Genomic DNA, 57671 nt, shown 5'->3' with positions numbered 1-57671 from the left:
CTTCAACTTCATGGTGGTTAAATACATGTTTAAAAGCCACTGTTTTCAATACTTTCAGTAATCTATGTTCTGGGCTTTTATCTTCTAACAAAGCGCTGTTAAAAGTGCCATTATAAATTTCAGGCAGATGTTTAATAAACTGCAGTGCACTGTAATGAGACAACTTCCCTGTAATATTCACGCGCAAATACATAAAGAACTGATCTTGCTGAATACGCCTTGTGTGGTTGTCACTGATATTATTGAAAGCTCGCATGACAGTTTGATCGAACAAATCATTTTGTTCAATATCACCCCACTCTGCTTTTAAGTACTCAATCAACTGCTCAACAGTAAAAATGCCTTTTTCCGCGGCATCATCTAAATCAGCAATACAATATGAAATATCATCAGCCGCTTCCATAATATAGGACAGAGGGAAACGGCAGTATTTCTCCATATCGAGTTTTTTGGTTAACTCACTGACAAAGTCCACCTCTGACCAATAATAGCCTGGTTTTTTCATCAAATAATCAAACTCAGGAGGAATTGGCTCCAAATCATAAGCTCCACGCGTATATTTTAAGATAGAACCAATTTGTGCATAAGTTAAGTTTAGTTTGAGTAAACGATGCGCCATGCGCAGCCCTTGCGCATTACCTTCAAATGAGCATAAATCCTGCTTTAATTGACGGCGGAATAAGTCTTGCTTTTCATTTCCAGTTAATTGTAATGCCGGTATTTGGCATGGGTCAGGGGAATTGGGTGTATATAAGTAACTTGGCGACAGTAACTTGGTAAACCACCGTTGAATTGCGGCCTCACCAAAGTGCCCAAATGGTGGATTACCGATATCATGCATTAAACAAGCCATTTCGACTAAGCTTTCAAACGCATCACAACGTTCATTTAACCCATAGGGCTCCAGTAACTTTTTCTTTTTTAATTCACCTAAAACCGTTTTACTGATGTAACGGCCAACCTGCTGAACCTCTAGTGAGTGAGTTAATCGGCTACGCACTGCTGCGTTTTGCTCTAAGGGAAAAACTTGTGTTTTTTGTTGTAAGCGGCGAATGGCTGCTGAATTGATAATCCGCCCACGATCACTTTCAAATAAGCGATTAACCGCATCTTCATCTTTAGATGAAATTTTTTGGTTTTTCGCACTGCTCATGTAGTTACGCTGAAAGTGTAGCTTCTTAACAAAATTAATCTCACCCACTCTGCCACCTTCCCTATTTCGATTGATGTTTCATTATATAGCCTAAATACAGGAAAAAACCTTCACGACTCACCTTTCAATGTTACACTTCGTGCATCTTTGTAATTTCGTTGTCAAAATTCGAGTTGTTGCAATTAAAATTGCGAGCCCACTCGAAGAATGCAGCAATAACACAATAAAACATTATCGTCCCTAGTCAAAATATTGACACTATATTGACATTAATAGTGCAAATTGTGCAGGGAAAAGGAGACAAAATGAAAGTTGGAATAATTGGTGCCATGGAACAGGAAGTGGCGATTTTGCGCTCACAAATTGAAAACTGCCAAACTATTAACCGTGCTGGTTGTGAGATTTATACAGGCCAAATTAATGGCGTTGACGTTGCGTTATTGAAATCAGGTATTGGTAAAGTCGCAGCCGCAATCGGTACAACACTATTATTAGAGCATTGCCAACCAGATGTCGTGATTAACACAGGTTCCGCAGGTGGTTTAGACCCTCATTTAAACGTCGGCGATATCGTGGTTTCTACAGAAGTTCGTTACCATGATGCTGATGTGACCGCATTCGGTTATGAACCCGGCCAAATGGCACAGTGTCCGCCAGCTTTCGTTGCTGATACTAAGTTAATTGAAGTTGCTGAGCAGTGCATTAAGTTATTGGATATGAACGCTGTTCGTGGATTAGTCTGTAGCGGTGATGCTTTTATTAATGGTGCTGAGCCACTAGCGCGCATCAAAGCGATGTTCCCACAAGTTGCGGCAGTAGAAATGGAAGCCACCGCGATTGGTCAAGTATGTCACCAATTTGGCATTCCATTTGTCGTCGTTCGTGCCATTTCAGATGTTGCAGATAAAGAATCCCACACGAGCTTCGATGAGTTTTTACCTGTTGCTGCCCGTCAATCTTCCCTGATGATCACAGCAATTTTAGCTAAACTCGCTTAATCATTTGCAAAAAAGGTATAACCATTTGTTAGTTATACCTTTTAATTAATTCTACGATGAATTTTGTTATGAAACGAATTACGCATTATTTTTCCCTTACTATCACCTTATTATGTGCTTTATTGGTGGCCTTTTCTGCTCTAGGAGCAACAAAGCAGCGCGTTATTAGTTTATCACCGGCCAATACTGAACTTGCTTATGCAGCAGGGCTTGGAGATAGCTTAATTGCGGTCAGTGCTTACTCCGATTACCCAGAGCAAGCAAAAAAATTAGAACAAGTCTCTGATTGGCAAGGTTTAAATGTAGAACGTATTATCGCACTTAAACCTGATTTAATCCTCGCATGGCGAGGAGGTAACCCCCAGCGGCCTCTTGATCAACTCGCAGGCCTCGGTATCCCAATTATTTATTTCGATCCTCAAACTATTGATGATGTCATCAACTCAGTGATTGAATTAGCACAATACAGCCCAACCCCAGAGATAGCACAACAAAATGTTGAAAAAATGCGCTCTAGGCTCGCTCCTTATCAAAAAGAAAAAATTTCTAATAAAAAATCAAAGAAAGTGTTCATTCAACTCGGTACTCAGCCTTTATTTAGCGCAGGTAACCACACGCTGCAAAATGATGTCGTAGAGTTTTGTGGTAGTGAAAATATTTTTGCTAATAGCGCAGTTCAATGGCCTCAAGTCAGTCGTGAGCAGGTGCTCACTCGCAAGCCAGATGTAATTATTATGACTGGTTCAGCCGAACAGGAAAAAACAGTGAAAAAATTTTGGCACTCACAGCTCAATGTTCCAATTATCCGATTAAATGAAGATTGGTTTCACCGAGCAGGCCCAAGGATTGTTAATGCGACAGAACAACTGTGCGAGCAGTTAAACGCATTATCTGATTGAGAATTACAAATTACAAATTACAAATTACAAATTACAAATTACAAATTACAAATTACAAATTACAAATTACAAATTACAAAAATTTTCTAAATAGTTCGAGTTGTGGCAAGGCGGCAAATGAAGATATATCGGGGAGCATACATTAGTATGTGACCCGAGTAACTGAATGAAGCCAACACCGCCACAGCTCGAAATATGACGAAAATTAGACGCTGAAAGACGAACCACACCCACAAGTAGACTTAGCATTCGGATTGGTCACAATAAAGCGCGAACCTTCTAAGCCTTCAGTATAATCAACACTTCCACCCACTAAATATTGTAGGCTCATTGGGTCTACGACAAGAGCAACGCCTTGTTTCTCGATTGTCATATCGCCTTCATTGATCTGGTCATCAAATGTGAAACCATATTGGAAACCGCTGCATCCGCCACCAGTGATATAAACACGCAGACGCAGGTTTGGGTTGTCCTCATCAGAGACCAGATCTTTAACTTTAATTGCTGCCGCATCAGTAAATTGCAAAGGCAGAGCTGCATCATCACTCATTTTTTACTCCAAACCGGTGACCGGTAAATTCATGTGTAGGCTTAAACCTACTCAGATCAATTAACCTAATTATCCGCCACTTGACTAAATGGTTCAAGTGTTGTTACGCAATTAGACACATTGTGCATATCTTCGTATCAACATTTGGTTTAATTGGTGTGGTGCTTTAGAATGAGAGCAATTTTTTTCTTAGCCTCTTTCTGGAGCCCTGCGATGTCACAATCTGAAAAACTTTACGCACAAGCAAAAGAACAAATTCCTGGTGGTGTAAACTCCCCTGTTCGTGCTTTTAATGGTGTTGGTGGAACCCCATTATTTATTGAAAAAGCGGATGGCGCTTATATTTATGACGTTGATGGTAAAGCCTATGTAGATTATGTTGGCTCATGGGGACCAATGGTTTTAGGCCATAACCATCCTGAGATCCGTGATGCCGTGATCAAAGCGGTTCATAAAGGATTAAGTTTTGGTGCTCCGACTGCCGCTGAAGTTGAAATGGCTGAATTAGTTTGTGAACTAGTCCCCTCTATGGATATGGTACGCATGGTAAATTCAGGCACTGAGGCTACCATGAGCGCAATTCGCCTAGCTCGGGGTTACACAGGCCGTGACAAAATCATCAAATTTGAAGGCTGCTATCATGGCCATGCAGATTGCTTATTAGTCAAAGCGGGCTCTGGTGCGCTTACTATGGGCGAACCAAACTCTCCTGGCGTTCCTGAAGATTTTGTAAAACACACATTAACTTGTACCTATAATGACCTATCTTCAGTCCGTCAAGCATTTGAAAATTATCCAGAAGATATTGCATGTGTCATTGTTGAACCTGTTGCTGGAAATATGAATTGTGTACCACCAACAGCTGAATTTTTACCCGGTTTACGTGCATTATGTGATGAATTCAATGCCGTACTCATCATTGATGAAGTCATGACAGGCTTTCGCGTCGCATTAGGTGGAGCACAAGATTACTACGATGTTCAGCCTGATTTAACCTGTTTAGGTAAAATCATCGGTGGTGGTATGCCTGTTGGTGCCTTCGGTGGCCGCCTTGAAATTATGGAAAAACTAGCACCAATTGGACCTGTTTACCAAGCTGGGACCTTATCTGGTAACCCTGTCGCGATGGCTGCTGGCCTCGCTTGCTTAAAAGAAGTCTCTCAGCCGGGAGTCCACTCACGTTTAAATGAATTAACAGAAAAGTTAGCTCGTGGTTTAAAACGTGTTTCCGCAGAGCAAGGTATCCCGATGGTTATCAATCACGTCGGTGGCATGTTTGGTATTTTCTTCACCGACGCCCCAACCGTAACTTGCTACCAAGATGTGATGAAATGCAACGTTGAGCACTTTAAGAAATTTTTCCATTACATGTTAGAGCAAGGTATTTACCTCGCGCCTTCTGCATTTGAAGCTGGCTTTATGTCTATCGCCCACAACGATGAAGACATTGAGAAAACTATCAAAGCCGCAGAAACTGCATTGATGAAAATTAAAGAGAATTAATTCACATTGATGTTATAGAGGTGAAATTTTATCCATTTTCACCTCTATTTTTTATAGTTAAGAATAGATAACTCTAGGTTCGACACCACAATTCCCTAACTAATTAGTATTCAAATAATTAGCCTTTCAAATAAGCAATTCGCCAACTAATTAATTCTCTAAATAGTTCGAGTTGTGGCAATGCGGCAAATGAGGAAATCCCTAGGAGCATACACAAGTATGTGACTAGGGTTGACGAATGAAGCCAACACAGTCACAACTTGAAATATGACGAGAAAAGCCTTACACCACAATTCCCTAACTAATTAGCATTCAAATAATTAGCCTTTCAAATAAGCAATTCGCCAACTAATTAATTCTCTAAATAGTTCGAGTTGTGGCAAGGCGGCAAATGAGGAAATCCCTAGGAGCATACACAAGTATGTGACTAGGGTTGACGAATGAAGCCAACACAGTCACAACTTGAAATATGACGAGAATTTAGGGATTATTGCCAAACATATCCTTAACCCAATCCGGCGCATCATCTTGTTGCTCGCCATTATTACCATTTAAGTCCCAGACCGGGGCTTGCTCTTCTGACGCTTGGCATATCCCTTCTGGGTTATCTGTCCAAATCGGCAACATTCTACCGCCGCCGAAGTTTGAGCAACTTAATTGGCCGTCAGCAGTGACTTGCATATCAACAATGCCCTCTGGTGCACGGTTGATAAGTGCTAATGGCGCTTGGTTATCTAAGTAGCGTTGGTACACTTTCAGTGCGCCTGTCGCCCCTGTTAATTGTGTTGGACCGTTATTATCACGGCCAACCCACACAATCGCCACTTCTTTGCCATCAATACCTGCATACCAGCTATCGCGTAGATCGTTAGTTGTCCCTGTTTTACCGGCTAAATTATACTTGGCGTATTTGGTCAATAAGACTCTGCCCGTACCTTGTTTAACCACTTGCTGCATACCATACAATGTGAGGTATGCCGCTTGGGAAGGTACTGCTCGCTCTGCTGATGGGTAGCTTTGGTAAATTTCATTGCCATCTCCATCAATAACAGAACGCAATGCAGATAATTTCGCACGATTACCGTCACCACCAATGGTTTGATAAACTTGAGCAACTTCCGCTGGTGTTAGGTTAACTGCACCTAATAACATCGCAGGAACTTTTTCCATGGCAGCCGCAGGAGCTCCTAAGCGTACAAAAGTATTAAACACTTGGTCTAAACCAACCTCTAGCCCTAAGTTTACCGTTGGGATATTTTGTGATTTTGCCAAAGCGTCAACTAACATCATACGGCCGTTGAAATTACGGCTGTAGTTTCTTGGGCTCCAGTTTTGATTCCCGACTTTTACTGTTAGTGGCTCATCTTTTAACCATGTATTTAAACGAAAACGGTCCGGTTCACTTAGTGCAGCGAGGTATACCGGAGGTTTTGCCAGAGAACCAATGCTGCGCCGTGCATTTAACGCACGGTTAAACCCTGAATATTGGGGCTGAGAACCACCAACCATAGCGCGTACTTCGCCATTAATGCGGTCAACTACCACCATTGCCCCTTCTATGTCATCTAATTTACGAGATTTACGTAAATCAGCGACACCATTCTCAACTGCATTTTCAGCCGCAGTTTGAGCCACAGGATCTAGAGTGGTAAAAATTTTCGCACCAGAGAGTTCTTTAACTTTATCGCCCAATTTTTCATTGAGTTCTAAACGAACCATTTGCATAAAGGCAGGTTGAGAAGCCACTAGCCCTTCTTTATTTTTCACACCGAGAGGCCTTGCGCTCAGTACCTGATACATTTCTTGGTCAATCACACCGCGTGTTTCCAAGATTTTCAGTACGATATTACGGCGTTTAATTGCATTTTGTGGCTTAGTCCAAGGGTTATACGTTGACGCCCCTTGCACCATACCGACTAATAACGCCTGTTGATCAAAACTTAGTTCGTTGATTGGACGACCAAAGTAATACAAGCTCGCTAATGGGAAACCTCGAATTTCATCATTACCATTTTGGCCTAAAAAGACTTCATTTAAATACAGCTCTAAAATACGCTCTTTGCTGTAGTTGTAGTCCAGTAAAACCGCCATGTACGCTTCATTGGCTTTACGTTTTAATGTCCGTTCATTGGTCAAAAAAAGATTTTTGACCAACTGCTGAGTTAAGGTACTTCCCCCTTGAACAGAGCGTCCTGCACTTAAGTTAGCAACAACAGCACGGCCAATAGAGTACAAACTGACCCCATCGTGCTCATAAAAGTTTCGATCTTCGGTTTCTAGTAAGATTTTAACTAAGGACTCAGGGAAGTCAGATATCGGTAAAACTAACCGTTGCTCATTATTCGCCGACTGCATCATCGTGATCAGTTTCGGGTCCAAGCGGAAAAAGCCAAATGAGCGGCCGTTTTCCATATTTTCAATTTTGCTCAACGCGTTATTATCAAACACCATACGCGCGAGTATTTGCCCTTCTTTTTGATCAGGGAAATTGAACGGCCGGCGTAAGATTTCGATACTATTACCGCGTACTACAAATTCGCCCGATGTCGTTATTTTACTCACTTTACGGTATTGCATACCTTCAAGCAGGCGAACCATTTCAGCCTGGCTGTAGTCCATGCCCGGTTCAAGATTAACCATCCGGCCGTATACTGCGGCGGGTAAATCCCAAACCTTACCATCGAGACGTTCTTTAATTTGTTGGTTTAAATAAAAACCATATGCCGCGAGTAAAACAGCAAACACGATCATCAGTTTGACTAGCAGCCAAAACCAACGCCATTTACTTTTTACCTTCCGAGGCTTGTTCTTTTTTGAGCCTTTTTTAGCCATTTGCTCTTCTTCGTCTTCATCATCGAGATATTGTTCATCAATATCATCATCTTCAAATAAATCTTCATCGTCATAGTCATCGCGGTCTCTACGGCGGCGAGATGAAGACTGTTTTTTCCCAGCAGTTTTTTTATTACGTCTGCCGATCGGTTCAAAATCTTTACCTGACATGGTCACTCCATATCACATGACAAAATAACTTAATAACTCACTAGTTACGCCAATTTAGTGGTTAATTTTGGCTCATAACCTCAGAGATTTCACCAAAGAAAGCTCTTAATTACATTTCCTTACTCAGGTTAACGCATCGATAGCCTGAATGAGGAAACCCGCTATTAGAGCACAAAAATAGGTTATTTCGCACCCATCATCGCTTTTTTTGTTTGTCTCGTTGGCGCAGTATTTGCAGGGTCATCCGGCCATAAATGCTTTGGATAACGCCCTTTCATCTCTTTTTGTATCTCTTTATAGCTGCCCTGCCAAAATACGCCAAGGTCTTGTGTAATCTGCAATGGCCGCATCGCAGGAGAAAGCAAAGAGAGCGTAATAGGAATTTTCCCTTGTGCTACTGTCGGGTTCGCTTTTTCCCCGTACATCTCTTGCATACGAATAGCTATCACTGGTGGCTTATCTAACGAATAGTGAATACTTACATCATGTAAAGATGGCGCTCGATAGGTCTTCGGAAACATACTTTCTAACCACTGTTGCTGCTGCCAATCTAATCGATTGATTAATAAAGAGGCTAAATCAATCTGCTGTAGTTTTTGCTTATTTGTTATGCCATCAAGATAAGGTTCAAGCCATTCATCTAACGAATCTAATAGCGCTATATCATCAAAATCAGGAAAAACAATATCAGGAAAATGCCGCTTAGCTAGCATGCAGCGAATACACAATTGCAAAGCATCTTCCTGCCAATTTAACTGCTGCAAGCCATTTTGCTTCAACCAATAAACCAGCGCTTGGCGAATCTCAGCCTTATCAGGGTTGCTCAAACGTTCTGATTTCACTACTAATTGACCACATTGCAAGCGTTTCCAAGCTAATAAGGTCCCTTTTTGTTCATCCCATTCGACCGTTTCTTGAGTGTTAAATAAAGATGGGCAATCTGCTTGTAATCTGTCAATTTCAATAGGGTAAGCCAAGGAAATACGCGCATCAGCCATATTTTCGGGTTGCCATAAAGACACCACCATCAACCACGACTCTCCCATTAGCCTATCCGATTCATCCAATATAGCCCCTAAACCACTCGCTAATTGATAGCGATGTTGGTTATCTCGAGATTTCGCAATGCGATCGGGAAAACCCACAGCTAACAACGTTGGTAACCACTCACTAATTAGCGCATCTTGCTGACCAATGGTACTCAACACTTTGTGTTCGCAAAGTGCTGATGCTCTCTTGCACCACCCCTCAGTTGGCCTTTCTATATAATAACGAAGATCCGCATCTTGTTGACGAGGTGGTTCCTCGATAATCGCCACCAACAGCGCAGCTAATTGGATAACAGACTGATTTTGGCTTTGTTGTGCTTTACATAACATTGCCGCTGTTCGTACTGAACTGCCTAACTCCGCCATCTGCTGCCCAAAAGGCGTTAACTTGTTTGCTGCATCAATAGCACCTAATTTGCCAAGTAAATTTTTTGCCGCTGATATTGCCGGTTTAGGGGGTAAAGTCAGCCAATTCAGCTGTGCGGCATCGTGACAACCCCATTGTAATAAAGATAACCATAAGCTGCTCAAGTCACTTTGTGCAATTTCGGCCTCGCTAAATTGTGCCGCACGCTCAGCCTGCTCTTCACTGAATAAGTGCCAGCAAACACCTTCTTCCAAACGGCCTGCTCGGCCTGCACGTTGTGCCATCGACGCTTGGCTAATTCGCTGTTTAACTAGTTTTGTTAGTCCTGTTCGTGGGTTGAACTGACCCACACGTTCAAGACCACTATCCATCACAAGGCGGATCCCTTCAATCGTTAAACTGGTTTCCGCAATATTGGTGGCTAATACGACCTTTCGCACTCCTTCTGGTGCCAGCTGTATCGCCTGTTGCTGAGCCTGTAGAGATAGTGCTCCGTATAAAGGACATAAAAGTATGTCCTCACTAACCATCAAAGCGAGCTCTGCTCTTACTTTCTCGATTTCCCCCATACCTGGAAGAAATAATAATAAAGACCCGTGCTCTTGTTGCAATAACTGCCAAGCCGCTAGCGCCACTTCTTTATGGAAGAGATTATTTGGGTTAATCGGATAATATTCACGTATTACGGGGAACGTACGCCCTTGTGAGGTGATAACTGGAGCATCAGGAAACAACTGATTCAGCCCTTGATTATCCAATGTCGCTGACATCAATAGAATACGTAAATCTTCACGTAAGGCTTGCTGTGAATCAATTAACAAAGCGAGACCTAAGTCTGCCTGTAAATTTCGTTCATGAAACTCATCTAAAATGACTAAGCTAACCCCTTCAAGCATTGGGTCATTTTGCAGTAAGCGGGTCAGTACGCCTTCTGTCACGACTTCAAGACGCGTGTGGCGACTAACTCTAGTTTCAGAGCGCATGCGTAAACCGATGGTATGACCGATATCTTCACCAAGTTGCTGTGCGAGGCGAGCCGCTACTGAACGTGCCGCTAAGCGACGGGGTTCCAACATAATAACCCGCCCATCAATAACCCCACTTTTTAATATTTCTAACGGTAAAACCGTTGATTTACCTGCACCTGTAGGTGCATGAAGCAAAACTTGAGGTGAAGCGACTAACGCGGTAAGTATGTCCTCACAAACTTCGAATATCGGTAACACTGAGGTTATCACTCCATGTATTTAACTTTTACTGTCAGACATTGTAGCATTAGCCTCTTTTGCCAGTAAGCATATTACCGACAACGATAGCGGAGATCCCATGGAATTTGAACCCGCCTTACAACCAGCTACTCTGATTAAGCGTTACAAGCGCTTTTTGGCTGATGTTACTTTACCGAGCGGTGAAGAAATTACAATTCACTGTGCGAATACAGGCGCTATGACAGGTTGTGCTACCCCTGGTGATACCATCTGGTATTCGACGTCCAATAATACAAAACGCAAGTATCCGTATAGTTGGGAGTTAACCCAAACCACAAATGGCCACTTTATTTGCATTAATACCCTTCGTGCGAACCAATTAGTTGCACAAGCCTTAGCCGAAAAACACATTCCAGAATTATCCGAATACAGCGTAATAAAGTCTGAAGTTAAATATGGCACAGAAAATAGCCGAATCGATTTCTATCTCACGCAAAATGGATTACCAGATTGCTTTATCGAAGTAAAATCAGTAACTTTACTAGAAAATAATCAGGGGTTCTTTCCTGATGCAGTGACACTTAGAGGCCAAAAGCATTTAAGAGAGCTCATGCATATTGCGAAAGAAGGAAAAAGAGCCATACTATTGTTTGTTGCTTTACACACAGGTATTCACGTAGCATCTGCAGCGGCACATATTGATAAACAATATGCGCTCTTATTGGAGGAAGCGAGACAAAGTGGTGTTGAAGTGCTTTGTTATCAAGCTGATATAACTATTCAACAAATGGTGTTAAGTAAGCAGATTCACTTTAACTCTATTAAATAAAGTTTTTTTAACCGTTTTTTATACGAGGCCGCAGAGTTCTGGGCGCTAAAAAGGGAATAAACACGCTCGCCCTCACAGCATTACAAAACTCATTGCAGGAACGATTGCCAAGAGCGCAGTCTTCTGCTATTTATAGCGACCTTAATTTTTCCCCCTTGGGGTTTTTGTAAAATTTGCGTGTGTAGGAGAAGCATTATGCAAGAAGGGCAAAAACGTAAGACATCGTCCTTAAGCATTCTCGCCATTGCTGGGGTTGAACCCTATCATGAAAAAGCTGGCGAAGAGTACATGAACGAGGCCCAGTTGGCGCATTTTAAGCTCATTCTCGAAGCATGGCGCAATCAACTCAGAGATGAAGTGGACCGGACTGTTACTCATATGCAAGATGAGGCAGCTAACTTTCCAGACCCCGTTGATAGAGCCGCTCAGGAAGAAGAATTCAGCCTTGAATTACGTAACCGGGACCGTGAACGTAAACTGATTAAGAAAATCGAAAAAACGCTGAAAAAAGTTGAAGATGACGACTTTGGCTATTGTGAATCATGTGGTGTAGAAATTGGTATCCGCCGTTTGGAAGCCCGTCCTACCGCTGATTTATGTATCGACTGTAAAACATTAGCTGAAATTCGCGAAAAGCAAATGGCTGGCTAGTGTCTATATGGAGTCCTGAACGGCGCATATTACTGCGCCGTTACAAGGAAACGTTACATTCTGTTATGTTCCACTCAGAGCTTATTCCTTGCGTTAGCTATCACATAAAATCTATCCTTCCCGCATCTTTTTGCCAATTGGTTGGCGATAACGTCCTACCGTGCTCTTTTAAGTAAGATAAACATTTACTTTCACGTAATTTTTTACGGAGATAGATTAGGCTGTTATTTAACCCCATAGTTTGAAGTTGAATAATCCTCTAACAACAAAAAAGCGCTTAAAATAAGGCTTCTAAACCTATACTTCTATAGTGAGATCGCTTTTTGAGCTATTATTTTGCGTAAATTTTATTGGTAACGTTTATAATTAGAGATGACTTTTATTCGTTTAACCATTCTCAAAGAAACTTCTGTGAGCTATGATTAGCCGCTTATTTTTGTTTAATGAATATTGGTAATGACATCGAGGTGTACTATTTTTAACCGAGTAGCAAATTTCTGCCGTAATATTTTATCTCGCAATACAGACGCATCCCCTGAAGATGTAGAACAACATCGTGATACTTCGCGAGATATACAGGCAGCCGGTAAAAGGCCAGTCACTCATTCTGCTCATGCGCAAACCGCATCTAAAGAGCAGAACACCGCTCAACCCCATAAAACAGCCACTATTAAAAAAACGGTTCGTCAATCTCAACGTGCCGATTCAACACCTGAGAAGCGCCCTACAATGACAACCGTAAACGACGAAAACATTACTGTTATCCCGCGTTCCGAACATCCTATTTCGCGTAGTGATATTAGTGACAATGCATTAAAAGTACTGTACCGCTTAAATAAAAGTGGCTTTGAAGCCTACTTAGTGGGTGGTGGTGTGCGTGATTTGCTTTTAGGCCAAAAGCCTAAAGACTTCGATATAACTACGAACGCAACACCTGAGCAGATCCGCAAATTATTTCGTAATTGCCGTCTAGTTGGTCGTCGTTTCCGTCTAGCCCATATTATGTTTGGCCCCGAAATTATTGAAGTTGCAACTTTCCGTGGCCACCATGACCAAAATGTGTCAGATGACAAAAACTTATCTGCACAAGCGCAAAACGGTATGTTGTTACGCGACAACATCTTTGGTTCTATTGAGGAAGATGCGATTCGTCGGGACTTCACCGTTAATAGCCTATATTACAATATTGAAGACTTCACATTACGTGACTACGTTAATGGTTTGAAAGACCTCAAAGCTGGCGTTATTCGTTTAATTGGTGACCCTGAAACGCGCTATCGTGAAGACCCAGTCAGAATGCTAAGAGCGGTACGTTTTGCCTGCAAATTAAATATGAGCATCGAGCCGAAAACCGCAGAGCCAATTTACCAACTCGCTCATTTATTGAGAGAAATTCCATCTGCTCGGTTATTTGAAGAATCACTCAAATTACTCCAAGCAGGCCAAGGTTACGCGACTTATAAAATGCTCAAAAAATATGGTTTGTTTGAGCAACTTTTCCCTGTTGTCGCAAGCCGATTTACTGATAACAGTGATTCGCCAATGGAAAAAATCATTGAGCAAGTCCTCAAAAATACTGATTTCAGACTAAAAAATGATAAGCGTGTTAACCCTGCTTTTTTATTTGCTGTTATGTTATGGTATCCAGTTACTGAGCATGCTGAGAAGCTATCTCAAGAAGGCGGGTTGGCCTATTACGACGCCTTTGCGCTGGCAATGAATGATATATTAGATGAACAGTGCCGCTCGATTGCGATCCCAAAACGCATTACAACCACTATGCGTGATATTTGGTTATTGCAATTACGCTTACCTCGCCGCCAAGGTCGTCGCGCAAATAAACTCATGGAGCACCCAAAATTCCGTGCAGCGTTTGATTTATTAGAATTAAGAGCCAATGTTGAGCACCGCAACGAGTTACAAGAGTTAGCGTTATGGTGGACTGATTTTCAACAAGCGAATAATATCAAACAGCGTGAAATGATTTCGGAATTAGGTAGTGCCCCTACTCGCCGCCGCCATCGCCCACGTTCATCACAAGGTGGAACCGGCGCGCGCCGGCCGAATAAGTCATAATAGATAGAGAGAATACAATGGAACAAGTCTATATTGCTGTAGGAAGTAACCTTGGTGAGCCGCTGCTACAGGCACAGCAAGCTATTGCAGCATTAGATGCTATTCCTAATAGCCGCGTTGTTTCTACCTCTTCTGTTTATCGAACCAAACCATTAGGCCCACAGGACCAGCCAGATTTTTTGAATCTGGCTGTGCTACTAGAAACAAGCCTTGAGCCTGAAGTTCTTCTTAACCATACACAAAAAATCGAACTTGAGCTTGGCCGTGTACGCAAAGAGGAACGTTGGGGGCCACGAACGCTTGACCTCGATATCATGCTTTTTGGTAACCGTATCATCAATACTGAACGGTTAATCGTTCCACATTATGGGCTAAAAGAGCGTGAGTTTATGTTGTATCCGCTTAGCGAAATCGCCCCTTCCCTTGTTTTTCCTGATGGCGAAAAGCTTTCAGAAAGACTCACACAAGTCCCTCGAAATGGCCTAACGTTTTGGGATATTCCAGCCTAAAATGTTCAACCTCTTATGAGGTATGGTCGCAGGGAGATCATTTCCGGAGGTTATTATAATGAAACCAATTTCTCTGGCTGATTTATGTCAGTTTAAAAAAGACAAACACAAATTTGCAACCATGACAGCCTATGACTCAAGCTTTGCTCAATTATTTTATGAGCAAGGTATTCAGGTGATGCTCGTTGGAGACTCACTGGGAATGACGATCCAAGGTGAATCATCTACTTTACCTGTGACCGTCGAGCAAATTGCTTACCACACCCGATGCGTTCGCAAAGGTGCACCAAACGCCTTCATTATTGCAGATATGCCATTCATGAGTTACGCCACACCAGAACAAGCTTGTTCTAATGCAGCAATTTTGATGCAAGCGGGTGCAAACATGGTGAAAATTGAGGGTGGCAGCTGGTTATGTGATACCGTAAAAATGCTAGGAGAACGCTCTGTTCCTGTGTGTGGTCATCTAGGTTTAACACCTCAAGCAGTAAACGTTCTTGGCGGTTATAAAGTCCAAGGACGCGATGAGGTCACGGCAAATCAATTACTCAAAGATGCAATTGCATTAGAAAATGCAGGTATCCAATTATTGGTTCTCGAATGTGTTCCAACTGCCTTAGCAAGTCATGTTTCTGAAGAACTGCTATTACCGGTGATTGGTATTGGCGCAGGAAATGGAACTGATGGACAAATCCTTGTTATGCATGATGCACTGGGTATTACCGCACGAGCGCCTAAATTTGCTAAAAACTTTTTAGCTCAAGCAGGCAACCTTCATGATGCTATTCGTATGTATATCCAAGAAGTGGAAGATGGCATTTACCCAAGTGAAGCACATTCTTTTTCTTAATTGATGCCAGTAATTATAAGGAACACACGTATGCTTATCGTTGAAACGGCACTTATCTTACGCCGTGAAATTCGTCGTTGGAAACAAGAAGGTAAACGTATTGCACTTGTCCCAACGATGGGTAATTTACACGATGGTCACTTAACACTCATTGACCAAGCGAAAAAACAGGCTGATATTGTGATTGCCAGTGTATTCGTGAACCCAATGCAATTTGATAGGCAATCTGATTTAGCCAATTACCCACGAACTTTGCAAGAAGATTGCGAAAAATTAAAGCGTCGTGATATCAATTTAGTTTTTGCACCTTCCCCGCAAGAATTCTACCCAGAAGGGATGGAAAAACAGACTTTTGTTGAAGTTCCTGAGTTATCGACCATGTTAGAAGGCGCAAGCCGTCCCGGTCATTTTAGAGGTGTCGCAACGGTTATCACTAAGCTGTTCAACTTAGTTCAGCCAGATATTGCCTTGTTTGGTGAAAAAGATTACCAACAGTTGCAATTAATTCGCAAATTAGTTTCTGACTTATCATTTGATACTCAAATTGTTAGTGTCCCAACGGTTAGAGCTAAAAATGGCCTAGCACTGAGTTCACGTAACAATAATTTGTCAGCAGAAGAGCTAAAAATAGCGCCTAAACTGTTTCAAATTATGCAACAAGCGGGTGAAAAATTAGTCGCTGAGCCTAACGCATCTGAAGTTATTATCGAAGAGATGAATAATAGCTTACGTGAAGCCGGTTTTACCCCTGATGAGCTATTTATTCGCGATGCAGATACATTATTACCACTTGGTGAGTCCAGTAAACGTGCGGTTATTTTAATGGCTGCATGGTTAGGTCAAACGCGTCTTATTGATAATTTACAAGTTGACCTGCAACGCGATATTGCATAAAAATAAATCAATTATAAAAATGAAATAACACACTGCAATTACAGTGTTTATAGCGTTAATTCAATGTCTGTGTTCCGAATGGCTTTTATTTTTCAAACTCATTTGGTTCACAGCTAGGCGGTAAGTAAGCGAGTCCTTAGGAGCACATAAGTATGTGACTAGGGCGAGTGAGCGCCACCAACAACGCTGTGAGCCAAATGAGGAAGAAAAAAATGTTAAGAAGAATGTTACAAGGTAAACTCCATCGCGTCACGGTTACACAAGCAGACCTACACTATGAAGGCTCATGTGCGATAGATCAGGACTTCATGGATGCAGCTGGGATCCTTGAATACGAAGCCATTGATATTTACAACGTTGATAATGGCGAACGTTTTTCAACCTACGCGATTTCTGGCGAGCGCGGTTCAAAAATTATCTCAGTAAATGGTGCTGCTGCACGCCGTGCTGCGGTTGGTGATAAGCTGATTATTTGTTCTTATGTACAAATGGAAGATGAAGATGCGCGCCTACATAAGCCAAAAGTGGCTTATTTTGATGAAAACAATAAAATGAGTCGCATCGCAAAAGCAGTCCCTGTTCAAGTGGCATAATGTTGGATTTTATTTATCCAACAATTTGATTAGTATTGCCATTTATATACATCTCAATAAAAAACGGCTTTTGATTACGCTAAGTACCAAAAGCCGTTTTTTACACAATTTCAGCCCAAAATTTAACTTCTTAAGCCTCTACCTTGCTCAATCAAAAACCATGTTAATGCATAAAAGACGACTAAGAAAATCATTAAGACGCCTAACGTAATCGCGATAGAAACATCGGCTATTCCCAGAAAACCATAACGAAAGCCGCTGATCATATACACAATTGGGTTCAGTTTAGAGACGGCTTGCCAAAACGGTGGGAGCAATGACAACGAATAAAACACACCACCTAAATACGTTAATGGTGTTAATACAAAGGTAGGAACAATACTAATATCATCAAATGTCTTAGCGAAGATGGCATTTAATAGACCGGCAAGGGAAAACACAATTGCGGTTAGTAATAATGTTATGACTACCATTGCCCATGAATGCACTTGCAAGGGAATAAAAAATAACGATACCAATGTAACGAGAAAGCCGACTAAAATCCCTCTAGCAACACCACCACCAACAAAACCTGCGATAATAATATGCGTCGGAACAGGGGCAACGAGTAATTCTTCAATATTTTTCTGAAATTTAGAACCAAAGAAAGAAGAACAAACATTTGAATATGAATTAGTGATCACCGCCATCATGATCAGCCCGGGGACGATAAACTGCATATAATCCACACCGCCCATATCACCAATTCTTGAACCAATTAAATTACCAAAAATCACAAAATACAGCGACATTGTGATCACTGGTGGTAACAATGTTTGTATCCAAATACGGCCAAACCGCGTGACTTCTTTTATCCAAATAGTTTTTAATGCGACCCAATATAATGAGATCATCTTGCAATCTCCTTCTCGGTTGCATTACTTTCTCTTTTGACTAAGTTAACAAATAACTCTTCTAACCGGTTTGCTTTATTTCGCATACTTAAAATCTGAACACCTTGCTCACTGAATTGGCTAAAAACACTATTTAGACCTTGCTCTCTTTTAACATCTACCTCAAGTGTTGAAGTATCTATCAAACGTGATTCATACCCTAATAATTGAGGGATCGGACTTTTTGGCATTAAATCAAAAATAAAGGTTTCTGATTCTAATTGGCTCAGTAATTGCTTCATACTAGTATTTTCAACTAATTCACCATGTTGAATAATGCCAATATTACGGCACAACATTTCAGCCTCTTCCAAATAGTGAGTGGTTAAAATGATTGTCGTCCCCTGAGCGTTAAGATTCTTTAAAAATGTCCACATTGAGCGACGAAGCTCAATATCAACACCCGCCGTGGGTTCATCCAAAATTAATAGCTTTGGTTGGTGCATCAATGCACGGGCTATCATTAAACGGCGTTTCATACCACCAGACAAATTACGTGCCCGCTCATCACGCTTTTCCCATAAATCAAGTTGGGTTAGGTACTGCTCTGCACGTTGTACCGCAACAGAACGCGTAACCCCATAATAACCGGCTTGGTTAAGGACAATTTGTAATACCGTTTCAAATGGATTGAAATTAAACTCTTGAGGCACTAATCCAAGTTGCTGCTTTGCTTGCACAACTTGTTTTTCTAAATCATAACCAAATACTTTTACAGACCCGCTTGTTTTGTTTACCAGCGAGCTAATGATCCCTATTGTAGTTGATTTACCCGCACCATTTGGTCCCAACAATGCGTAAAAGTCACCGTCTTCAACGCTCAGATCAATCCCTTTCAGGGCTTTCACACCACCTGGGTAGGTTTTGGTTAACTGCGATAACTCAAGTGCATATGTCATATGTAAAAAAAACCTTTATTCTTAGAACGGTTTGAAGGCAATATATCGCCATGATGCCACTTTTTTCTGCTCTATGTTATGCAGAAAAGAGATAATTAGTTTATACAATATAATTCAATATGTTATAAATTTAGGGTTGTCTTGTCTAAAAGACAGGTTCATCATAAGGGCATTAAAATTAGTATAACTAATTATTAATTAATCAATAAATGTTGTATAAGATTTTATCGCAAAGTAACACAACTAGGCTATAAGTCATGATGAGAAAAATCGAAGAGCTGTTTGCTAACAATGAAGCATGGTCAGCATCAGTCAATGAACAAGACCCCGAATTCTTCAAGGAATTATCAAAAGCACAAAAGCCGAGATTCTTATGGATAGGCTGCTCTGACAGCCGAGTACCTGCAGAAAAACTCATTAACGCGGCACCTGGGGACCTTTTTGTGCACCGTAATGTTGCCAACTTAGTCATTCACACTGACCTAAACTGTTTATCTGTCATTCAATATGCGGTTGATGTCTTACAAGTTGAGCACATTATTATTTGCGGCCACTATGGCTGTGGTGGTATTGAAGCGGCGGTTGATAATACCGAACTTGGCTTAATTAATAACTGGCTATTACACATAAGAGATATTTGGTACAGACATAGCTCTATGTTGGGTGAATTAAAGCCTTGTGAGCGTCTTAACCGTTTATGTGAGTTAAATGTTGTTGAGCAAGTTTATAACTTAGGGCATTCAACCATCATGCAGTCTGCATGGAAACGTGGCCAAAAAGTGATGATCCACGGTTGGGTATATGGGATTAATAATGGCCGGTTACACGACTTACATATTACTGCAGACAGCCGAGAAAAACTTGAGTTATGTTACCGTGAAGCTATTTCAACATTAACTCAAAAAAAATAAATTAAACTAAAAATAAAAAGCTCTTACATTTAAGAGCTTTTTACCAATTAAATCCAAAAATAGCGTAATTAAATTATAAAATATATTTTCATTTCTTTTAAATTAAAATGAAAATATCAATCCAAAAAAACTCATGATTAACAATTGTTGTAATTATATTTATACGCATATTAATTTAAGTATTGATACATATTTATCCTGAAGCAGAGTGAAGCTTATTTGTTGATTACAAAGAAATTAACCTCAAGAAATATATATTCAACCACGAAAAACTCATTGATGATATTTTATTTTGAAATAAAAAACCGGACTTTGAATAAGTATTTTTAAATATACTTATTTTAAATTTCAATCATAATTCAAGTGTTATAATGGGGTATTGTTAATTTACATATATTAACTTCAAATCATATTTAGGGATATTTCTATGAGTCAGCCTATTAAAAGTGGGTCTTCTAATCATACATTAAAGCTAAAGCCTATCGTCTTATGCGTCTCTGCAATTTTAGGGATGACTTCAATGGCTCATGGCGAAATAATTAATACTAACGGTGCTGGAGTAATCAATCAGCACAATGGCCCAACAATTGTTAATATAAATAAAGCTAGTGACAAAGGGGTTTCTCACAATATATACAACAAATTCGATGTTGATAATAAGGGAGTCATTTTAAACAACAGTAAAGATAACGTTAATACTCAGTTAGGTGGAATGATTAACGGAAACCTTAATTTAGCGGGTGGTGAAGCAAAAGTTATCCTTAATGAGGTTAACTCTAATAATGCAACAACGCTAAATGGTATGGTTGAAGTTGCAGGGAAAAAAGCACAAGTTATTGTTGCTAACCCATCAGGTATTACATGTAACTCATGCGGCTTCATTAATACAGAAAGTGCGACTCTAACAACGGGTAAGCCAATTGTTACTAACGGAGAAATTCTTGGCTATAACGTTTCTAAAGGCCAAATTATCGTTAATAAAAACTTAACGTCTAATTCTCCAACTGAACTAATTGCTCGTTCAGCAATTATTAATGGTCAATTAGCAGCAAAAGAAATCAAAGTTGTTACGGGAAATAACTTTGTCGATGCTAATGGTGAAGTATTATCTTCTGTTCCCGGTACAGGTAGCCGCCCTTCTGTCGCAATTGATGTTTCATCTTTAGGTGGTATGTACGCAGATAAAATTACCCTTGTTTCTACCGAAATGGGGGTTGGCGTTAGTAATCAGGGCATTATTTCTGCTGGTAATGATGGTTTATCTATCTCTTCTAATGGTGGGCTATCTAATAAAAGAAATAGAATTCGATCTAACGGTAATATTGATGTAAAAGCCTCAGGTATTAGCAATGATGCCATAATTACTGCTAGAAAAAATATTAACGTTGATATTAATTCCGGTGGTTTCATCAACAACGATGGTGGAAAAATCATCTCAACAGATGGCAGCATTAGTCTCGCAGGTAATTCCTCAGTATTTAACCGCTATAAAGGTTCCATTCAAGCTAAAAACAATGTAAGTATTTCAGGTGAAACGCTTCAAAATGGTGATGGTATAATCAAAGCCGAAACTGGTGATATTAATATTGATTTAACTGATACACTCTATCAGTGGCGAAATACAGCTAATAGCCACGTTGAAGATAGAATTATTGCAGGTAGAGATATTAATATCAAAGCCAGCCGAATCATTAATGAAAATGCAAGAATTGAATCTGGAAGAGATATTAATTTAACGCTAAATTCAGGGTTAGAAAATACAAATTCTGCAGTAACCGCACAACGTAGAATAAAAGTTGATGCTGATATATTAACCAACAAATCATCATCTATTACAGCAAAAAATGCAAAATCTGATTATAATATTACTAAATATATTAATAATGATGCAAAATCTACCATTAGTAGCGGCCGTGGATTAAATATCACTTCTGCAAAATTAATCAATGCAGGTAAAATTGTTTCACCTACTAATGTACCAAATACAGTACCAGTCCCAACTTATGCTTCTAACATCAAGATTGACAACCTTGAAAATAACGGTGGGTCTATTGCTGGTGATAACTTAACTATTACTTCTAATAATATAAGTAACACACAAGGTTTCATTGACGGAAAAACACTTAAAGTTACCGCTAATACTCTAAGCAACAATGGTGGATATATTCGCTCATATAACGACATGACATTAAATGTTGGTCATTTAAGCAACTTAAACTCTAATAATTTCTCTTCTGTTGCATCTCGATTTGCTTTAACAAACAAAGTTGGTGGTATTGAAGCATTAAATTCCGGAATTACAGTTACTGGTAATAAGGTTTCTAACTATTTTGGATTATTTAAAAGTTCCTCATCAGAAAAAGCAGCAACAAGTGGTGGAATGGAGTTTAAATTAACTAATGAACTAGATAACAATAATGGACAGTTAATTAGTTATGGCGGAATCAATATTGATGCTAAAGGGCTAAATAACTATAAAGGTGATATCTATGCGGGAGGCCGTTTGGATATTAAATCAGCAAGTAATATTAATAACTATTATGGTAAACTCAGATCTGATTATATAACAACCCTTTATGCTCCAGGTATTAGTAGCTATGATACGAATGGAACCTATAGTTTAGACGGTACAGGTATCATTTATAAACCAAACGGTTTAAATATCATTCACATCAAAAAACCAACAGACAGTGGTATTTCCCATAACACCTATCAAAGTTTTAATGTGAACGAAAAAGGCGTTATTTTTAATAACAGTAGCACTGCAACTGATACCCTTTTAGGGGGTAATATTTTTGGAAATGATAATATTACTGCTGGTAAAGAGGCTTCAGTTATCTTAAATGAAGTTATCGGCAACAGCATGACAACTATTAATGGTATGATGGAAGTTGCTGGAAATGCAGCTCAAGTTATTGTAGCTAATGCATCGGGTATTACATGTAACAGCTGTGGCTTCATCAACGCTACACGTGGTGCATTTGTTACAGGAACACCTATTGTTGTTGGTCAAAACTTAGTTGGCTACAATGTCTCTAAAGGCGAAATTACAGTTAATAATAACCTGACATCTAACAGCGTTGTTGATTTTATCTCTCGCGCTGTACTTGTTAACGGCAACGTTAAAGCAAATGAACTAAACATTACAACCGGTTCTAATTTTTATGATGCAAATGGTAATATAATCTCTAGTATTACCGGGCCTTATAATCAGAAAAATTACGGTGTAACTGTCGCTGCAAACGGTAGCCTAAACGCAGAAAAAATGAACATTAATATTAATGATTCCAATACAGGTCTCTTTAATAAAGGTGTTATTAATGCGGGTAATCAAGGATTAAACGTTAAAGCTGGTGCTATAAATAATACTGGAACCATTCAAAGCAGAGGAAACATTGACTTAGCTGCTAATTCAACTAATTCCTTTAGTAATGATTATGGGACAATTATCTCCTCTAATGGTGATGTTAATATTTCCTCAAATGGTACTTTACTCAATCGCTATAATGGGTTAATCAAAGCTAATCAAAACGTTAACATCAATACCGCACAAGACATCCAGAATAGTAATGGCTTGATTCATGCTGAGAAAGGCAACATTAATGTTAACGCAGATACAATCTACAACTGGGCAGGTAACAATAGTAAATATGGTAAATACAGATTTACTGCTGGCCAAGATATTGTTTTTAACGTTAATCGACTCATCAATGAACAAGCTATCATTTCAGCAGGTAGAGACTTTACTTTCACAGGTAAAAGTTTAGATAATAAAGCATCAAGTGCGCTCTATGCAAAACGCCGCATGACTATCGATACTAATATTTTAAACAACCTGTCATCTACCATGAAAACTGAAAATGGCAGAATGGATATTACTGCATACAATTCAGTCGTTAATGATAGTAAATCGGTAATTAGCAGTGAGAAATTATTGAATATTACTTCACCAAAACTGACAAATAATGGTGTTATCTCTTCTAACAATGGTAAATCGACGTTTAAAGTTAATAATTTAGTTAATAATGCTGGTTATATTAAAGGCTTTAACCTTAACTTTATCTCTCAATATTTAAACAACTCTAATGGTTTGATTAAAGCGGATAATAACTTAGTAATGAATGCTGATTATATCAGTAATACTAATTCGTCTGACTTTAGCCGATACACATATAACCTTGGTTTACCAAGCCAAAAAGGGGGGATTGTCACCAACAATGGCAACATTAAAATTAAAGGTATTCAGATGAATAATACTTCAGGTATCGTTCAAACGAATGCTCTTTTCCCTGCACCTGGTGAAGCTGATATTGATGTAACATTGAGCAATGAGCTTATTAACAACTACGCTCAAATTAATAGTGCAGGAAATATGAATATCCAAGCGAATTCAATTTCCAACTATAATGGTGCAATAAATGCAGGTATTAATTTAACAGTTAAGGGCAACAGTTCCATCAACAATGCCTATGGTAGAATCAATTCAAATGGTACTACTCAAGTTAACACGCCTCTGCTTTCCAATTCTTATGGAAAAATCACGGGCGGTACTGTTATCATCAATAAATAGTTATAATATAATTTATTGATTTATCTAATATATGCCACCTCTAAAAGAGGTGGCTTTAAATATAGCCCTCTATAAGTGGGCTATATTCTTTATTAATCCTCCAATAATTCCATTTGTTGGTCGAGCTCTTGATCAACTTTATCCTGATGCCTTACATAACGCCTAATGATGACTTCATTACCCCTCACCGTATCAGCAAAATATCCCCTAGCCCAAAAGTGATTACTCCAAAGTTTCTTACGTATATGTGGAAATCGATTATATAACCTTATCGCACTACGTCTTTTCAGGACTCCCATCAGTGTTGATATTGATAGTTTAGGTGGGATCATTACAACTAAATGAACATAGTCTGGCTGAACATTTAGCTTCAATACTCACAGTCTTTCATATTGCAGAGAATATAAATTGTTCTATAAAGTTCTTTTCCTACTTTATCTTTCAATATCTTATAACGATATTTAGGTATCCAAACTAGATGATATTTGCAACACCAATACACATGTGATGAACTTCTGTATAAACCCATGTTATTTCCTCTTTACTTGTGGTGAGTAAGAGGTAGTTTTTTAATATGGGTTTCCTTCCGGCTATAGCCTCACAGGGTCAATCACTACCTCCTTAGGAGGTCGTTTAAGGCTGACAATGAAAAGGTCATATCTATCGTTGTCACTCAACTAATTAGATACGGTCTTTTATTTTTAAGTGACTTACGGATAATAAATTACAAGGTAAGAAAAGCGCCCCACAGTATACTGCCTAGCGACAATAAGAAGAGCCGCCTAAGCACGGCTCTTCTTTATCGGGTTACCGAATATTAATCTTCAAGTAACGTTACATGACCAATATAAGGCAGATGACGATATTGTTGAGCGTAGTCGATACCGTAACCCACCACAAATTTGTCTTCGATAGAATAACCAATCCACTCAACTGGAACCTGTACTTCTCGGCGCGAAGGTTTATCCAGTAATGTACAAATAGCGACAGATTTAGGCCCGCGTAATTCGAAAATCTCACGCACTTTATTTAACGTATTACCAGAGTCGATAATATCTTCAACGATTAATACGTGTTTATCACGGATATCTTCGTCCAAATCTTTGACAATTTTAACATCACGGCTCGATGTCATCGCATTGCCATAACTTGAAACAGTCATAAAATCGACTTCATGAGGAACATCAATCTTACGGCATAAATCAGCCATAAAAATAAATGAACCTTTCAGCAAACCAACAAGGACTAATTCACCATCAAGCTTTTGATAATGAGCACTAATTTTATCGGCTAATTCACTAATTCGTTGAGCAATCTCTTCTTCAGAGATCATCACTTCAAGGGTATGTTTCATCTTCTATTACGCATCTATGGGAATGGAAAGCACGTAATTTTAACATAGGCAGCACGCATATACTAATAAAGGAAAATACAGTGCTAAAATTTCACACTGCATTTTCTCTGAAAATAAATATTGCTGTTAACTGACAGTGAAGCCCAACATCATTCCTGTATCTTCATGCTCCAAAAGATGGCAATGGGCCATATAAGGGTGCTGTTGAGTTGCAGGGTGTTTAAACTCGACTAAAATTTCACTCACCTGCCCTTCCACTTTAACAATATCTTTCCACCCTTGGCGATGAGGTGCTACGGCTTGGCCGTTTTCTTTTAGGATACGAAAACGTGTGCCATGGACGTGGAATGGGTGCAACATCATATCGCCACGCCCTGAAACGACCCAAATTTCTTGCTGATTCATAGGGGCATTAAATGCGGGATGCGTCATTGAGAAAACTTGCCCATTAATAGTATTCGCATTATGAATATCCAAACCATCAGAACCTGTACCACAGTGGCCGCCACTTCCCATTTTGCCATTCATATTTCCATGATTCATATTACTTGCATTCATGTTACCGTGGTTCATATTCCCCATCATTGCACCATGACCGCCCATGTTACCCATGGCTTGGTCGCCATATTTTTCACGTAACATCATCATGCCTTGCATGTCCAAACGCATATCCATCATTAAGTGGAAACGACGGCGATTTAAGCCAGCAAGAGAAGGAATAGCAGACATTGCTGCAAGTGTTGATGGTAAGTCACCTTCTCCCTTCGTCAACGTTGTTTCAATACGCAGTACTGGCAAAGGCTGGTCAAATGGTGCGATCGTCATACCCATTTGCCCGACAGGTAGAGTTACCAAATCGAATGCACGACCATCGGAGGCATCAATTAATACTTCAAAACGCTCTCCCATCAAGATAGGTAATTCTGTTACCGCAATCGGCTCGGCTAATAAACCACCATCACTCGCAACGACATACATTTTACGTCCATCACTGGTGGATATATTTAAACTTCTAGCATTACAGCCATTCAATAGCCTTAAGCGCAGCCAACCTTTCGGGGCAACATGTTTAGGATAAACAGCACCATTCGTTAGCATGATGTCACCGAACCACCCCACAGCCGCACTCATCACATCAAGCTGGTAATCAATTTGTCCATCATCTTTTAAGCGTTTGTCTTGCAAAATGACAGGAATATCATCAACACCCCAATCGCTTGGTAAGCCGTGTTTTGTGCTGGCATCATCTTTAATTAATACAAGACCAGCTAACCCCATCGCCACTTGGTAGCCGGTTTTTCCATGAGTATGAGGATGGAACCAACATGTCGCTTCGCTTTGATTTACCGTAAAATTCACTTTACGGCTTGTATCTGGTTGGATTATCGCTTGAGGGCCGCCATCTTGCTCACCTGAAATCTCTAAACCGTGCCAATGAACCGTGGTGTCTTCTGCCAGTTTGTTAATAATATTGATATTAACATTTTGTCCATTTTTCAAACTAATTGCAGGGCCTAATAAATTACCGTTATAACCCCATGTCGTCGTTTGCTTTCCTGGAACAAATTGCGAAACGCCCTGCTGAATAACGACCTGAATGTTGCCTTGCGCATCAGGCTCCAATAAGGGTGGAATCGCTAATGTTGGATAATTTCCTGCTGCTACCGCGATGCGGCTCCAAATAGGCAGCGCACTTGCAGCATATGTGATAGCACTTAACTTAAGAAAATCGCGACGTAGCATTGATAACCTTCCTTTTATTTATCAAATCGATAATCATCAGTGGTGTAATTTATGACAAATTACACTTTCGAAGCAAAACATGGTTTAATGGAGGTATGATAAAGCTTCCCCTTACAGGAAGGTCAATAAAGCCACTCTAAAAATGTGGGTTTATTACATGGATTTAAGAAAAATATAGTTGACTAACAATTCTATTCTTATGCTAACGTAACTTGACATAGAAAACAGATAGAATAACGAATGCGCAAATTTATATTGATGTCATGCTTAATGACTCTGTTAGGGATAACCAATTCTGCCAGAGCCCTTTCCAACAACGAAGCTGAAGATCTTGCTGATCTCACGGCCGTTTTTATTTATCTAAAATATGATTGCGGGTATTCACAAATCCCAGATAGAGAAATTGAACGTGCCATTGTTTACTTTGCTAAAAGTAACAAATGGGACCTTAGCAACTATAATGCGGAAAAAATGACCGCCCTTAACAAAGAAAGTTATAGTGACCTAAAAGGGATACCACTCACTACTGAGTTTAAATGCCAGTCCCTTGCACGGGATTCTCTTGGCCTCTTTGCTTACGTCAAGTAAGCTGATAAGAAAGCCCATCAAGAAAACATGCCAAAATATCGCCTGCATGTTTTCTTTCTTTACTCTAAATTATTCTTTCTTTTCTGCCTTCTTTCTTGCCAAAACAAAGCTATCGATGGAATACTTTGAATAATTACCATCCTGATAATATGGTTTGACATAACAAAGCCTGCATCTAAATTCATGGTAATTGCTGCGAATGTCATCGCTTCCATACTTCCCGGGGCCCAAGCTAACAGTAACACCGAAATATCATAGCCTGTAATCCAAGATGCAAATACCGTGATAAGAAAAGTCAGCACGATATTAACCACCACGACTTGAGCTGAAGAGTATATATTTTTAATCAACGAGGAAAGTGGGAACACAATGAAATGGTTACCAATGTTCATCCCAATCAATACCATACTAAGTTCAGTCAACATCAGTGGAAAATTCAATGGGATATCAGCCCAACCTTGAATGAGTGTTGCCGCCGCTAATGACGTCAACATAAAAGGCGCAGGAACTTTTAAACGCTGTAAAATGGCCCCTGAAATCACCCCAACAGCAATAATAAGCAGCAGCCATCCCGTTGAAATTAATGTCAATTCTGGCAATTCTATTATCGGTTGTGGGTCACCATCACTGCCAACAACAATTCCTGCTAATAAGATAAGAATAATTAAGCGAATTGTATGGGAAATAACAATTTTCTGAGGCGGTGTATGGGTGTGGTCTGTTAATGCGAGGATTGCCGCCATAGCACCGGGTACAGAGCCAAGCATTGCCTCTTGTTTTGTCCAACCGACTTTCCGGTAAAACCAAAAAAAACTAAACGAAAATTGCACAGCCAAACAAACAACCAACATCAATAATAAAAGAAATAAATTGTCCGCTTCATTAAGAGATACTTGATTGAACATCAAGCCCACAGAGGTTCCCAACGTGACTTGAACAAAACTAATGGTGTGTTTAGGAATTGCGAAGGAAATACCAAAACGATGAAAAATGATAATGGCAATGATCGGGCCAAACATCAATGCAAGGGGAACTCCTAGGTAAGTAAGCCCGCCACCGATTAAAGCACAGATGGAAATCCCACCTATCATTTTTAATAATTTCTTCATATGGTATTAACCATTAAGTCTTTTTATATCCCTAATTTATATCATATTATTTAAGCCATATAGCTTTAGTTTTTATTTATTTATCACCCTAGTGATATCCACCAACATTTATCTATTTATTAGGTTTTGATCTTATTATTTTAACTTGGTCTGAAAAAATCTTTTTAACTTAGATTGACACGGTACAGTGAAAAATTTATTTCCTTCTCTTTATGTTATCAGCATGAGCTTGGTTCATAACCGCTTTGGACATCCATTGCGCTAATTGTGTTACTTGAGCATCATCCATTTTCCAAATATCTTTTAGTACTAAAAATATTTCAGAACCATAAATAACAGAAAAAGCACGAATCACTTTATCAATAATTTCTTGCGGATATTCTGATTTCATTGGCGATGTGACCATTGCAAGAATTTCTTTACGATTACCGCGTTCTAGACGCTTATCTTTAATGCTTTGTGGAGCTGCTCGCCCCTGTGCCCACTGCTGTAATGATACTTGCAGCGCGGCTCGTAAAACACCTTCATGTTCAAACATACGTGGAAAAGCATAGGTTAATAGCTCGTCAATACGCTCTTCGGTTTGCTCACTTTGCGGGCGCCAAGTTAAAATAGGACCTAAACTTTCATTAACCGTTGCAGTAATTAAATCGGCTTGTGTCGGAAAATAACGATAAGCTGTCGCACGAGAAACTCCCGCCTCAAGTGCCAACTCAGAAACAGAAGGCATCGCCCCTTTTTCAAATAAATCTAAAGCCGTCTTAATCAACAATACATAGGTTCGTTTTCGTGTCCCTTTGTATTCTGAATGTGAATTAGTTTTAGACATTAATTTATCCTTAAAATACTGTCACTTACTATAAAATGAGTTAGAGCTCATGAAAACATATAAGTGTGAATAGGTAAATGCACTTGGTTGATGATTTAAAGAAATTATTCATAAAGGTGATTTAAAAGTAATAGCAAAAATCATAACAATCACAATTATATCTTTTAAATATCCAAATATACTCAAAATAGCTCAGGTCTATAAATAATAATTTATACTATTTTATCAATAGGATAAAAACATTATCAGTCAATAACGTCATAATAAACCAAAAATGAGACTACAATCTCATTTTACAATCAACCACAATGATACTATAGTCTCATTATGATGAAAAATTCAACGCTCGTTTTACTCTGAAAGGGTTTGTATATGAAAAAACATCCGGGTTTTATTTATATTGTAACGACGCTTGACACTAAAAGTGCTGAACTATTTTATGTTAGTGAATTAATCAAAAACGCCGGATTGGCGGTACGTACTGTTGACCTGACAACACAACCAACGCAATTAGAAAAAAACGCAGATATCAGCGCACACACTGTCGCAAGTTTTCATCCACTTGGTACTGAGGCCGTTTTCTGTGGTGACCGCGGTAAAGCCATTGAAGCTATGGCACAGGCTTTCAGCCTTTATCTTGCCGCACAAACAGATGTTGCCGCTATTCTTGGTTTAGGTGGTTCGGGTGGAACCGCACTCATTACACCCGCCATGCAAGTATTGCCCGTAGGTATTCCAAAATTAATGGTTTCCACAATGGCATCAGGGGATATTTCTGGTTATATCGGCGCGAGTGATATTTCGATGATGTACTCCGTCACTGATGTATCAGGTTTGAATATCATTTCCCGCAAAGTATTAAAAAATGCTGCTAATCAAATAGCAGGAGCTGTTTGGTTTGACGACGAAGAACAACCGCATGACTTAAAACCAGCAATTGCACTAACCATGTTCGGAGTAACGACCCCATGCGTACAGCAGCTCACAACAGAGTTAGAGGCGCAATATGACTGTCTAGTCTTCCATGCGACAGGCAGTGGTGGCAAAGCCATGGAAAAACTAATTGATAGCCAGTTATTACATTCTGTTTTAGATATTACAACCACCGAAGTATGTGATTATTTATTTGGTGGGGTATTAGCTTGTGATGAAGACCGTTTTGGTGCTATTGAACGCACTCAAACCCCTTGCGTGATGTCTTGTGGAGCTCTCGATATGGTGAATTTCGGCCGCCCTTCGACTGTGCCCGAACACTACCAAAATCGCTTATTTTATCATCACAACGCTCAAGTCACTTTAATGAGAACGACCAAAGAAGAAAATCAGCAAATGGGTCGTTGGATTGCAGAAAAATTAAATCGTTGTAATGGTGAAGTGCGCTTTATCATCCCAACAGCAGGCTTTTCAGCATTAGATGTTGATGGTGCTCCATTTTGGGATCCTATCGCAGATCAAGCCTTCATTGATGCTTTAACAGCAAATTTAATAATAACAGAGAAAAGACAACTTATTTTGAGTCCTTATCATATTAACTCCACAGAGTTTTGTGACCAGGTTATTCAGCTTCACCAGGAAATTTTGAACAAATAATAGAGGTTAACTATGAAACATAACCGCGCAGATTTATTAAAAAAATTTAGAGACATGATTGCTCGGGGAGAACCAATCATCGGTGGTGGCGCAGGAACAGGGCTATCTGCTAAATGTGAAGAAGCGGGCGGTATCGATTTAATCGTTATCTATAACTCAGGCCGTTACCGCATGGCAGGTAGAGGTTCACTTGCAGGCTTATTAGCCTATGGCAATGCGAATGAAATCGTTATGGATATGGCAAAAGAGGTTTTACCCGTAGTAAAACATACTCCTGTCCTTGCGGGTGTGAATGGAACAGACCCATTCTGCCAATTCGATAAATTCCTTGATGATATCAAAGCAACAGGTTTCGCAGGAGTGCAAAATTTCCCTACCGTCGGCTTAATTGATGGCAATTTCCGCGCCAACTTAGAAGAAACCGGAATGGGTTATGGGTTAGAAGTTGAGATGATCCGTCTCGCTCATGAGAAAGATTTGCTCACTACGCCTTACGTTTTTAGCGCTGAAGATGCCATTGCGATGACTAAAGCTGGTGCCGACATTATTGTGCCACATATGGGGCTAACGACAGGGGGGAATATTGGAGCAGAAACCGCCCTGACGCTCAAAGATTGCGTTCCACTAATCAATGAATGGGCAAAAGCGGCAAAATCAGTACGCGAAGATGTGATTGTTCTGTGCCACGGTGGCCCAATAGCCACCCCTGAAGATGCTGAATATATTTTAGCCAACTGCCCTGATTGCCATGGTTTCTATGGTGCCAGCTCAATGGAACGTTTACCAACAGAAGTGGCATTAACCGCCACCACACAAAAATTTAAATCAATTACACGTTAGTTTTTTTACTTTATATTTTGCCAACACCAGGCGCCTACTTCGGTAGGCGTTTTTTTATCTTTCTAGCCACGAAAGTTACTTCCCTTTTTCTGGTAAATAGAATGCCCTTTGCATAAGAAATGTGTTAGACAAGCCATAAATATAGGCATACCAAAGTAGAGCACGCCAAAGGCAAAAGCCACATGGGGTTTCTCCGGGAATTCACCACCGCTAGAAATACTCGAATAATAGTCAATCGACCTTAAATATTCAGGCGTTAATCCGCCATAAGGCACGAGGAAAGATAAAATTAACACCGAGAAAATACAGAACATAAAATTGAGTGCCATTAATGCTGAATAGCCCATATTTTCTGAACGTTCTTGCTCTGTTCGGCTGGTTAAACCAAAAAGCATTCGATTGGCAACAGTGGCACTGTATAAATATAAAATTAATGGGGAATCACCTAATACTGACATATTGATGGCCAGTGCAAAAAGACCATAGAAAAGAGCAAATAACGTTAATACTCGCCAATCACGAAATACCGCCATAAAGACGCCCGAGTGAACTAAAATAAATTCAAAAATCAGGATCAACGTCAGGTTATAAATAATTTCTACCGTATAGTATTCAGGAAAAAACCATACAGATAGAATAAAACCAACATAAAACAATGAAAAACCGTAGTTTATTATTTTAGAAAAAGCACGAATAATACTGAAAGAATGCGGGTTCTCCTTCACACTTTTTACTGAAGATTGTTCTGGGAAAAAACCTTGGTTTTTATCTTTCCCATTCCTTGGTGGTTTTACCATTAGCTCACTCCATCTCAGCAATATCATTTTATTAATAAGCTACTTGATCACACAAAAAATAAACAGTGGCTAAAGTCTGAATGGCAGGTTCAAAGCGAGGTAAAGTGTAAGAAATATCGACAAGATGGCATGAACGAATAAATGTCATGCCACAGATAGATTAAATTTAATTAAACCAGTTTGGCGATCAGCGTATCTAAATCACCTTGTAAGAAATTCACTGGTGGAATTTCAATCACTGTATATGCGCCTGCTGCTTGTTTCATCGTCGCTCGTGCGGCAGAAACCATAAATTGAGAAGTCAGTGCAGGGTTATTAATGCGCATTGAATATTCGAACAACTGGTTATGTGTTGCCCCTGAAACCCCTTTATGAGTCATGTGCACACCGTGCCCAACATCTTTTAATGCATCAATACTATCCACCTGACGAATATGTGTTTCATCAGAAGAAAAGTAGCTGTCTGCTTTAATCGCTTGAGCCACCTCATCGAACTTAGCGCCACCGTCTAATTCAACATAAACCATACGACGATGAACCCCTGTTCCTAATGGAATTGTGACAGAAAGGGCATCTTTTACGCCATTGATAGCTTTAGCGGCCACACTGTGTCCCATACTCATCCCTGGACCAAAATTCGTATAAGTTACCCCTTTTGGTGCCATTGCTAGCATCAATGTACGCATAATCGAATCCGAGCCAGGATCCCATCCGGCAGAAACAACCGCCACGCTATTATGCTGTTTCGCAACGTCATCTAAGCTGTGTTTTAGCGCCACAATATCTGAATGCACGTCAAAACTATCAACCGTATTAATACCGAGGCTCAAAACTTTAGCTGCTAATGGGCCGATAGCACGCGTTGGTGAACACAAGAGTGCAACATCAACTTTCCCAAGTTTTTCAATATCATCAACCACTTTATATCCAGAAAGCTCAGCAGGAATATCTTGCGTATTGCGACGAACTACCCCGACTAACTCAAAATCCTCAGCGGCCAGAACAGCTTCTAGTGCATAGCGACCAATGTTACCGTAGCCCACTATTGCTGCTTTAATTTTTGTCATTTTTGCTCCTATACAGTTCTGATGTTGCTTATTAAATTATTTATAGCGAAATTGAATTTAACAGAATAATTAAAAGTAAACAAAACATTAGCCTAATTAAATCAGACGCATTTTAACCCTATTTTCATTGTTAAAATCCATGTAGAATTAGCCCATCAGAAAGCTTTCCCTATCATTCATGAATATATAAAGGTTCTCAATGCATCAATCCGATGTGACTGAGCGGTCACTCTTTTCGCTCAGCTGGCCAATTTTTATCGATATTTTTCTTCATTTGGCCACATTATTAATTAATACCTACATGGTTAGTCACGTGTCTACAGCCTACCTTGCTGCTATGGGGGTGGGAAACCAAGTGTTTGACCTATTTATCACTATTTTTAACTTTATCAGTGTGGGGTGTAGCGTTGTTATAGCCCAATACCTAGGGGCAGGCCGCCGAGAAAAAGCCAGCCAAGCGATTCATATTTCAATCGCTTTTAACTTTATTCTTGGTTTTTCCAGCGCATTAGTTGCGTTATTTTTTGGCTATAGCATTCTAACTATTATGAATATGCCATCGCATTTAATGGCTGATGGTTATACTTATTTACGTATTCTAGGGATTTGTTTAATCCCTGAAGCGATTTCAATTATTTTAGCGGCATGCTTGCGGGTTTATGGTAAAGCGCAACCTGCAATGTGGGTCACATTAATCGCTAATGTGATTACAGTATTTGGTAATATCATTGTGCTTTATGGTTTCTTCGGCTTACCACAATACGGCCTTGAAGGCGTTGCTTGGTCAACAGTCGTTGGGCGTATTGTTGCCGTTATTTTACTTTTCTGCCTACTGTTTTATGGGCTGAGAATTAAATTTGTCCCAATGATGTTAATACACTGGTCACGGAAAATGTTGGGTAAGATTTTACATATTGGATTACCCTCTGCGGGGGAAAATCTTGTGTGGATCCTCCATTTTATGACCGCATCTGCGTTTATCGGTCTCATGGGGGAAACGTCTCTTGCGGCACAAACGCTCTATTTCCAATTATCATTGTTTATCATGCTGTTCGGGATCTCTATCAGTATTGGTAATGAAATTATGGTTGGCCACCTTGTTGGAGCAAAACGCTTTGAAGATGCATTTAGGCGCGGTGTAAAAAGCCTTAAAATGGGTTTTTACGTAACAATTGGTGTCGTTATTGCTTTTTGGTTATTCCGTGATCCTATCTTAAATAATATTACTGATGACCAAGGTATTATTAAGGTACTGCTGCCATTATTTTTACTTTCGGTGTTCTTAGAGCCCGGCAGAACAATTAATATCGTGATGGTAAATGCCTTGCGTGCCTCTGGCGATGCTCGCTTTCCTCTGTGTACCGCTATTATTTTTATGTGGGGTGTCGCTATCCCATTAGGCTACTTCTTAGGCATAAAAATGGAGATGGGCCTCTTAGGTATTTGGTTAGGTTTCTTTGCTGATGAATGGTTGCGCGGCTTAACCAATGCATGGCGCTGGCGTTCACGTAAGTGGCAAAGTAAGCGTCTTGATGTAGAAAGCTAATCTGTTCAGTTATCACTCAGTCCTGCCGAATATTATAGGCAGGACTTTTGTGACTAAGCTCAAAGTTAGAAATTTTTCATTTTTATAATTCAAATTAGAGATAATATTTCTCTCCACTCTCTTTAAATCCCCTAACTTAGTGAAGTTTTTCTCCAGACTGTTGTTTAAAATAATAAAATCAAAAAAGATTTTATTAAGGGGACTTGCCATGCATGCTCAATCACAACCACTACTTTGGCAATATTTTATCAACGCAGTAAAGCAAGAAGTAAAGCCTGCCTTAGGTTGTACTGAGCCAATTTCATTGGCATATGCTGCCGCCAAAGCGGCTTCATTTCTTGATGGCAAAGTGACCCGAGTCTGTGCTTTCGTTTCCCCTAACCTCATGAAAAATGGTATGGGCGTAACCGTACCCGGAACAGGAATGGTTGGTCTACCCATTGCTGCAGCCCTTGGTGCAGTTGGCGGTGATGCTGAAGCAGGTTTAGAAGTATTAAAATCAGCATCTGCGGATGCCATTGCATTAAGTAAAACCATGTTAGCACAAGGGGCTATTACCGTTGATATTAAGCACCCTTGCGACGATGTTATCTACTCCGAAGCCACGGTATATACCCAAACAGAATCCGCAACCGTCATCATTGCGGGGTCACATACGAATATTGTTAAAATTATTCATAACAATCACACCGTATTTGATGCCACAACGGCTCAACCTCACCATGAATCTCCAGTTGACTGTGCAGCTGACATCCCACTACCGCCAGTCACTGCTAAGTCTGTGTATCAATTTGCCACCGAAGCGCCTTTAGAGGATATTCGTTTTATTCTTGAAGCCGCGCATTTAAACGAAGCCTTATCTCAAGAAGGTTTACGCAATGTTTATGGCTTACATATCGGCAAAACATTACAAACCCAGCGAGACCGTGGTTTGCTTTCAAAAGACTTAATGTCAGAAATTATGATCCGTACCTCCGCGGCTTCTGATGCACGCATGGGAGGGGCTGTATTGCCCGCAATGAGTAATTCAGGGTCAGGTAACCAAGGTATTGCAGCAACCATGCCGGTAGTTGTCACTGCAGATTATTTGCAATCTTCTGAAGAGCAACTGGCTCGAGCCTTAATGTTGTCACACTTAATGGCTATTTATATTCACAACCAGCTTCCTGCGTTATCGGCACTATGTGCTGCGACAACAGCAGCTATGGGGGCTGCTGCAGGCATCGCTTGGTTACTAGAATCCCGCTATGAAGTCGTCGCAATGGCAATTTCCAGTATGATTGGTGATGTTAGTGGTATGATTTGTGATGGTGCATCAAACAGTTGTGCAATGAAGGTGTCAACCAGTGCGAGTGCCGCTTATAAAGCCGTGCTAATGGCATTAGATAACAGCTGTGTCAGAGGGTCGGATGGTATTATTTCTGATGATGTCGACCAGTCCATTGCCAATTTATGTTCTTTAGCTGCGGGTTCTATGAGACATACTGACTTGCAGATTATTGAAATTATGGCCGCTAAAGCGCGCCCTTAACGCCGCAGTGTTGTTAGCTACATTCGCCAACCCTAGTTACATATTTTGTATGCTCCTAGGGGTTGGATCTTTTGCCGCCTTGCTACACCGCTAATTCTTCGTCCTTAACGCCGTAGCGTTGTTGGCTGCATTCGCCAACCCTAGTCACATACTTGTGTATGCTCCTAGGGATTATATCTTTTGCCGTCTTGCTACGTCGCTAATTCTTCGCCCTTAACGCCGTAGCATTGTTGGCTACATTCGCCAACCCTAGTCACATACTTGTGTATGCTCCTAGGGATTGGCTCTTTTGCCGCCTTGCTACGCCGCTAATGACTTTGAATTTCGTTTTGAATTTCGTTTTGAAATTATTTTTTTGAATTGTTCTATTTTGAATTAACTTCTAGGGCTGCGAATTTTTCACGAATTATATCTTCTGGTAGGTCAATACCAATAAACACTAATACACTGCGGCGTTGTTCATCAACTTCCCAGTCTCTATCCCAATCCGCACTATAGAGGCGTTGAACACCTTGGAATAATAAGCGTTTTGGTTCACCCATAATGGAAAGAATTCCTTTATAACGCAGTAAGTTATCTGCAAAACCGAGTAATAGGTCTTCCATTACTTGAGAAACGACCATCAGTTCAACAGGATAATTAAATTCAAGGACAATCGAGCCGACTTCATTTTGTTGTTTAGGCGCGAAACGGAATGTCGGTTGTTTGACATTCAACTGTGAATCCAATAAAAACCCTTCGATATCCAATAATAAACTCAGGTCGATATCACCTTGAATAACTGGGTAAATCGGTGCTCTCGCATTAATACGTTGTAAACGTTCAATTAAAGCTTCATTATTTGGCTCAATATCGGTTTTGGTCAATAAAATACGGTCTGCATAGCCAATTTGCGCTTGAGCAATAGCGAAATCATTTAATTGTTTATCAGCGTGAACAGCATCCACTAAGGTAATAATCCCATCTAATACATAACGTTCGCAGAGGATTTCATGGGAAAAAAAGGTTTGAGTGATCGGCCCGGGATCTGCCATGCCAGTGCATTCAATGAGCAGACGGTCAAAGTCTAATTTTCCACTATCAAGGCCATCTAATAGGTCTAATAAGGCATTTTCTAATTCATTCGAACGACTACAACAAATACACCCATTACTTAATGTCGTAATTTGTGTCGCACGATCACCAATTATTGCGTTATCAATGGGGACTTCACCGAACTCATTTTCAATCACTGCGATTTTATGGCCATGCTCAGCATGAAGAATATGGCTAAGGAGAGTCGTCTTACCTGCACCGAGAAAACCGGTTAAAATTGTTACGCTAATAGGTTTCATTATTGCCCTCACACTTCATTGATTAACAGCAGCGAAATCCGCCTTTACCACTACCACCATACCGTGCATCTTGTCTTTCGCGAAAAAATTCTTTATATGTCATCACAGGTTTGTCTGGATGGTTATCACTCATATGCTGCACATAAGTATCATAATCAGGAATACCAATTAACATACGTGCGGCTTGCCCGAGGTATTTTCCTGTTTTGCCGAGATTTCCAAACATCAGCCTCTCCAATACAAATGCCCTACATCATGAGCACATAATGTAGGGCGACCTTTCATTTATTGAACACCTTTCGATGTTCAAATCCGTTGAAGGGTGACTTAATGTGAAGATGAAACTTTCACGCCCTCTTTAGGTACAGGAACATAAGGTGTTTCTTTGTCTGTACGCTCTGGGTTTTTGTGTGCTTTCATCCCAACGCGGATACCGTAGAAAATGATACCGTAAACAACCACTAAGAATAGAATACTCAGCCCAGCGTTGGTGTAGTTATTAATAATAATGTGATTCATATTAGTAATTTCTTGTGCAGTTAACTCTGCACCACCTGCCGCAATCTTATCTTTATAAGATTTCGCTAAGTATAGGAACCCTTCCAGTTGTGGGTTATCACTGAATAATTTCAGTCCCAATGCCCAAGTTGTACAGATTAATAGCCATACCGCAGGTAAGACAGTCACCATAATATATTTACTGCGTTTCATCTTAATCAATACAACTGTACTTAAGACTAAAGCAACCGCGGCTAACATTTGGTTCGAGATACCGAACAGAGGCCATAAGCTCTTAACACCGCCCAGTGGGTCAACAACGCCTTGATACAATAAGTAACCCCATAACCCAACACAGCCTGCTGTACCGATGATACCCGCAACCAGTGAATCAGTTTTCTTCAAGAACGGAACAAAGTTACCTAATAAATCTTGCAGCATAAAGCGGCCAGAACGGGTTCCTGCATCCAATGCGGTTAAGATAAACAGCGCTTCAAACAGAATACCAAAGTGATACCAGAAGCCCATATTTGCCGCAGGCATGATTTCATGGAAAACATACGCAATACCTACCGCTAATGTTGGCGCACCACCTGCACGGTTTAACACCGACGGCTCACCAATATCTTTCGCTGTTTGCATGATTTGCTCAGGTGAAATCACAAAGCCCCATGAACTCACTGTAGCGGCTGCATGAACAGACACATCTTTGAGCTGAGCCATGATAGCTGCGCCATCTGGACCACCCAGTTCATGTAAGTTAGGCATAGTAATACCTAACGCTGCCGGTGGTGTATTCATTGCAAAATACAAGCCTGGTTCGATAATAGAAGCCGCTACCAGTGCCATAATCGCAACAAATGACTCCATTAACATTGCACCATAACCGATGTAACGCGCATCTTTTTCGTTTGCTAATAACTTAGGTGTTGTCCCTGAAGAAATAAGCGCATGGAAACCGGATACCGCACCACAAGCGATGGTAATAAATAAGAATGGGAATAGAGTACCTTTCCAAACAGGACCGGAGCCATCAACAAATTGGGTGACAGCTGGCATTTTTAATTCAGGGTTTAGAATAACGATACCAATCGCTAAACCAACAATAACCCCAATTTTCAGGAAGGTCGCTAAATAGTCACGAGGCGCTAAAATTAACCATACAGGTAATAATGCTGAAACAAACGCATAACCGACTAACGCATAAGTGATCGTCGTGTCTTTGAATGTCAGTGCTGGACCCCAGTATGGGTCATGAGCAATCACACCACCAAACCAAATGGAAGCAACTAACAGAACAATACCGATAACAGAAACTTCACCTACGCGCCCCGGCCGGATATATCGCATATATATCCCCATAAACAATGCGATAGGCACTGTTGAAACAACGGTAAAGACACCCCATGGGCTTTCTGCCAAGGCTTTCACCACAATCAATGCTAATACAGCAAGGATAATGATCATGATTAGGAAGCACCCAAAGAGCGCCAGCGTTCCCGGAATCGGGCCAAGCTCCTCTTTAACAATTTCCCCTAATGATGCACCATTACGGCGTGATGAAATAAATAACACCATGAAATCTTGCACCGCACCGGCTAACACAACCCCAGCTAGTAACCATAAGGTACCGGGTAAATAGCCTACTTGCGCCGCAAGAACAGGTCCGACCAATGGCCCAGCCCCTGCAATAGCGGCAAAGTGGTGACCAAATAGAACATTTTTATTTGTCGGAACATAGTTTAAACCATCATTATTAATGACGGCTGGGGTCGCACGTGTTTCGTCCAGCTTCATCACTTTCTTAGCAATATATAAGCTGTAATAACGATATGCGATGAGATACACCGCCACAGAAGCGACGACAATCCACAGCGCACTAATGTGCTCACCGCGTCTGAGTGCAACAACCCCTAAACAGACTGCACCGATTATCCCGAGGATCATCCACGGAATGTGCTTTAAAATACCATTTTTGTTCATAGAACACCCTTCTGAGGTAAAACGAACATGCCATTGATTTTGTATTAACCATCTTAAAAAACGATATCGCTGTGTTTTCGTTGCTTATCATTTATCGTTGATGGTTTTTTAATTGGCAGTGGTTGAACTGTATTGAATTAAAAAATTGAGCTCTGCCATGGTGTATATGGTATGAAATTACACTCAGCAAATGACTAAAGTTATGCTAAGTGGTGCCATATAGAATTAAGCGGTTTGTTTTTTACTTTAAATGGTTTTAAGGAAGGGAATATGAGGTCAAAAATGTGATCCACATAACGATTCTGATTTGTTTTCAATAAGTTAAAAAATGTAACTCATATGAATAAAATGAAGTTTATTGTAAACAAATTTCACTAATAACGTGAAATCTCAACGTTAAGTTATCTAAAACTTTATAATATCTATGTGCTATTGGCGTGTAATTGTTGTCCATTTACCACCAACCCACCAACTGTGTTCAGCATCTGTTTGCGTTTCGCATCCGATACCGACTTTCGCTTTCCCTGCTTCAAAGGGATACGCGCAATCATAAATTGCATCAACCACGATTTCCCCAGTAATTGCGTCTGCAAAACCAATTTTATTTTCTTTGCGAATTCGATATACCCCGTCTTGCGCTTCATCAGGCCAATTATCAAAATAGTAAAGTTGGTAAATCTCTTGTCCTTTTTGGTCAAAAACAGCCAAACCTTTATTCGATGATTTACCTAAGCAATACTTAAATGAAGATTGTTGCTCTAAACACTCGATTTTATCTTTTTCGTTCTCTACCCATAAACTGAATTGTTGTTCAAGATTTTGCGCTGTTGATAAAAAAGATATTAATCCTAATGACATTAAACCAACTACATAATGAATCATCATAACTTTCCTTATTCTACTTTTATGCCTACTAAGTGATAAGACGCTAAGCTCATCAACTTTGCTCTATTAAATACTCTCTTAATTAAAGATAGCGGATATCTATTTCAGTGAAACTAGGAATAAAGGTAAATAAAGTCTTATATGAAGATAATCTCAAAGTTAAAATTAAAGTATACAAGCGCTCACTAACTTAGAGTCATTGAGCGCAAAATTCATCAAGATCAACCAGAAACACACACTGTATTCGCGGTTTTCTTCGCCATATCTAATGCATTTTCAATAGAATCCGCAATCGCCAAAGCCACACCTAACCGACGAGTTCCTGCAATTTCAGGTTTACCAAATAACCGTAATTGGGTGTCAGACCCCAAAGCAGCACCAATATTTGAAAAAACCACATTTTGGCTTTGTAAATTAGGTAAAATAACCGCTGAAGCACTCGGCCCATATTGACGGATCACGCCAATTGGGAAACCAAGAAATGCACGAACATGTAATGCAAATTCAGATAAACTCTGCGAAATAAGCGTCACCATCCCCGTATCATGGGGACGAGGCGAAACCTCATTAAAAATGATATCGTCACCACATACGAATAATTCAACACCAAATATTCCATAACCTCCTAGAGAGGTTACAATTTTCTTGGCAATGTCTTGCGCTTTTTTCAACGCAGCCTCACTCATGTACTGCGGCTGCCAAGACTCACGGTAATCCCCTTTTTCTTGTCGGTGACCTATAGGCGCACAAAAGTGAATACCATCCACCGCACTGACTGTTAACAATGTAATTTCAAAATCAAAATTAACCATTTTTTCAACAATTACACGCCCCTGCCCTGCTCGACCACCTTGCTGCGAATAATCCCAAGCCTGATCTAATTCTGCTTGAGAGCGGATCACACTTTGTCCCTTTCCTGATGAACTCATCACAGGCTTAACAATACAGGGAAACCCAATTTTTTCTGCCGCTGCAATAAAATCGGAGTTACTGTCTACAAATTGATACTCTGATGTTGGCAATTTCAACTCTTCTGCCGCTAAACGACGGATCCCTTCTCTATCCATAGTAAGTACAATGGCTTTCGCAGACGGAACCACTTTTTGTCCTTGCTGTTCAAGCTCCATCAATACCTGTGTCGCAATTGCTTCAATTTCAGGCACGATAATATCAGGTTTTTCCCGTGAGACTATTTGTTTCAGCGCTTCGCCATCAAGCATGTTTATCGTATAACTGCGGTGTGCAATATGCATCGCTGGCGCATTATCATAGCGATCAACCGCAATAACTTCGATGCCCAATCGTTGACATTCAATCGCAACTTCTTTGCCTAACTCTCCAGCACCTAACAGCATGACTTTTGTTGCAGATTTACACAGCGCAGTACCTAATTGATTCATGATTGATGACCTTACCGACAAAAAGTTGATACCCATTATATACGCAATCGTTTGCTTTTACTATCAAGGAAAAAATACCATAAAAAAAATTTTTATAATCAATTGATAATATTTGTAATTATTTAATCTAATGGCGTTTGGTCGCGCCCAGTAATAAAAGGTTCTTTGTGAGAAAATTTAATATACTGTTTGCGTAAAATAGCTAATACACAAAACATTAAACCAATCCAAATAAGTGAAAAACTAATACCTTTGACCCAATCAAAGAGCTCATTAAATAAAAATACGGCCAATAAAAATTGAATTGTTGGTTCTATATATTGCGCTAAACCAATCACCGTTAATGATGTCCGTTTAATTGCTGCGGTAAAAAAGAGCAAAGGAATTATTGTGACAGGCGCCGCTAACATATAAAGAACTTTAATTTGCCAATCCCCTTGCGCCACGGCACTTAGACCATGAGATGCTAACCACCAAGTGATCGTTATTGCAATAGGAAGCAACCAAAGTGCTTCTAGAAATAAAGACGTAATCACATCAAATCGAATAAATTTACGGATTAACCCATAGACTGCAAAAGCACTCCCCATTACTAACGCTAAAATAGGTAATTCACCATACTGCCAAATTTGGTAACCGACCCCCGCACAAATAAAAATAACAGCCATTTTTTCTGCAAAAACAAGCCGTTCGCGAAGGAACAAAACACCAAGTAAAATAGAAAATAATGGGTTAATAAAATAGCCAAGACTAGCAGCTAACACCTGCCCGTGGGTTAATGCATAAGTAAATGTTGTCCAAGATATCGCCATAACCGACGAACTAAATAAACACAGGATTATCGACTGTTTGTCAGACCATACCTCACGCCATAAAGATTTATTTTTGATAATTAAGCGAACAAGAAAAAGTATAGGTACAGACCAGATAAGACGTTCTGCAAGTAGCTCTAAAGGTTCCGCACCGGGAAGTAAACGATAAAATAATGGTGTTATTCCCCATAAGATATAGGAAAAAATAGCAAGAGCTACTCCCGAGCGAAGCAACATGATTTATCCACAATAAAATCTGATTAAATAATATTAGCTACTTATCATACGCCAAAATGCAAAAAATAAAACTTGCCACCACCATAATATAATTTGAATTATATCAAGTATTCTTAAACTAAAAGGTAACTATATCGCTACCTTTTAGTTGCTCAATACACATATATTCTCATCAAAAAACATCGCGTTGATGTAATGGCGGTTGCTGCTGCATAAATACAAATAATTCCTGTTGTGTCGGAGCCGCAGCGATAGCGCCTTTTTTAGTTGTCGCTAATGCACCACAAGCCGTAGCTTGCGAGATGACCTTCATCAATCCCTCTTTTTCGTTGACTAGCCCATATTGTGAGATGGCCGCCAATAACCCTGCCATAAATGCGTCACCTGCACCAGTAGTATCAATACTTTCAACTAAATAAGCACTTACGGCTATTTGAACTGAGGGGGTGAACACCTGACAACCTTTAGCACCTTGAGTCACAATTTTTAATTGAGCAGAGTAATTTTGCAATTTAGCTATGGCATTCTCAAAACGACTTTCTTGCGTTAACCACAGCAATTCATCATCCGAAAGTTTTAAAATATCTGCTTGTTTTGCAAAATTATCAACAATTTGGTGCATTTCGTCGGGATCTGACCACATTTGCGGACGAATGTTAATATCAAAGCTCAGTAATCCGCCAGCGAGCTTGAGTTGTTCGATAGCTGTCGATAGTGATGCTCTGCATTGATGGTGCACCAGAGCTAATGAGCAAAAATGCAAAATATCATTACCAAATTGCGGTAAATTATTTATCGTTAAAAATTGGTCGGCCGAAGGAGAAACTAAAAAAGAAAATTCACGTTCTCCATTTTCGTGTAACGAGACGAGAACAGTACTTGTTTTATACTTTTCATCAAACTCCATCGCACTAGTATCAACCCCTATATCAAATAGGGTTTTCTGCATAAAATGCCCAAAAGCTTCTTCGCCGACTCGCCCAATAAAACCACTGTTTTGCCCTAAGCGTGCAACACCCGCGGCAACATTCACAGGTGCTCCACCAGCACAAGCTTCATATTGCATATTTTGAAGGGGGATTAAATCAATGACAGCATCCCCTAACGCCCAAACTTTCATTATGTCTCCTTTGCGAGTTTTATATTTTTAACCTTCATTCTTATTCATAGCTAGCACATTACCAACTCATAAAAATAAAACTAGTAAACGCAAACTGTTAACGTTAACATTAAGTATAAAGAAACCAGCAAATAAACGCACCTATTATTGAATTTCATGTGCTTATTTTGTTATTGCGATCGAAAAACATTCAGGAAGCCATAATGAAAAAACAACTTGAACTAGCCAACGAAGCCATCAAAACAGCAAGGAAAAATATGGACTTGCAGTTTTACCCACAATACCACCTTGCCCCTTATGCAGGCTGGATGAATGACCCTAATGGTTTGATCTATCATCAAGGCCAATACCATGCATTTTATCAACATCATCCATTTAGTGCGATTTGGGGCCCCATGCATTGGGGGCATGCAACAAGTACAGATATGGTACATTGGGAACATCAGGCAATTGCGTTAGCACCTAGTGAAGACTATGACCGAGATGGTTGTTTCTCAGGATCTGCAATTAGTTACGATAATAAATTATATCTGTTCTACACGGGCCACATCTGGTTAGCAAATCCAGGTGATGATAGTCAAATCATCCAATCACAATGTGTTGCAATCAGTGAAGATGGTATTCATTTCGAAAAGAAAGGTGTTGTACTTTCTGCACCCGATGGTTATATGCACTTTCGAGATCCTAAAGTTTGGCGACAAGATGGAAAATGGTGGATGGTCGTCGGAGCAAGAGACTCCCAAGATCAAGGACAAATACTTTTATTTAAGAGTACAGACTTATTAAATTGGGATCAAAACTACCAAGTTCTGGCAAAAACTGACGACGATAATGTTTATATGTGGGAATGTCCTGATTTCTTTCCATTAGGCGAACAATTTGTTGCCCTCTTTTCACCTCAAGGAAAAAAGGCAAAAAATTATCAGTATCGAAATCTATTTCAAAATGGTTATTTGGTTGGTAATTGGTCTCCTAATTCATCTTATAAAATTTCACATGCATTTACAGAACTTGATTTTGGCCAAGACTTTTACGCACCTCAAACCTTTTTAGCTAAAGATGGCCGCCGTATCGCTATCGCTTGGATGGATATGTGGGAAAGCCATATGCCCACACAAAAACATGGGTGGTCAGGATGTTTTACTTTACCTAGAGAGCTAAAACTGAATGAACAAGGTAAAATTATCGCTAAACCTATAGAGGAATTGAAAACATTACGTCAGTCCGCAAGCCATTTTCCCGCAACAACACTAGCTAAAAACAGCACAATCATACTGAATGAGAATGCGACAAGTTGTGAAATAGAACTTATCTGGGACTTACCGCAAAGCCCTGCTGAAAAATTCGGCTTTTGGGTAGGATACGGCGTACAGTTTTACATTGATAACCAAAGTCAGCAATTAACCTTAATACGTCATTACCCTGAATATACAATTAGTGATAGTCGTTGTGCGCCAATACCTGAAGGTCATCAACTTAAAATAAATGCTTTTATCGATCACTCTAGTTTGGAAGTATTTATTAATGATGGTGAAGTCAATTTTAGTTGTCGAATCTACCCCCATCAAAGTGAGCGGGACTTAAGATTATTTGCAATAAATCAGCAAGCAAAGCTCGAAAAAGCAATTTATTGGGAGATCAAAAAATCCATTGAATAGCAAGCTACTAGATTTGCTTTTCTCTGCAAGGTTAAAAAGAATTACGTTCTAACAAGTCGCAAGCAACATATTCAACACTATTTTGCTGCCGTTCTTCTATGATGTGTAAAGCGGCTTGTTGGCCTAATTGATAGTGCGGTAACACAACCGTACTTAATGGAGGATAAAATAGTTCCCCGACACCTATCATATTATCATAGCCAAGTACTGCGATATCTTGTGGAATACGTAAGCCACGACTAAGTAGTACTTGGTAAGCTAAAAATGCTATACGGTCATTTCCACAAATAATGACATCAAAATTCGGTTTTTTATTCTTAAAATGACTATTAATTAAAGCTATAACATCTAAATAATGCTCATCGCCTAACTCTAAATGATGTTGCTGAAGTGATGCTAGCGGTAAGTCAGCACTTGCCCACGCAGACTCCACCGCTTCACGGCGCATTTTTCCAGCAAGTGTCTCTTGCGGAATATAAAGACAAAGAGGATTTCGATACCCTTTCTCTATTAAGCGTTTTACTGCATTAAATTGACCATTAAAATCATCTGGCACATAAGCAGGGAACTGCCCATTTTTATCTATGCAATTAGCAAGAACCAAACGATTATTATGTAATGTTTCTGGAATCGCTACTTCTCGAAGCCCCATCGTAGTATAAATAATACCATCAGGCCGCTGAGATAATAATTGTCGGACAGCTCTTTCACTATCTTCGCTAGATGTAATATTAACTACAAAGCTACTCCAGCCAAATTGCCTCGCGGTTTGTTCTATTGAAAGAATGATTTCTACAGAAAAAGGGGTAGTTGCTGTATCGAGGGCCAAAACACCAACTGTCGAAACCCTAGAGCTTTTCCCTCTGATCTTTCGCGCTGAAAAATCAGGGACATAATTGAGTGACTCAATAGCTTGTTGGACTTGTTTCAAGGTTTCAGGCTTTAGTAATTCAGGGCTATTAATTGCCCTTGATACAGTCATCAATGAAACATTTGCAAGTCGAGCTACGTCTTTTAAAGAAGCCATTAAGTATATTCACTCATCAAAACTAGGTAAGTATTAATTTTAACATGTTAGATATAAAAAGTACTTAATCTTCGTCAATTCACAAGTTAAGAGCTATCACCTCAAAAAACAACATAAGTGTACATCTAAGACTTTTTATGACTAATGATTTAAGATATTATTGATTAGCTTTAGCAATATTTCTGTCTATCACTTTATGATAAAAACACATTTAATAAGTAAAATCACCTAAAATGTTACACGTCATTAATCGAATATTACCCAATGACACAAACTTTAACTATTGTTTCTATTTTTATATTAAATTTAACTAGATGATGTTTTTAATATAAATTAAGGTCAGTATTACATTAATAAAAAAAACAACGATCAGTAGAAAATATTATTGTGGAATTTAAATTTCACTTTATTTATCTACGTATTTTATCAGATTAGTATGAATATCAAATCAGTTCAACAGGAGTATGGTGATGAATAACACCATTCACGTAATCGTAGAAAGTGATAATGTCTTTAAGAATAAACTGAAATTAATGATGGAATCTTTTGGTTCTATCTTTAGATTTTATAATAACGAAGAAGTGTTTATGAGTAATTATACTTATCCTAATGAGGGTAATGTAAAGGAATGTATTTTATTATTCTTAAACAATGATGAAAATCGTATTAATCGATTAAACAATATAAATAATTCATTTGGTATTGTTCCATTCATTGTGCTTGCCGAAGAGCCTTCTATCAGTCTATGTCGAGAAAGCTTTAAAGCTGGAGCCTTTGATTTTTTTCCCTTTCCTTTCAAGGACATCGAAATATCAAATTCCATTAGCAACGCAATGGAATTATTTTTAAGTATGCATGAGAAGCATAAAAAATATACTCATCTCTCTGATAAATTTAATCGTCTTTCGGTTAGAGAAAGAGAAATTATGGATATGATATTAGAAGGTAATACCAGTAAAGAAACCGCAGAAAAACTGTCATTATCACCAAGAACTGTAGAGGTACATCGCTCTAATATTTATACAAAATTAGGAATAAAATCACTACCACAACTTATTCAAGAATACGAATATATTAATACCTATCCTAGATATATTTAATCTATATGCTATGTTTACCTTCTTATAGCGTTATTATTTCTGATGGCTTGATTCTAAGCCATCAGAAATTAACTATATGAAAAATACCTAAAGGTACTATAATTTAGATAAATATAGATTAATATTCTGTTAATTTTGAAATAATAACTTATTTTTATAAGTGATAAAAACAACACCACTCTGTTATGGATTAAAAACCTAAGTAAATTAATAATTCAGATGGTAATAATAACCACTAATAATCACAAAATAAAATTACATTTTTTTTAGTTATTAAAGTATTATTTACCCTCCCCATATCTCACTACTTTTTTAGTAAAACAATAACCTTTATCAACAAACTTTCTCTCTCATAAAACTAAAAAAATAAGGCTACAAACGACATACCTCTTTACCGTATCCAAGTATAATAAGCATCGTTTTCATTTTCTTTTCTCGATACATCAAGTAACGATACAAGTAGATAGATTACGCTTTATTTATCTATCGGCTGTCGTTCAAAATGTTGGTAAATATTTCGCGCTTCGCTGTTTTTATGCTTTGTAGCTGTTCAAAAAACACGCGAAAGCGCTATTTTTTACCATTCAGAGCATATAGAAGAGCTATTTGTAGTCCTTAATGTTAATTTCGTACTGCTTTAGCTTGCGCCATAATGTTGTCCGTCCCATATCAAGGACTTTATGCATTTTTTGAATTTTACCTTTGCAAGCTTGTGCAACTTCAATAATCAAAGCTTTCTCAACTGAATGAATATCTAAGTTAGCGAACCGTTGTTCGTCCTTATCTACCTTAAAAACACCTTGTTCGTAATAGCGAAATTTCAATTTTTCACTCACTTCCCTTGCTAAGGATTGCGTAAGTGCAAACAAAATATTGCAACTATTCTTAGTTGAAGATAAAACAACAACGAGTACAGGCTCACCAGTATGTGAATACACTGGTGCTAAGTAATAAAAAATTCCATGTAATTCAATTGGCTCTGCATTCAACCTAAGCTGAGCCCCATAAGTTAAATTATCAGATAGTAAATTTGCTATCTCAAAGTTACCATCAAGCTCATGACTGAGCCAAAGCATTTTCCCATCAGTGCTCAGTAGAGAACTGCGAATATTATTATCATGTAACGAGGCTAATCCGCTCTCAATGGTTGTATGAGCAAGCTCTACGATATATTCATAATTATCTGAATTATAAATACTTTCTTTTACAGGTGTTGTAGTTGGAAATATTAAATGAGTTGACATAGTTATCCTTATTCTTCGATAAGAGTTATCTGATTATGTCAATTTGCCATTTAATTATTATATTCTAGATCAAGTTATTAATTGATAGGTTTACAACCATTGATCCGCATCAATTTTTCATAATTAAAAGTAGTAAATCAATGTAGTAAAAAAGAAAATGGCTAACTGAATCTATCTAAGTTAGCCATATACACTTCTAGAGCGCTTTTATTAAATTAAGCAGTAACAATATTTCCCCACAGATCATATTCATCTGCATGCTCAACTAATACTTTCACTATATCCCCAACGCTAACCTCAAATTCACCATTGAGATAAACCATACCATCAATTTCTGGTGCATCAGCCATACTACGCCCAATAGCACCTTCATCATCAACTTCATCAATAATGACTAAAATTTCTTTACCAATTTTATCTTGTAATCGCTGTGTAGAAATTTGCTGTTGTACTTGCATAAAACGATGATAACGATCTTCTTTTATTTCCTCAGGAACTTGATCAGCTAGTTCATTCGCTTTCGCTCCCTCGACAGGGCTATATTTAAAGCAGCCGACTCGGTCCAACTTAGCTTCCAATAAGAAATCTAATAGCATTTGGAAATCTTCTTCTGTCTCACCGGGAAATCCAACAATAAATGTTGAACGTAAGGTGAGTTCAGGGCAAATTTCACGCCAACGTTTAATCCGCTCAAGTGTTCTTTCAACGGCACCGGGGCGTTTCATTAATTTTAAAATTTTCGGACTTGCATGCTGTAGTGGAATATCTAAGTAAGGTAAAATTTTACCTTCTGCCATCAACGGGATAACATCATCAACATGTGGATAAGGGTAAACATAATGTAAACGCACCCATACGCCCATTGAAGCAAGTTGTTCGCATAACCCCACCATGCTAGTTTTTACAGGCTGACCATCCCAAAAACCCGTTTTATTTTTAACATCAACACCATATGCAGAAGTATCTTGGGAAATAACCAGTAACTCTTTGACTCCTGAAGCGACCAGACGCTTAGCTTCATTTAACACATCCCCGATTGGACGGCTATCTAAGTCCCCTCGCATTGAAGGAATAATGCAGAAAGTACAACGATGATTACACCCTTCGGAAATTTTTAAATACGCATAATGCTTTGGTGTCAATTTTACCCCTTGTTCAGGGACTAAACTCAAGAAAGGGTCATGTTCAGGCTTCGGAACATAGTGGTGAACATGATTAAGTACCTGCTCATAGCTATGTGGGCCAGTGATTTCTAAAACTTTTGGATGTACTTCACGAATTTGGTTTTCTTTCGCACCAAGGCATCCTGTCACAATCACTTTACCATTTTCATTCAGTGCTTCCCCAATCGCTTCTAATGATTCCTGCACTGCACTGTCGATAAATCCACAAGTATTCACAATGACTAAGTCAGCATTATCATAGCTTGGAACCACTTGATAACCATCAGTGCGTAATTCAGTTAAAATGCGTTCTGAATCAACTAGGTTTTTCGGGCAGCCGAGAGAAACGAAACCAATTTTTGGTACCGGATTAGTATTTTGCGACATAACTCACTTCTTTTATTGTGTTATAAATATTGTTTTAGAAAAATGGGCGAAATTTTACCTGAAGAATTGAGGGAATTGTATAAATTTTTATCGAAAATAATATGAATTTAAATCTAGAATAGATAGAAACAAATCTTGCTTTTAGTCGGTGATTTTCACAAATCATTTTGTAAAAACCACCTAAAAATGCCAATCAGCGATTAATTGAACGAGCGATACGAGAGTAAGTGTGCCTAACCCCTCGGATCACAATACTATAATTTAAAATATTCTCAGGTAATGCAATTCCGTTATACCCTGAATCACCAATATGATGTAAATCTGTCCCGGCCATTTTACACATTAATGCTATTTGCCGAATAGTTTGTAAATCTGCGCCTTCTTGAGAAGTCCCAATCGCTGTCATTGTCATCACACCTTGGGAATGGCAATAACCCACCATTTTTTGCACAAACTCTAACGAGATCCCGGGGACCGTTCCTGGAGCCGGAAGCAAAATGATATCTGCACCACTGTTAATAAAGGTACGAATATCATCTTCTGTTATGAGTTGCTCAGCCGAGGCATTCAAAACCCCTGCCGCGTGCATTTTCCCTGTAATAAGCACAATATCTTCGCCAACAACAGCTTTAAGCTCTTTAAGGCTCTGGTTAATTTCCTGATTAGTGACTCCATTTCCAGGGTTTCCCGTTAAAACAATAATGTCAGCACCCATTTCTTTTAACTTAATGGCATTTTTTACTGTTGCTAACCGCCCCTCTGACATTTTCCACTGCGCATCCTGTGTTGGATTATTAAATCCCTCAGGTACGGGCTCTAAATTAACGCCTATTGCTCTCCCCGTTAAACGCTTAAGCGTTCGAATGATTTCTTCGGGTTCAATCCCTTCGGGCAGGCCTTGCATAGTCGGTTGATTAACATCAAAAACATTCAGCAACAGGATATCGGCACCTTGGCTTGCAGCTAATTCAGCATTCGTTACGGTCATTAATACAGGCTGAATTGTACCAATGGTTTCAGAAACCAATATTCGCCCTTCACTGGCTTTAATTGATTCTAATAGATTCTTTTTATTGAATTTTGCGATTTCTGAAGCTGAACAATCAAGATAACGTCGTTGCATGGCTATACCTTTAGTTTCAACAAAATTGATGAAAAACTCATTTGTCATGAATATCTACATTCAAAATATATCACGTAGATAATAATAAACTGCCTAATAGAGCACACTATTAGCAAGTTATTTTTTGAAGAATAATAACTTTTTCTAACACATAGATTTTTATATAAAAATAATCATTCTCAGCAACGCGTTGTCAACTTATCAGAAATTATCACTTGTTTTTTATTAATAGTAATGATTATCATTACCACTCTATATCACTTATGGTAAGGACAAAAATAATGAAACTCGCCTATAAAGCTGCTGTTTCAGGTCTCGCGTTGTTTTCAATCTCAGCATTAGCTCAAGAGTACCCTCTCGGTCACCCTGTGATCAAAAACGGAATGGAAATCCAAGGTGTTTATTTACAGCCCATTACAATGGATACCGAAGAAGGCCATCATGCGATGTCTCACTTAGCTGCAGATAAAGCAGATGTCCACTTAGAAGCAGATATTCACGCTGTTGAAGATAACCCAAATGGCTTTGCAGAAGGCGATTGGATCCCTTACCTGACCATTGAGTATTCAGTGACTAAACTCGGTGATAAACCACAAACTCAAACAGGCACATTTATGCCTATGGTGGCGAGTGATGGCCCTCATTATGGGGAAAACATTAAATTAGATGGCAATGGTAAATACCGCGTCACCTATAAAATTTACCCGCCATCACACAATAAAGAAGTTGCCTTTGGGCGCCATATTGATAAAGAAACAGGTGTAGCCCCTTGGTTCCAACCTTTCGAAGTCTCTTGGGACTTTGACTACGCAGGTGTTGGCCGTAAAGGTAGTTACTAATTTTTTTATTAAAATTAGATAAGGGCTTAACCAAGGGAGTTATCTTGCGTAAGCCCTTTTTTGTTTGTTGTTATTAAAGGATAAACCAAGCCAAAATGAAAACATTACTGAGTTTTTTACTGGTTATCACTTGTACAATAGTTCCCTTATCTTCATTTGCTGCAGAAAAATATACTGTCGAATTAGAAATGAAAAATGGTGATCTCATCCCGCGAGTTCTTGAAGTTCCTGCAAAAACGATTATCCGCATTAAAATTACCAACACAGGTACTGAACCCGCAGAGTTTGAAAGCATTCAATTAAGAAAAGAAAAAGTTTTAGCGCCGGGTGCAAGCTCAGTAGTGGTAATCGCACCACTGAAACCTGGTACGTACACTTTTTTTGATGACTTCCACCTTTCTCACCCCAAAGGCGAGATCATTGCGAAATAAAAGGATTTAGCATGGGACAAGTTCTGTTTGTTGTTTGGCGTGAAAGCTTTGAAGCGCTACTTGTCATTGGCATTATTTATGCGTGGATTAAACGTCACCCTGACGCACATAATGGTATGAAATACCTTTGGGCTGGTGTCGCTATCGGGGTTATAACCTCAATCTTATTGGCTCTTCTCATTTATGGTGTATTCAATATCCTCAATAACACTGGGCAATCACTATTTATGATTTTTATGGAGTTACTCGCCTGTGTCCTGATTGTCCAAATGGTGTATTGGATGAACAAACATGGAAGTTCAATGAAATCCGAAATTGAGTCAGGAATAAGCCGTAATGCCGCCCACCATAACTGGTGGGGAGCCGCATTGATTATTGCTATTGCCATTGCCCGCGAAGGGAGTGAAATCGTCGTCTTCCTATCTAGCTTTATTATGTCGCTAACCACATCTAATGCCTCGACTTTCTTTATCGAGGTCGGTGGTGGAATTGCGATTGCAGGTCTTACACTTTATGTTTTCCTACTAACAAATCGCTTAATTTCGTGGTCTATCTTCTTTAAAGTTACTGGGGTTATTTTATTATTCCTCGCATTATCTCTCTTACTTAAAGGTGTAGAAGAAAGTGCTAACTTATTGATTGAATATGATTTCGCTATCCCTGAGTTTTTAATTTACCCCGCTTGGGATACAACTGCATTTCTCGATGATTCTGGTATTGCTGGCAATTTTATCTCTTCTTTCTTTGCCTACCGTTCACAACCGATTTGGCTCAGCGTCATTACCTTTGTCCTTTATTGGGCTATTGTGATCCCATTGTTTGCTCGGAGCAAAAAAAATGTCTAGTTCACTGAGGCGGAATATCAAATGGATGTCTTTTAGCTTAATACTCAGTGTTGCCATTCCTACTTTGGTTCAAAGTAAAGCACTAAGATCCCCTGTGCAAACAGGGGACAACATCATTATTGCTAAAGGTGATATACCCACTCCAGAAAAATATCAACATGCAATCCAAACCTATTTAACCTTTGCCACTAATCAATTGGCAGAAATGGTCACACAATTGGAATTGTTGCAACAGAATTTACAGCAAGGGAAGCTGCAACAAGCTCAAACAGCATATATTCAAGCTCACCAGTACTATGAAACAGTGCGCCCGATTATTATTTTGTTTGGTAATACGGATAGGACAATTAACCCAAGAGCCGATTATTTCCTCGATAAAGAAACAGATTACCGCTTTACGGGGTTTCATCTTGTTGAGTACCAGCTATTTATGCAAAAGGATGCCAAACTTGCGTTAGCGGCAAACCAAGAGCTATTACTCAAAGGGCGTGATTTGCATAAACGAGTAGCAACTGAAACCATCGAAATACCCAAGCTTGTGCAAGCCTCGGCTGATTTTATTGAAATGATCTTAGAAACAAAATTGGGTGGTAAAGAAAATATCTACAGTTTGTCTGATTTAACTGATATTGCCGCTAATTTAGAGGGAGCAAAAAAAATAGTTGGGGTTCTTAAACCTTTTATCAAGCCAGAAACACTGGATAAAATACAGCAAAATGAACAGCTGATTAACCAAATAATGCAGCCATATCAACTGTCAAATACCACATATCAACCCTATAGCCAATTACAATTAAAAGACAAAATGGCGCTTTATTCATTACTCACTCAGCAAGCTGAAACCTTAGCCAAATTACGTGCTGAGCTTGATGTCGATGTTTACTATAAATATTAAGGCATATATTTATGCAAGCTAAACTAAGCAGTATATTGCAAACCAACGGAATGTCTCGGCGTAATGCCCTAAAAATACTCGCAGTTAGTAGCGCAGTTTTAGCTGCTCCAACATTAAAAGCGCAAGGGAAAATTGCTAATTGCCAGCTCACCTATAACAAAGCAATCAATTATCTTGGGCTACACCAAGCCGGTGTTTTAACACCTGAACCCAAAAATGCCACTTTTATTGCATTTAATACTACAGCGAATTCTGTCGAACAATTACAAACTGTTTTTACTTTACTGACTCAGCGTATTGCTCACTTAACTCAACCCCAAATAGAGCCGTCAATCAATAACGATAAGATGCCTCCGGCAGAATCAGGTATTCTTGGGACACAACAACAACCCGACTCACTAACTATCACCGTTGCTTTAGGAAATTCTCTTTTTGATAACCGGTTCGGCTTAAATAAAATTAAGCCTAAACATCTTAGTGAAATGACCAGTTTTCCTAACGATCGACTAGAACAAAAATGGTGTGGTGGTGATCTTCTTCTGCAAATATGTGCGAATAGCCAAGAAAGCGTTATCTATGCATTACGTGATATCCTACGTCATATTTCGCCATACAGTTTTCCTCTCTGGAAAATAGATGGTTTCTTACCTGCAAGAGATATTGATAACCACTCAACGCCTATCAACCTTTTTGGTTTTAAGGATGGAACAGGAAATGCGCCTGCCGATGACAATTCGTTAATGAACGAATTAATATGGATAACAAAAGGCAGCCAAGAACCGTCTTGGTGCGACGGAGGGACATACCAAGCAGTACGTCTCATTCGTTTTAATTTAGAGTTTTGGGATAGAACACCATTAGAAGATCAAGAAAATGATTTTGGCCGACATAAAGACTCAGGAGCACCAATCGGCATGAAAAATGAGCATGATGATCCTGAGTTTGAAAAAGATCCTCATGGTGACCGTATTTTATTTGATTCCCATATGCGCCGTGCAGAGCCTCGTAACCCTGAACGTTATACCGCAAAACTAAGGCGAAGAAGTTATAGCTATTCACTGGGGTTAACCGAAACAGGAACTCTCGATATGGGCTTAGTTTTTGTCTCTTTTCAACAAAATTTAAAGACAGGCTTTATTGACACTCAAAAACGGCTCAATGGTGAACCACTTGAACGTTATATCAAGCCTTTTGGTGGAGGGTACTATTTTGTATTACCTGGAGTCCAATCGGCACAAGACACACTTGCTGA

General features: G+C 39.3%; 47 protein-coding genes and 1 pseudogene (2 of these 48 running past the window's edge). 24 read left to right on the top strand and 24 right to left on the bottom strand.

From position 1 onward, the window contains the following. On the bottom strand, nt 1-1201 hold the 5' portion of the coding sequence (gene dgt / locus M1F26_RS04930) for a dGTPase (RefSeq protein WP_140171254.1). The gene continues 326 nt to the left of window position 1, outside the view; 1201 of the gene's 1527 nt are visible here — the first part of the coding sequence; it begins with the start codon at nt 1199-1201; the stop codon falls past the left edge of the window. Between the two features lie 257 nt (nt 1202-1458). On the opposite strand from dgt, the gene mtnN reads away from it, so the two are divergent. Both mtnN and btuF read left to right on the top strand, forming a co-directional pair. After that, complete coding sequence (mtnN, locus tag M1F26_RS04925) at nt 1459-2151, top strand: 5'-methylthioadenosine/S-adenosylhomocysteine nucleosidase (RefSeq protein WP_140171256.1); 693 nt, start codon at nt 1459-1461, stop codon at nt 2149-2151. A gap of 68 nt (nt 2152-2219) precedes the next feature. Next, nucleotides 2220-3050 carry a vitamin B12 ABC transporter substrate-binding protein BtuF gene (gene btuF / locus M1F26_RS04920; protein WP_227528908.1) on the top strand — a complete coding sequence of 277 codons (831 nt, stop codon included), beginning with the start codon at nt 2220-2222 and terminating at the stop codon, nt 3048-3050. 205 nt (nt 3051-3255) lie between these two features. Here the strand turns inward: btuF and erpA are convergent, their stop codons facing one another. After that, nucleotides 3256-3600 (bottom strand): iron-sulfur cluster insertion protein ErpA, encoded by a 345-nt coding sequence (gene erpA / locus M1F26_RS04915; RefSeq protein ID WP_004260480.1) that lies wholly within the window; start codon nt 3598-3600, stop codon nt 3256-3258. Between the two features lie 213 nt (nt 3601-3813). Between erpA and hemL the strand changes: the two genes are divergently transcribed. Then, the gene (gene hemL / locus M1F26_RS04910; RefSeq protein WP_140171359.1) at nt 3814-5103 is read left to right on the top strand and encodes a glutamate-1-semialdehyde 2,1-aminomutase; all 1290 of its coding nucleotides are present in this window, start codon (nt 3814-3816) and stop codon (nt 5101-5103) included. A 480-nt stretch (nt 5104-5583) separates the two neighbouring features. Here hemL and mrcB read toward each other — a convergent pair whose 3' ends face one another. Then, complete coding sequence (gene mrcB, locus M1F26_RS04905) at nt 5584-8106, bottom strand: bifunctional glycosyl transferase/transpeptidase (RefSeq protein WP_140171258.1); 2523 nt, start codon at nt 8104-8106, stop codon at nt 5584-5586. 182 nt (nt 8107-8288) lie between these two features. Beyond that, nucleotides 8289-10748: an ATP-dependent helicase HrpB gene (gene hrpB, locus M1F26_RS04900; protein ID WP_140171259.1), complete on the bottom strand. Its 2460-nt coding sequence runs from the start codon at nt 10746-10748 to the stop codon at nt 8289-8291. A gap of 100 nt (nt 10749-10848) precedes the next feature. Between hrpB and sfsA the strand changes: the two genes are divergently transcribed. The 7 genes from sfsA (at nt 10849) to panD (ending at nt 17132) form a co-directional block, all read left to right on the top strand. Beyond that, nucleotides 10849-11559 (top strand): DNA/RNA nuclease SfsA, encoded by a 711-nt coding sequence (gene sfsA / locus M1F26_RS04895; RefSeq protein WP_140171261.1) that lies wholly within the window; start codon nt 10849-10851, stop codon nt 11557-11559. A gap of 195 nt (nt 11560-11754) precedes the next feature. Next, nucleotides 11755-12210: an RNA polymerase-binding protein DksA gene (gene dksA / locus M1F26_RS04890; RefSeq protein ID WP_004260494.1), complete on the top strand. Its 456-nt coding sequence runs from the start codon at nt 11755-11757 to the stop codon at nt 12208-12210. Between the two features lie 729 nt (nt 12211-12939). After that, nucleotides 12940-14286: a polynucleotide adenylyltransferase PcnB gene (gene pcnB, locus M1F26_RS04885; RefSeq protein ID WP_206077539.1), complete on the top strand. Its 1347-nt coding sequence runs from the start codon at nt 12940-12942 to the stop codon at nt 14284-14286. A gap of 17 nt (nt 14287-14303) precedes the next feature. Further along, a complete protein-coding gene (gene folK, locus M1F26_RS04880; protein WP_094960949.1) occupies nt 14304-14795 on the top strand; it encodes a 2-amino-4-hydroxy-6-hydroxymethyldihydropteridine diphosphokinase in 492 nt (163 codons plus the stop codon). A 58-nt stretch (nt 14796-14853) separates the two neighbouring features. Further along, the gene (gene panB, locus M1F26_RS04875; protein ID WP_036958292.1) at nt 14854-15645 is read left to right on the top strand and encodes a 3-methyl-2-oxobutanoate hydroxymethyltransferase; all 792 of its coding nucleotides are present in this window, start codon (nt 14854-14856) and stop codon (nt 15643-15645) included. A 30-nt stretch (nt 15646-15675) separates the two neighbouring features. Then, a complete protein-coding gene (gene panC / locus M1F26_RS04870; protein WP_140171265.1) occupies nt 15676-16539 on the top strand; it encodes a pantoate--beta-alanine ligase in 864 nt (287 codons plus the stop codon). A gap of 212 nt (nt 16540-16751) precedes the next feature. After that, nucleotides 16752-17132: an aspartate 1-decarboxylase gene (gene panD / locus M1F26_RS04865; protein WP_109912045.1), complete on the top strand. Its 381-nt coding sequence runs from the start codon at nt 16752-16754 to the stop codon at nt 17130-17132. Nucleotides 17133-17254: 122 nt separating this feature from the next. Here the strand turns inward: panD and M1F26_RS04860 are convergent, their stop codons facing one another. Beyond that, nucleotides 17255-18025 (bottom strand): ABC transporter permease, encoded by a 771-nt coding sequence (locus M1F26_RS04860; RefSeq protein ID WP_004913713.1) that lies wholly within the window; start codon nt 18023-18025, stop codon nt 17255-17257. Continuing rightward, nucleotides 18022-18963, bottom strand: a complete 942-nt coding sequence (locus M1F26_RS04855; protein WP_004913716.1) for an ABC transporter ATP-binding protein — start codon at nt 18961-18963, stop codon at nt 18022-18024. The genes M1F26_RS04860 and M1F26_RS04855 overlap by 4 nt, the downstream gene beginning before the upstream one ends. A 257-nt stretch (nt 18964-19220) precedes the next feature. Here M1F26_RS04855 and can point away from each other — a divergent pair, with 257 nt between their 5' ends. Beyond that, entirely contained in the window at nt 19221-19874 is a 654-nt protein-coding gene (can, locus tag M1F26_RS04850) for a carbonate dehydratase (protein ID WP_102139423.1), read from the top strand. Nucleotides 19875-20301: 427 nt separating this feature from the next. Further along, nucleotides 20302-24444, top strand: coding sequence for a filamentous hemagglutinin N-terminal domain-containing protein (locus M1F26_RS04845; protein WP_140171267.1), 4143 nt, complete (start codon nt 20302-20304; stop codon nt 24442-24444). A 92-nt stretch (nt 24445-24536) separates the two neighbouring features. On the opposite strand, the pseudogene tnpA reads toward M1F26_RS04845, so the two are convergent. From tnpA to cueO, 3 genes and pseudogenes are all read right to left on the bottom strand, one after another. Continuing rightward, a pseudogene (gene tnpA, locus M1F26_RS04840) lies at nt 24537-24973 on the bottom strand (IS200/IS605 family transposase). 288 nt (nt 24974-25261) lie between these two features. Next, nucleotides 25262-25798 carry a hypoxanthine phosphoribosyltransferase gene (hpt, locus tag M1F26_RS04835; protein WP_125891608.1) on the bottom strand — a complete coding sequence of 179 codons (537 nt, stop codon included), beginning with the start codon at nt 25796-25798 and terminating at the stop codon, nt 25262-25264. Nucleotides 25799-25924: 126 nt separating this feature from the next. After that, nucleotides 25925-27541, bottom strand: a complete 1617-nt coding sequence (cueO, locus tag M1F26_RS04830) for a multicopper oxidase CueO (RefSeq protein WP_140171269.1) — start codon at nt 27539-27541, stop codon at nt 25925-25927. Between the two features lie 240 nt (nt 27542-27781). On the opposite strand from cueO, the gene M1F26_RS04825 reads away from it, so the two are divergent. After that, the gene (locus tag M1F26_RS04825; protein WP_096863287.1) at nt 27782-28129 is read left to right on the top strand and encodes a YacC family pilotin-like protein; all 348 of its coding nucleotides are present in this window, start codon (nt 27782-27784) and stop codon (nt 28127-28129) included. 59 nt (nt 28130-28188) lie between these two features. Here M1F26_RS04825 and M1F26_RS04820 read toward each other — a convergent pair whose 3' ends face one another. After that, the gene (locus M1F26_RS04820; protein ID WP_110592266.1) at nt 28189-29238 is read right to left on the bottom strand and encodes an AbrB family transcriptional regulator; all 1050 of its coding nucleotides are present in this window, start codon (nt 29236-29238) and stop codon (nt 28189-28191) included. Nucleotides 29239-29434: 196 nt separating this feature from the next. Then, the gene (locus tag M1F26_RS04815) at nt 29435-30067 is read right to left on the bottom strand and encodes a TetR/AcrR family transcriptional regulator (protein ID WP_004260563.1); all 633 of its coding nucleotides are present in this window, start codon (nt 30065-30067) and stop codon (nt 29435-29437) included. A gap of 372 nt (nt 30068-30439) precedes the next feature. On the opposite strand from M1F26_RS04815, the gene M1F26_RS04810 reads away from it, so the two are divergent. Together M1F26_RS04810 and M1F26_RS04805 are read left to right on the top strand one after the other, a co-directional pair. After that, nucleotides 30440-31657: a Tm-1-like ATP-binding domain-containing protein gene (locus tag M1F26_RS04810; RefSeq protein WP_110592268.1), complete on the top strand. Its 1218-nt coding sequence runs from the start codon at nt 30440-30442 to the stop codon at nt 31655-31657. Nucleotides 31658-31669: 12 nt separating this feature from the next. Beyond that, nucleotides 31670-32497, top strand: coding sequence for a phosphoenolpyruvate hydrolase family protein (locus tag M1F26_RS04805; RefSeq protein ID WP_004260569.1), 828 nt, complete (start codon nt 31670-31672; stop codon nt 32495-32497). A gap of 62 nt (nt 32498-32559) precedes the next feature. On the opposite strand, the gene M1F26_RS04800 is transcribed toward M1F26_RS04805, so the two are convergent. Continuing rightward, a complete protein-coding gene (locus tag M1F26_RS04800; protein WP_004260570.1) occupies nt 32560-33294 on the bottom strand; it encodes a hypothetical protein in 735 nt (244 codons plus the stop codon). Nucleotides 33295-33464: 170 nt separating this feature from the next. Further along, nucleotides 33465-34361, bottom strand: coding sequence for a diaminopimelate dehydrogenase (locus M1F26_RS04795; protein ID WP_136133972.1), 897 nt, complete (start codon nt 34359-34361; stop codon nt 33465-33467). 199 nt (nt 34362-34560) lie between these two features. Between M1F26_RS04795 and M1F26_RS04790 the strand changes: the two genes are divergently transcribed. Together M1F26_RS04790 and M1F26_RS04785 are read left to right on the top strand one after the other, a co-directional pair. Next, nucleotides 34561-35907 (top strand): MATE family efflux transporter, encoded by a 1347-nt coding sequence (locus tag M1F26_RS04790; RefSeq protein WP_004260574.1) that lies wholly within the window; start codon nt 34561-34563, stop codon nt 35905-35907. A 208-nt stretch (nt 35908-36115) separates the two neighbouring features. Beyond that, a complete protein-coding gene (locus tag M1F26_RS04785; RefSeq protein WP_318837655.1) occupies nt 36116-37438 on the top strand; it encodes a serine dehydratase subunit alpha family protein in 1323 nt (440 codons plus the stop codon). 365 nt (nt 37439-37803) lie between these two features. Here the strand turns inward: M1F26_RS04785 and yjiA are convergent, their stop codons facing one another. From yjiA to M1F26_RS04750, 7 genes are all read right to left on the bottom strand, one after another. Continuing rightward, nucleotides 37804-38772 carry a GTPase gene (gene yjiA / locus M1F26_RS04780; RefSeq protein WP_140171273.1) on the bottom strand — a complete coding sequence of 323 codons (969 nt, stop codon included), beginning with the start codon at nt 38770-38772 and terminating at the stop codon, nt 37804-37806. A 22-nt stretch (nt 38773-38794) separates the two neighbouring features. Next, complete coding sequence (locus tag M1F26_RS04775) at nt 38795-38998, bottom strand: YbdD/YjiX family protein (protein WP_004260586.1); 204 nt, start codon at nt 38996-38998, stop codon at nt 38795-38797. Nucleotides 38999-39099: 101 nt separating this feature from the next. Further along, complete coding sequence (locus M1F26_RS04770) at nt 39100-41253, bottom strand: carbon starvation CstA family protein (RefSeq protein WP_004260588.1); 2154 nt, start codon at nt 41251-41253, stop codon at nt 39100-39102. 429 nt (nt 41254-41682) lie between these two features. Next, entirely contained in the window at nt 41683-42138 is a 456-nt protein-coding gene (locus M1F26_RS04765) for a WG repeat-containing protein (protein ID WP_140171275.1), read from the bottom strand. Nucleotides 42139-42359: 221 nt separating this feature from the next. After that, the gene (gene purT, locus M1F26_RS04760) at nt 42360-43538 is read right to left on the bottom strand and encodes a formate-dependent phosphoribosylglycinamide formyltransferase (RefSeq protein ID WP_140171276.1); all 1179 of its coding nucleotides are present in this window, start codon (nt 43536-43538) and stop codon (nt 42360-42362) included. Between the two features lie 122 nt (nt 43539-43660). Next, nucleotides 43661-44587 (bottom strand): EamA family transporter RarD, encoded by a 927-nt coding sequence (rarD, locus tag M1F26_RS04755; RefSeq protein WP_140171278.1) that lies wholly within the window; start codon nt 44585-44587, stop codon nt 43661-43663. Between the two features lie 172 nt (nt 44588-44759). Next, nucleotides 44760-45707: an aminoimidazole riboside kinase gene (locus M1F26_RS04750; RefSeq protein ID WP_140171280.1), complete on the bottom strand. Its 948-nt coding sequence runs from the start codon at nt 45705-45707 to the stop codon at nt 44760-44762. A gap of 203 nt (nt 45708-45910) precedes the next feature. On the opposite strand from M1F26_RS04750, the gene M1F26_RS04745 reads away from it, so the two are divergent. Further along, entirely contained in the window at nt 45911-47365 is a 1455-nt protein-coding gene (locus M1F26_RS04745) for a glycoside hydrolase family 32 protein (RefSeq protein WP_140171282.1), read from the top strand. 31 nt (nt 47366-47396) lie between these two features. Here M1F26_RS04745 and M1F26_RS04740 read toward each other — a convergent pair whose 3' ends face one another. Next, nucleotides 47397-48392, bottom strand: a complete 996-nt coding sequence (locus M1F26_RS04740; RefSeq protein WP_004260608.1) for a LacI family DNA-binding transcriptional regulator — start codon at nt 48390-48392, stop codon at nt 47397-47399. Between the two features lie 470 nt (nt 48393-48862). On the opposite strand from M1F26_RS04740, the gene M1F26_RS04735 reads away from it, so the two are divergent. Then, complete coding sequence (locus tag M1F26_RS04735) at nt 48863-49492, top strand: response regulator transcription factor (RefSeq protein WP_140171284.1); 630 nt, start codon at nt 48863-48865, stop codon at nt 49490-49492. Nucleotides 49493-50094: 602 nt separating this feature from the next. Here M1F26_RS04735 and M1F26_RS04730 read toward each other — a convergent pair. From M1F26_RS04730 to M1F26_RS04720, 3 genes are all read right to left on the bottom strand, one after another. After that, nucleotides 50095-50736, bottom strand: a complete 642-nt coding sequence (locus M1F26_RS04730; RefSeq protein WP_318837654.1) for a helix-turn-helix domain-containing protein — start codon at nt 50734-50736, stop codon at nt 50095-50097. A 215-nt stretch (nt 50737-50951) separates the two neighbouring features. After that, the gene (rimO, locus tag M1F26_RS04725) at nt 50952-52286 is read right to left on the bottom strand and encodes a 30S ribosomal protein S12 methylthiotransferase RimO (protein ID WP_112307185.1); all 1335 of its coding nucleotides are present in this window, start codon (nt 52284-52286) and stop codon (nt 50952-50954) included. A gap of 193 nt (nt 52287-52479) precedes the next feature. Further along, nucleotides 52480-53409 (bottom strand): PEP phosphonomutase, encoded by a 930-nt coding sequence (locus tag M1F26_RS04720; RefSeq protein WP_096863319.1) that lies wholly within the window; start codon nt 53407-53409, stop codon nt 52480-52482. A 281-nt stretch (nt 53410-53690) separates the two neighbouring features. On the opposite strand from M1F26_RS04720, the gene M1F26_RS04715 reads away from it, so the two are divergent. The 5 genes from M1F26_RS04715 to efeB all read left to right on the top strand — a co-directional run. Next, nucleotides 53691-54248 (top strand): iron transporter, encoded by a 558-nt coding sequence (locus M1F26_RS04715; protein ID WP_094960937.1) that lies wholly within the window; start codon nt 53691-53693, stop codon nt 54246-54248. A gap of 95 nt (nt 54249-54343) precedes the next feature. Next, nucleotides 54344-54679: a cupredoxin domain-containing protein gene (locus M1F26_RS04710; RefSeq protein ID WP_004260622.1), complete on the top strand. Its 336-nt coding sequence runs from the start codon at nt 54344-54346 to the stop codon at nt 54677-54679. A gap of 11 nt (nt 54680-54690) precedes the next feature. Further along, complete coding sequence (locus M1F26_RS04705; RefSeq protein ID WP_140171288.1) at nt 54691-55524, top strand: FTR1 family iron permease; 834 nt, start codon at nt 54691-54693, stop codon at nt 55522-55524. Next, nucleotides 55517-56419 carry an EfeM/EfeO family lipoprotein gene (locus M1F26_RS04700; RefSeq protein ID WP_136133965.1) on the top strand — a complete coding sequence of 301 codons (903 nt, stop codon included), beginning with the start codon at nt 55517-55519 and terminating at the stop codon, nt 56417-56419. Before M1F26_RS04705 ends, M1F26_RS04700 begins: the two co-directional genes overlap by 8 nt. Before the next feature lie 11 nt (nt 56420-56430). Continuing rightward, nucleotides 56431-57671, top strand: the 5' portion of a protein-coding gene (efeB, locus tag M1F26_RS04695) for an iron uptake transporter deferrochelatase/peroxidase subunit (protein ID WP_200129263.1). 34 nt of this gene lie beyond the right edge of the window; the window shows 1241 of its 1275 coding nt (coding positions 1-1241); it begins with the start codon at nt 56431-56433; the stop codon falls past the right edge of the window.

The organism is Providencia sp. PROV048 (genome assembly GCF_033688165.1).
Lineage (GTDB): Bacteria > Pseudomonadota > Gammaproteobacteria > Enterobacterales > Enterobacteriaceae > Providencia > Providencia hangzhouensis.
The sequence above is the reverse complement of the archived record's forward strand: the minus strand, read 5'-3'. Positions and strand labels throughout refer to the sequence as shown.

Excerpts from the sequence above, each read along its gene's own strand:
- mtnN (WP_140171256.1), top strand. The coding sequence starts at position 1,459 with ATGAAAGTTGGAATAATTGGTGCCATGGAACAGGAAGTGGCGATTTTG.
- btuF (WP_227528908.1), top strand. The coding sequence starts at position 2,220 with ATGAAACGAATTACGCATTATTTTTCCCTTACTATCACCTTATTATGT.
- erpA (WP_004260480.1), bottom strand. The coding sequence starts at position 3,600 with ATGAGTGATGATGCAGCTCTGCCTTTGCAATTTACTGATGCGGCAGCA.
- hemL (WP_140171359.1), top strand. The coding sequence starts at position 3,814 with ATGTCACAATCTGAAAAACTTTACGCACAAGCAAAAGAACAAATTCCT.
- mrcB (WP_140171258.1), bottom strand. The coding sequence starts at position 8,106 with ATGTCAGGTAAAGATTTTGAACCGATCGGCAGACGTAATAAAAAAACT.
- sfsA (WP_140171261.1), top strand. The coding sequence starts at position 10,849 with ATGGAATTTGAACCCGCCTTACAACCAGCTACTCTGATTAAGCGTTAC.
- dksA (WP_004260494.1), top strand. The coding sequence starts at position 11,755 with ATGCAAGAAGGGCAAAAACGTAAGACATCGTCCTTAAGCATTCTCGCC.
- pcnB (WP_206077539.1), top strand. The coding sequence starts at position 12,940 with ATGACAACCGTAAACGACGAAAACATTACTGTTATCCCGCGTTCCGAA.
- folK (WP_094960949.1), top strand. The coding sequence starts at position 14,304 with ATGGAACAAGTCTATATTGCTGTAGGAAGTAACCTTGGTGAGCCGCTG.
- panB (WP_036958292.1), top strand. The coding sequence starts at position 14,854 with ATGAAACCAATTTCTCTGGCTGATTTATGTCAGTTTAAAAAAGACAAA.
- panC (WP_140171265.1), top strand. The coding sequence starts at position 15,676 with ATGCTTATCGTTGAAACGGCACTTATCTTACGCCGTGAAATTCGTCGT.
- panD (WP_109912045.1), top strand. The coding sequence starts at position 16,752 with ATGTTAAGAAGAATGTTACAAGGTAAACTCCATCGCGTCACGGTTACA.
- M1F26_RS04860 (WP_004913713.1), bottom strand. The coding sequence starts at position 18,025 with ATGATCTCATTATATTGGGTCGCATTAAAAACTATTTGGATAAAAGAA.
- M1F26_RS04855 (WP_004913716.1), bottom strand. The coding sequence starts at position 18,963 with ATGACATATGCACTTGAGTTATCGCAGTTAACCAAAACCTACCCAGGT.
- can (WP_102139423.1), top strand. The coding sequence starts at position 19,221 with ATGATGAGAAAAATCGAAGAGCTGTTTGCTAACAATGAAGCATGGTCA.
- M1F26_RS04845 (WP_140171267.1), top strand. The coding sequence starts at position 20,302 with ATGAGTCAGCCTATTAAAAGTGGGTCTTCTAATCATACATTAAAGCTA.
- hpt (WP_125891608.1), bottom strand. The coding sequence starts at position 25,798 with ATGAAACATACCCTTGAAGTGATGATCTCTGAAGAAGAGATTGCTCAA.
- cueO (WP_140171269.1), bottom strand. The coding sequence starts at position 27,541 with ATGCTACGTCGCGATTTTCTTAAGTTAAGTGCTATCACATATGCTGCA.
- M1F26_RS04825 (WP_096863287.1), top strand. The coding sequence starts at position 27,782 with ATGCGCAAATTTATATTGATGTCATGCTTAATGACTCTGTTAGGGATA.
- M1F26_RS04820 (WP_110592266.1), bottom strand. The coding sequence starts at position 29,238 with ATGAAGAAATTATTAAAAATGATAGGTGGGATTTCCATCTGTGCTTTA.
- M1F26_RS04815 (WP_004260563.1), bottom strand. The coding sequence starts at position 30,067 with ATGTCTAAAACTAATTCACATTCAGAATACAAAGGGACACGAAAACGA.
- M1F26_RS04810 (WP_110592268.1), top strand. The coding sequence starts at position 30,440 with ATGAAAAAACATCCGGGTTTTATTTATATTGTAACGACGCTTGACACT.
- M1F26_RS04805 (WP_004260569.1), top strand. The coding sequence starts at position 31,670 with ATGAAACATAACCGCGCAGATTTATTAAAAAAATTTAGAGACATGATT.
- M1F26_RS04800 (WP_004260570.1), bottom strand. The coding sequence starts at position 33,294 with ATGGTAAAACCACCAAGGAATGGGAAAGATAAAAACCAAGGTTTTTTC.
- M1F26_RS04795 (WP_136133972.1), bottom strand. The coding sequence starts at position 34,361 with ATGACAAAAATTAAAGCAGCAATAGTGGGCTACGGTAACATTGGTCGC.
- M1F26_RS04790 (WP_004260574.1), top strand. The coding sequence starts at position 34,561 with ATGCATCAATCCGATGTGACTGAGCGGTCACTCTTTTCGCTCAGCTGG.
- M1F26_RS04785 (WP_318837655.1), top strand. The coding sequence starts at position 36,116 with ATGCATGCTCAATCACAACCACTACTTTGGCAATATTTTATCAACGCA.
- yjiA (WP_140171273.1), bottom strand. The coding sequence starts at position 38,772 with ATGAAACCTATTAGCGTAACAATTTTAACCGGTTTTCTCGGTGCAGGT.
- M1F26_RS04775 (WP_004260586.1), bottom strand. The coding sequence starts at position 38,998 with ATGTTTGGAAATCTCGGCAAAACAGGAAAATACCTCGGGCAAGCCGCA.
- M1F26_RS04770 (WP_004260588.1), bottom strand. The coding sequence starts at position 41,253 with ATGAACAAAAATGGTATTTTAAAGCACATTCCGTGGATGATCCTCGGG.
- M1F26_RS04765 (WP_140171275.1), bottom strand. The coding sequence starts at position 42,138 with ATGATGATTCATTATGTAGTTGGTTTAATGTCATTAGGATTAATATCT.
- purT (WP_140171276.1), bottom strand. The coding sequence starts at position 43,538 with ATGAATCAATTAGGTACTGCGCTGTGTAAATCTGCAACAAAAGTCATG.
- rarD (WP_140171278.1), bottom strand. The coding sequence starts at position 44,587 with ATGTTGCTTCGCTCGGGAGTAGCTCTTGCTATTTTTTCCTATATCTTA.
- M1F26_RS04750 (WP_140171280.1), bottom strand. The coding sequence starts at position 45,707 with ATGAAAGTTTGGGCGTTAGGGGATGCTGTCATTGATTTAATCCCCCTT.
- M1F26_RS04745 (WP_140171282.1), top strand. The coding sequence starts at position 45,911 with ATGAAAAAACAACTTGAACTAGCCAACGAAGCCATCAAAACAGCAAGG.
- M1F26_RS04740 (WP_004260608.1), bottom strand. The coding sequence starts at position 48,392 with ATGGCTTCTTTAAAAGACGTAGCTCGACTTGCAAATGTTTCATTGATG.
- M1F26_RS04735 (WP_140171284.1), top strand. The coding sequence starts at position 48,863 with ATGAATAACACCATTCACGTAATCGTAGAAAGTGATAATGTCTTTAAG.
- M1F26_RS04730 (WP_318837654.1), bottom strand. The coding sequence starts at position 50,736 with ATGTCAACTCATTTAATATTTCCAACTACAACACCTGTAAAAGAAAGT.
- rimO (WP_112307185.1), bottom strand. The coding sequence starts at position 52,286 with ATGTCGCAAAATACTAATCCGGTACCAAAAATTGGTTTCGTTTCTCTC.
- M1F26_RS04720 (WP_096863319.1), bottom strand. The coding sequence starts at position 53,409 with ATGCAACGACGTTATCTTGATTGTTCAGCTTCAGAAATCGCAAAATTC.
- M1F26_RS04715 (WP_094960937.1), top strand. The coding sequence starts at position 53,691 with ATGAAACTCGCCTATAAAGCTGCTGTTTCAGGTCTCGCGTTGTTTTCA.
- M1F26_RS04710 (WP_004260622.1), top strand. The coding sequence starts at position 54,344 with ATGAAAACATTACTGAGTTTTTTACTGGTTATCACTTGTACAATAGTT.
- M1F26_RS04705 (WP_140171288.1), top strand. The coding sequence starts at position 54,691 with ATGGGACAAGTTCTGTTTGTTGTTTGGCGTGAAAGCTTTGAAGCGCTA.
- M1F26_RS04700 (WP_136133965.1), top strand. The coding sequence starts at position 55,517 with ATGTCTAGTTCACTGAGGCGGAATATCAAATGGATGTCTTTTAGCTTA.